Source organism: Pseudoalteromonas sp. SG44-1 (genome assembly GCF_014164315.1).
Taxonomy (GTDB): Bacteria; Pseudomonadota; Gammaproteobacteria; order Enterobacterales; family Alteromonadaceae; genus Pseudoalteromonas; species Pseudoalteromonas rhizosphaerae.
In genome coordinates, this window is record NZ_JACJEW010000035.1 from 1 (window position 1) to 53,839 (window position 53,839).

At 41.3% G+C, this 53,839-nt stretch carries 53 protein-coding genes and 1 tRNA gene; 34 read left to right on the forward strand and 20 right to left on the reverse strand.

Going from position 1 to position 53,839, the window contains the following annotated elements; all coding sequences use genetic code 11:
• The first annotated feature begins 551 nt into the window (after positions 1-551).
• The 8 genes from H5187_RS15715 to H5187_RS15750 all read left to right on the forward strand — a co-directional run bounded on the left by H5187_RS15715 (position 552) and on the right by H5187_RS15750 (position 10,022).
• Complete coding sequence (locus tag H5187_RS15715) at positions 552-1,757, forward strand: aspartate aminotransferase family protein (RefSeq protein WP_149980483.1); 1,206 nt, start codon at positions 552-554, stop codon at positions 1,755-1,757.
• Positions 1,758-1,845: 88 nt separating this feature from the next.
• On the forward strand, positions 1,846-2,862 hold the full coding sequence (gene astA, locus H5187_RS15720) for an arginine N-succinyltransferase (RefSeq protein WP_145238033.1): 1,017 nt from the start codon (positions 1,846-1,848) through the stop codon (positions 2,860-2,862).
• A gap of 15 nt (positions 2,863-2,877) precedes the next feature.
• Positions 2,878-4,347, forward strand: a complete 1,470-nt coding sequence (astD, locus tag H5187_RS15725) for a succinylglutamate-semialdehyde dehydrogenase (protein WP_182798022.1) — start codon at positions 2,878-2,880, stop codon at positions 4,345-4,347.
• Between the two features lie 140 nt (positions 4,348-4,487).
• Positions 4,488-4,835, forward strand: a complete 348-nt coding sequence (locus H5187_RS15730) for a DUF3802 family protein (protein ID WP_149980484.1) — start codon at positions 4,488-4,490, stop codon at positions 4,833-4,835.
• Between the two features lie 81 nt (positions 4,836-4,916).
• Entirely contained in the window at positions 4,917-5,330 is a 414-nt protein-coding gene (locus H5187_RS15735; RefSeq protein WP_145238042.1) for an OsmC family protein, read from the forward strand.
• Between the two features lie 88 nt (positions 5,331-5,418).
• The gene (gene speD, locus H5187_RS15740; protein ID WP_145238045.1) at positions 5,419-6,231 is read left to right on the forward strand and encodes an adenosylmethionine decarboxylase; all 813 of its coding nucleotides are present in this window, start codon (positions 5,419-5,421) and stop codon (positions 6,229-6,231) included.
• Positions 6,232-6,451: 220 nt separating this feature from the next.
• A complete protein-coding gene (locus tag H5187_RS15745; protein WP_182718916.1) occupies positions 6,452-7,942 on the forward strand; it encodes an NAD(P)H-hydrate dehydratase in 1,491 nt (496 codons plus the stop codon).
• Between the two features lie 187 nt (positions 7,943-8,129).
• Entirely contained in the window at positions 8,130-10,022 is a 1,893-nt protein-coding gene (locus H5187_RS15750) for a methyl-accepting chemotaxis protein (RefSeq protein ID WP_259398528.1), read from the forward strand.
• Positions 10,023-10,067: 45 nt separating this feature from the next.
• Here H5187_RS15750 and H5187_RS15755 read toward each other — a convergent pair whose 3' ends face one another.
• The 6 genes from H5187_RS15755 to H5187_RS15780 form a co-directional block, all read right to left on the reverse strand.
• Positions 10,068-10,265, reverse strand: a complete 198-nt coding sequence (locus H5187_RS15755) for a hypothetical protein (protein WP_182740568.1) — start codon at positions 10,263-10,265, stop codon at positions 10,068-10,070.
• Positions 10,266-10,515: 250 nt separating this feature from the next.
• The gene (locus H5187_RS15760) at positions 10,516-10,914 is read right to left on the reverse strand and encodes a VOC family protein (RefSeq protein ID WP_149980488.1); all 399 of its coding nucleotides are present in this window, start codon (positions 10,912-10,914) and stop codon (positions 10,516-10,518) included.
• Between the two features lie 236 nt (positions 10,915-11,150).
• Complete coding sequence (gene rnk / locus H5187_RS15765) at positions 11,151-11,564, reverse strand: nucleoside diphosphate kinase regulator (protein WP_145238060.1); 414 nt, start codon at positions 11,562-11,564, stop codon at positions 11,151-11,153.
• A gap of 178 nt (positions 11,565-11,742) precedes the next feature.
• Complete coding sequence (groL, locus tag H5187_RS15770) at positions 11,743-13,389, reverse strand: chaperonin GroEL (RefSeq protein ID WP_145238063.1); 1,647 nt, start codon at positions 13,387-13,389, stop codon at positions 11,743-11,745.
• 47 nt (positions 13,390-13,436) lie between these two features.
• The gene (locus H5187_RS15775; protein WP_145238066.1) at positions 13,437-13,724 is read right to left on the reverse strand and encodes a co-chaperone GroES; all 288 of its coding nucleotides are present in this window, start codon (positions 13,722-13,724) and stop codon (positions 13,437-13,439) included.
• 153 nt (positions 13,725-13,877) lie between these two features.
• The gene (locus H5187_RS15780; RefSeq protein WP_182718924.1) at positions 13,878-14,354 is read right to left on the reverse strand and encodes an FxsA family protein; all 477 of its coding nucleotides are present in this window, start codon (positions 14,352-14,354) and stop codon (positions 13,878-13,880) included.
• A gap of 211 nt (positions 14,355-14,565) precedes the next feature.
• Between H5187_RS15780 and cutA the strand changes: the two genes are divergently transcribed.
• From cutA to H5187_RS15855, 15 genes are all read left to right on the forward strand, one after another.
• Positions 14,566-14,886, forward strand: coding sequence for a divalent-cation tolerance protein CutA (gene cutA, locus H5187_RS15785; RefSeq protein ID WP_145238073.1), 321 nt, complete (start codon positions 14,566-14,568; stop codon positions 14,884-14,886).
• The gene (locus H5187_RS15790) at positions 14,886-16,715 is read left to right on the forward strand and encodes a protein-disulfide reductase DsbD (RefSeq protein WP_182761363.1); all 1,830 of its coding nucleotides are present in this window, start codon (positions 14,886-14,888) and stop codon (positions 16,713-16,715) included. The genes cutA and H5187_RS15790 overlap by 1 nt, the downstream gene beginning before the upstream one ends.
• Positions 16,716-16,942: 227 nt before the next feature.
• Positions 16,943-17,395: a type II 3-dehydroquinate dehydratase gene (aroQ, locus tag H5187_RS15795; protein WP_145238079.1), complete on the forward strand. Its 453-nt coding sequence runs from the start codon at positions 16,943-16,945 to the stop codon at positions 17,393-17,395.
• Between the two features lie 33 nt (positions 17,396-17,428).
• Complete coding sequence (accB, locus tag H5187_RS15800) at positions 17,429-17,890, forward strand: acetyl-CoA carboxylase biotin carboxyl carrier protein (protein ID WP_182718926.1); 462 nt, start codon at positions 17,429-17,431, stop codon at positions 17,888-17,890.
• A 26-nt stretch (positions 17,891-17,916) separates the two neighbouring features.
• On the forward strand, positions 17,917-19,257 hold the full coding sequence (gene accC, locus H5187_RS15805) for an acetyl-CoA carboxylase biotin carboxylase subunit (RefSeq protein ID WP_145238085.1): 1,341 nt from the start codon (positions 17,917-17,919) through the stop codon (positions 19,255-19,257).
• Positions 19,258-19,385: 128 nt separating this feature from the next.
• On the forward strand, positions 19,386-19,859 hold the full coding sequence (gene tsaE, locus H5187_RS15810) for a tRNA (adenosine(37)-N6)-threonylcarbamoyltransferase complex ATPase subunit type 1 TsaE (protein WP_145238089.1): 474 nt from the start codon (positions 19,386-19,388) through the stop codon (positions 19,857-19,859).
• A gap of 29 nt (positions 19,860-19,888) precedes the next feature.
• Positions 19,889-21,232: an N-acetylmuramoyl-L-alanine amidase gene (locus tag H5187_RS15815; RefSeq protein ID WP_145238092.1), complete on the forward strand. Its 1,344-nt coding sequence runs from the start codon at positions 19,889-19,891 to the stop codon at positions 21,230-21,232.
• Positions 21,233-21,248: 16 nt separating this feature from the next.
• Entirely contained in the window at positions 21,249-23,096 is a 1,848-nt protein-coding gene (mutL, locus tag H5187_RS15820; RefSeq protein WP_182798023.1) for a DNA mismatch repair endonuclease MutL, read from the forward strand.
• Between the two features lie 10 nt (positions 23,097-23,106).
• Positions 23,107-24,024, forward strand: a complete 918-nt coding sequence (miaA, locus tag H5187_RS15825) for a tRNA (adenosine(37)-N6)-dimethylallyltransferase MiaA (protein WP_149980497.1) — start codon at positions 23,107-23,109, stop codon at positions 24,022-24,024.
• Between the two features lie 79 nt (positions 24,025-24,103).
• Positions 24,104-24,367, forward strand: coding sequence for an RNA chaperone Hfq (hfq, locus tag H5187_RS15830; RefSeq protein WP_064668197.1), 264 nt, complete (start codon positions 24,104-24,106; stop codon positions 24,365-24,367).
• A 16-nt stretch (positions 24,368-24,383) separates the two neighbouring features.
• Positions 24,384-25,667, forward strand: coding sequence for a ribosome rescue GTPase HflX (hflX, locus tag H5187_RS15835; RefSeq protein WP_149980498.1), 1,284 nt, complete (start codon positions 24,384-24,386; stop codon positions 25,665-25,667).
• A 106-nt stretch (positions 25,668-25,773) separates the two neighbouring features.
• Positions 25,774-26,940, forward strand: a complete 1,167-nt coding sequence (hflK, locus tag H5187_RS15840) for an FtsH protease activity modulator HflK (protein ID WP_149980499.1) — start codon at positions 25,774-25,776, stop codon at positions 26,938-26,940.
• Between the two features lie 5 nt (positions 26,941-26,945).
• Complete coding sequence (gene hflC, locus H5187_RS15845) at positions 26,946-27,824, forward strand: protease modulator HflC (RefSeq protein WP_149980500.1); 879 nt, start codon at positions 26,946-26,948, stop codon at positions 27,822-27,824.
• Between the two features lie 217 nt (positions 27,825-28,041).
• Positions 28,042-29,355 carry an adenylosuccinate synthase gene (locus H5187_RS15850; RefSeq protein WP_182718929.1) on the forward strand — a complete coding sequence of 438 codons (1,314 nt, stop codon included), beginning with the start codon at positions 28,042-28,044 and terminating at the stop codon, positions 29,353-29,355.
• Positions 29,356-29,503: 148 nt separating this feature from the next.
• On the forward strand, positions 29,504-30,127 hold the full coding sequence (locus H5187_RS15855; protein WP_182718930.1) for a tetratricopeptide repeat protein: 624 nt from the start codon (positions 29,504-29,506) through the stop codon (positions 30,125-30,127).
• 85 nt (positions 30,128-30,212) lie between these two features.
• Here H5187_RS15855 and H5187_RS15860 read toward each other — a convergent pair whose 3' ends face one another.
• Positions 30,213-32,072, reverse strand: coding sequence for a sodium:proton antiporter (locus H5187_RS15860; protein WP_182798024.1), 1,860 nt, complete (start codon positions 32,070-32,072; stop codon positions 30,213-30,215).
• Positions 32,073-32,992: 920 nt separating this feature from the next.
• Here H5187_RS15860 and proB point away from each other — a divergent pair.
• A complete protein-coding gene (gene proB, locus H5187_RS15865; RefSeq protein ID WP_145238116.1) occupies positions 32,993-34,099 on the forward strand; it encodes a glutamate 5-kinase in 1,107 nt (368 codons plus the stop codon).
• On the forward strand, positions 34,096-35,343 hold the full coding sequence (locus tag H5187_RS15870; RefSeq protein WP_145238119.1) for a glutamate-5-semialdehyde dehydrogenase: 1,248 nt from the start codon (positions 34,096-34,098) through the stop codon (positions 35,341-35,343). Before proB ends, H5187_RS15870 begins: the two co-directional genes overlap by 4 nt.
• Positions 35,344-35,536: 193 nt before the next feature.
• Here the strand turns inward: H5187_RS15870 and H5187_RS15875 are convergent.
• A tRNA-Ala gene (locus tag H5187_RS15875) sits at positions 35,537-35,612 on the reverse strand.
• A gap of 175 nt (positions 35,613-35,787) precedes the next feature.
• On the opposite strand from H5187_RS15875, the gene H5187_RS15880 reads away from it, so the two are divergent.
• Both H5187_RS15880 and H5187_RS15885 read left to right on the forward strand, forming a co-directional pair.
• Entirely contained in the window at positions 35,788-36,177 is a 390-nt protein-coding gene (locus H5187_RS15880) for a hypothetical protein (RefSeq protein WP_182798025.1), read from the forward strand.
• Positions 36,178-36,678 carry a prolyl-tRNA synthetase associated domain-containing protein gene (locus tag H5187_RS15885; protein WP_145238125.1) on the forward strand — a complete coding sequence of 167 codons (501 nt, stop codon included), beginning with the start codon at positions 36,178-36,180 and terminating at the stop codon, positions 36,676-36,678.
• Here the strand turns inward: H5187_RS15885 and H5187_RS15890 are convergent.
• Positions 36,645-37,787: an MFS transporter gene (locus H5187_RS15890; RefSeq protein WP_145238127.1), complete on the reverse strand. Its 1,143-nt coding sequence runs from the start codon at positions 37,785-37,787 to the stop codon at positions 36,645-36,647. The two genes, H5187_RS15885 and H5187_RS15890, sit on opposite strands and share 34 nt — an antisense overlap.
• A gap of 485 nt (positions 37,788-38,272) precedes the next feature.
• Here H5187_RS15890 and H5187_RS15895 point away from each other — a divergent pair, with 485 nt between their 5' ends.
• From H5187_RS15895 to H5187_RS15910, 4 genes are all read left to right on the forward strand, one after another.
• The gene (locus tag H5187_RS15895) at positions 38,273-38,812 is read left to right on the forward strand and encodes a DUF2058 domain-containing protein (protein ID WP_149980503.1); all 540 of its coding nucleotides are present in this window, start codon (positions 38,273-38,275) and stop codon (positions 38,810-38,812) included.
• 142 nt (positions 38,813-38,954) lie between these two features.
• Positions 38,955-39,278: a c-type cytochrome gene (locus H5187_RS15900; RefSeq protein ID WP_145238134.1), complete on the forward strand. Its 324-nt coding sequence runs from the start codon at positions 38,955-38,957 to the stop codon at positions 39,276-39,278.
• A gap of 160 nt (positions 39,279-39,438) precedes the next feature.
• Entirely contained in the window at positions 39,439-40,206 is a 768-nt protein-coding gene (locus tag H5187_RS15905) for a class II aldolase/adducin family protein (RefSeq protein WP_182735552.1), read from the forward strand.
• A 28-nt stretch (positions 40,207-40,234) separates the two neighbouring features.
• On the forward strand, positions 40,235-41,410 hold the full coding sequence (locus H5187_RS15910) for a mandelate racemase/muconate lactonizing enzyme family protein (protein WP_064668182.1): 1,176 nt from the start codon (positions 40,235-40,237) through the stop codon (positions 41,408-41,410).
• Between the two features lie 135 nt (positions 41,411-41,545).
• Here H5187_RS15910 and H5187_RS15915 read toward each other — a convergent pair whose 3' ends face one another.
• The 9 genes from H5187_RS15915 to zapB form a co-directional block, all read right to left on the reverse strand.
• Positions 41,546-41,926, reverse strand: a complete 381-nt coding sequence (locus H5187_RS15915) for a hypothetical protein (RefSeq protein ID WP_149980504.1) — start codon at positions 41,924-41,926, stop codon at positions 41,546-41,548.
• Positions 41,927-41,957: 31 nt separating this feature from the next.
• Complete coding sequence (locus H5187_RS15920; RefSeq protein ID WP_182798026.1) at positions 41,958-43,535, reverse strand: S41 family peptidase; 1,578 nt, start codon at positions 43,533-43,535, stop codon at positions 41,958-41,960.
• 50 nt (positions 43,536-43,585) lie between these two features.
• Positions 43,586-44,428 (reverse strand): amidohydrolase, encoded by an 843-nt coding sequence (locus H5187_RS15925; protein WP_182740857.1) that lies wholly within the window; start codon positions 44,426-44,428, stop codon positions 43,586-43,588.
• A complete protein-coding gene (locus H5187_RS15930) occupies positions 44,425-45,153 on the reverse strand; it encodes an SDR family NAD(P)-dependent oxidoreductase (RefSeq protein ID WP_182740856.1) in 729 nt (242 codons plus the stop codon). The genes H5187_RS15925 and H5187_RS15930 overlap by 4 nt, the downstream gene beginning before the upstream one ends.
• 9 nt (positions 45,154-45,162) lie before the next feature.
• Entirely contained in the window at positions 45,163-45,651 is a 489-nt protein-coding gene (locus H5187_RS15935) for a peptidylprolyl isomerase (protein ID WP_182732172.1), read from the reverse strand.
• A 76-nt stretch (positions 45,652-45,727) separates the two neighbouring features.
• Positions 45,728-47,218: a LysM peptidoglycan-binding domain-containing protein gene (locus H5187_RS15940; RefSeq protein WP_182740855.1), complete on the reverse strand. Its 1,491-nt coding sequence runs from the start codon at positions 47,216-47,218 to the stop codon at positions 45,728-45,730.
• 54 nt (positions 47,219-47,272) lie between these two features.
• The gene (locus H5187_RS15945; protein WP_149980510.1) at positions 47,273-48,292 is read right to left on the reverse strand and encodes an MBL fold metallo-hydrolase; all 1,020 of its coding nucleotides are present in this window, start codon (positions 48,290-48,292) and stop codon (positions 47,273-47,275) included.
• A 108-nt stretch (positions 48,293-48,400) separates the two neighbouring features.
• Complete coding sequence (locus H5187_RS15950) at positions 48,401-48,700, reverse strand: cell division protein ZapA (RefSeq protein WP_149980511.1); 300 nt, start codon at positions 48,698-48,700, stop codon at positions 48,401-48,403.
• Positions 48,700-48,930, reverse strand: coding sequence for a cell division protein ZapB (gene zapB, locus H5187_RS15955; RefSeq protein WP_145238165.1), 231 nt, complete (start codon positions 48,928-48,930; stop codon positions 48,700-48,702). Before zapB ends, H5187_RS15950 begins: the two co-directional genes overlap by 1 nt.
• A gap of 234 nt (positions 48,931-49,164) precedes the next feature.
• On the opposite strand from zapB, the gene H5187_RS15960 reads away from it, so the two are divergent.
• Positions 49,165-50,004: a 23S rRNA (adenine(2030)-N(6))-methyltransferase RlmJ gene (locus H5187_RS15960; RefSeq protein ID WP_149980512.1), complete on the forward strand. Its 840-nt coding sequence runs from the start codon at positions 49,165-49,167 to the stop codon at positions 50,002-50,004.
• 51 nt (positions 50,005-50,055) lie between these two features.
• Here the strand turns inward: H5187_RS15960 and H5187_RS15965 are convergent, their stop codons facing one another.
• Together H5187_RS15965 and H5187_RS15970 are read right to left on the reverse strand one after the other, a co-directional pair.
• Positions 50,056-50,871, reverse strand: a complete 816-nt coding sequence (locus H5187_RS15965) for an META domain-containing protein (RefSeq protein ID WP_145238168.1) — start codon at positions 50,869-50,871, stop codon at positions 50,056-50,058.
• A 139-nt stretch (positions 50,872-51,010) separates the two neighbouring features.
• The gene (locus H5187_RS15970; RefSeq protein WP_145238171.1) at positions 51,011-51,577 is read right to left on the reverse strand and encodes an alkylphosphonate utilization protein; all 567 of its coding nucleotides are present in this window, start codon (positions 51,575-51,577) and stop codon (positions 51,011-51,013) included.
• Between the two features lie 255 nt (positions 51,578-51,832).
• Between H5187_RS15970 and H5187_RS15975 the strand changes: the two genes are divergently transcribed.
• Together H5187_RS15975 and H5187_RS15980 are read left to right on the forward strand one after the other, a co-directional pair.
• Positions 51,833-53,107: an EAL and HDOD domain-containing protein gene (locus tag H5187_RS15975; RefSeq protein ID WP_182732177.1), complete on the forward strand. Its 1,275-nt coding sequence runs from the start codon at positions 51,833-51,835 to the stop codon at positions 53,105-53,107.
• 47 nt (positions 53,108-53,154) lie between these two features.
• Entirely contained in the window at positions 53,155-53,763 is a 609-nt protein-coding gene (locus H5187_RS15980) for a paraquat-inducible protein A (protein ID WP_145238177.1), read from the forward strand.
• The last annotated feature ends 76 nt before the right edge of the window (positions 53,764-53,839 follow it).

Consider the following 53,839-nt stretch of genomic DNA (forward strand, 5'->3'; position numbering starts at 1 on the left):
GGGGCGATTAACTCTTTGTTACTTACATGGATGTAAGTAAGGGGCGTGAGCAGGACGCGGAAGCTTTGCTCAATTTTTACTTAGCCCACTAGGTTACAAATCTCGCGCCGTGATTAAATCGCCCCTAATTTGAACAAATTTTAATCCTGAAAGGTCAACACGCCCTTATTTCATAAATTTTTTGTTAATTTTTTTACGACTATTCATTCATCATTAATATCTACTCTTACCCATATTTTATCTTGCAAAGCTCTGCCTGGTGGGTGGTGGGGCAGCGATATAGAATAAACAACCCCATAATTCGTTATTCAGATAGTTATTCACTATCTCTGAAATTATATCTCAAAGCCTTTAATAACAAGGGCTACATGAAAGTTTTATAAGAGACAATAACGAAAAACTCTGAAATAATGATTATCTGAAAATTGAACCAGAGAGTATTTTTTGGCGATGTGAGCTATGCTGATTTACGCCAAAGGAGATGGTACAACAGTCTATCATCAAGCCTATTTTTTAAACTTTCTGTAGGATCACAATTAAGAGGATATAAAATGACAGTCAATCGCGAATTATTTGATCAAGTAATGGTTCCTAACTACGCACCTTCAAGCGTTATTCCTGTTCGTGGCGAAGGCTCACGTGTATGGGATCAGCAAGGTCGTGAATATATCGATTTTGCCGGTGGTATCGCTGTTAACTGTCTAGGTCATTGTCATCCAGCATTGGTTAAAGCATTAAAAGAGCAAGGCGAAAAAATCTGGCACCTATCAAATGTAATGACTAATGAGCCAGCACTTCGTTTAGCTAAAAAATTGGTAGATGCTACATTTGCTGAAAAAGTATATTTCGCCAACTCAGGCGCAGAAGCAAATGAAGGCGCACTAAAATTAGCGCGTCGTGTTGCGCTTGAAAATTTTGGTGAGCAAAAATCGCAAATCATCGCTTTCAATAAAGGTTTCCATGGCCGTACATTCTTTACTGTAACCGTGGGCGGTCAAGCTGCTTACTCTGATGGTTTTGGTCCTAAGCCGGGAGATATCGTACATTGTGACTATAACGATTTAGCCGCATTTGAAGCACTAATCTCTGATAACACATGTGCGGTAATGATGGAGCCATTACAAGGTGAAGGCGGCATTATCTCTGCTACTGACGAGTTTGCTCAAGGTGTACGCCAGTTATGTACTAAACATAACGCATTACTTATTTTTGATGAAGTACAAACTGGTGTCGGTCGTACTGGCGATCTTTATGCATACCAAGGGTTAAATGTAGTACCTGATATTTTAACTACTGCAAAAGCACTTGGCGGCGGTTTTCCAATTGGTGCAATGATCACCACGACAGAGATTGCTAAGCACCTTAAAGTCGGTACTCATGGTTCTACTTATGGCGGCAATCCGTTGGCATGTGCTGTTGGTGAAGCAGCCTTTGATACTGTGAATACACCAGAAGTATTAGCTGGCGTAAAAGCAAAGTCAGCATTGTTTAATGAATTACTAACTGCAATTAACGATAAGTACAACGTTTTCTCGGAAATTCGTGGTCAAGGTTTATTAATTGGTGCTGTGGTTAATGAGCAGTTTAAAGGTCGTGCTAAAGAGTTTTTAGTAGCAGGAACCGCTGAGGGTGTGATGTCGTTAGTCGCGGGTGCCGATGTGGTGCGTTTTACTCCATCTTTAGTGATCCCTGAAGCGGATATCCGTGAAGGGATGGCGCGCTTTGAAAAAGCCGTAGCCAACGTTGTGAACGGTTAATCAACACCTCTAATCATAATAAGGGCAAGTAGCAAGCTTGCCCTAATATTCTTAATTTACCGTTATTTATAAGGGAGCAAGCGGACTCATGATGATCCTTCGCCCAATCCAGCAATGTGATTACCCAGCTTTATTGAAAATTGCCCACGAATCAGGACATGGTTTTACCTCTTTACCTAATAACGAAGAGTTATTACAAAAGAAGATAGCTCATTCAATAAGCTCATTCGCAAAAAGTGCATCTCATCCGGGTGATGAAGGTTACTTGTTTGTTCTTGAAGATAGCGAAACAGGTGAAGTAGTCGGTACCTCAGCAATTGAAGCTGCGGTTGGTTTAGATGATGCGTTTTATCACTATCATTTAAGTAAAGCTATTCATTCATCTCGTACATTGAATGTTTATAAAGCGGTTGATATTTTAACCTTGTGTAATGATTACACTGGAGCAACTGAGCTTTGTACGCTGTTTTTAAAAGATGGTTACCGTAAAAATAATAACGGTAAGCTGCTTTCAAAAGCACGTTTTATGTTTATCAAGCAGCACCAAGAACGCTTTGCTGAAACCGTAATTGCAGAAATGCGCGGTGTTTCTAACGAACACGGCAGTAGTCCATTTTGGCAATGGTTAGAAGAACACTTTTTCTCGATGGATTTTCCAACAGCTGATTACTTAACCGGTATCGGCCAAAAAGTGTTTATTGCTGAACTAATGCCAAAGTACCCAATTTACGTCAACTTATTAAGTAAAGAGGCGCAAGCCGTGATCGGCAAGGTGCACAATAATACGCGCCCTGCGATTGAACTACTGAAAAAAGAAGGCTTCACCTTTAATGGCTACGTTGACATTTTTGATGCTGGCCCAACGGTAGAAGCAAAAGTAGATAATATTGCAACTATTCGTAATGCCAAAAACTTTACCGTAAAAATCGGTGAAAACAGCGGCGAGACGGCTATCATGCTAGCGAATGACAAACTCAATGATTTTAGAGCAACCGTTGCACAACTAAACCTTGATGAAACAAGCTCTGAGTTGACTTTGCCACAGGCAATGGCCGATGCACTGCACTTACAAGCTGGCGATATAGTTACCGCAACACGTATATAATTTAGGAGAAAGTACATGACTCATCCTGCACAATTTATTAATGGTCAATGGTCGCAAGGCCTAGGCGATGCATTTAATTCAGTAAACCCAGCCAATAACGAAATTATTTGGCAAGCAAACTCAGCCACCAGTGAGCAAGTAGACACCGCTGTTAACTCTGCGCGTGCAGCATTTTATAGCTGGGCTGATAAATCATTTGCAGAACGTTTAGCGATTGTAAAAACTTTTGCCGAAACCCTAAAAGAGCACAGCGAAGAGCTTGCTGTTGTAATAGCCCAAGAAACGGGTAAGCCGTTATGGGAAACTCGCACTGAAGCGGGTGCTATGGTCGGTAAAATAGCTATCTCTGAAAAAGCATTTTTAGAGCGCACTGGCGACGTAGAAAACCCAATGCCGCAAGGTCGTGCAATGATCCGCCATAAACCACATGGTGTAGTGGCGGTATTTGGCCCTTATAACTTCCCTGGTCATTTACCTAATGGCCATATTGTGCCTGCACTTTTGGCGGGCAATACCGTGGTGTTTAAACCATCGGAGCTAACTCCAGCTGTTGCTGAGCTAACGCTTAAGTTATGGGAAAAAGCAGGTTTACCAGCAGGGGTTATTAACCTAGTACAAGGCGAAGTAGCCACAGGTAAGGCTCTTGCTGCTCACAAAGGTATTGATGGCTTATTCTTTACCGGTTCATCACGCACAGGCCATATTCTGCATGAGCAGTTTGCCGGTCAACCAGGTAAAATCTTAGCATTAGAAATGGGCGGTAATAACCCGCTTATTATTACTGATGTTGCAGACACTAAAGCGGTTATCCACGATATTATTCAATCAGCATTTATCTCAAGTGGCCAACGTTGTACCTGTGCACGTAAGCTGTTTTTACCAGCAGGTGAACAAGGCGATGCAATTTTAGCAGGTTTAATTACCGCAACTAAAGCCATCAAAGTGGGCAACTACGATGATGTAGAGCAACCGTTTATGGGCTCGATGATCTCATCAGCTGCGGCCGCTGGTATGGTAAAAGCACAGCAACAGCTCGTTGAGCTTGGTGCTGAAGTATTAGTTGAGCTTAAGCATACTGAAAATACAGGTTATGTAACGCCTGGTATTATTGAGTGCACAGATGTTGCTAACTTCCCAGATGAAGAGCACTTTGGTCCACTATTAAAAGTATTCCGCTTTACAGATTTTGATAGTGCGATTGATAAAGCCAACGATACCAGCTTTGGTTTGTCTGCGGGTTTACTCAGTGATAATGCGGCAGATTACGACCATTTTTTACGTCGTATCCGTGCTGGTATTGTTAACTGGAACCGCCCAATCACCGGTGCCTCAAGTGCAGCTCCTTTTGGTGGTATTGGTGCATCAGGTAATCATCGTGCAAGTGCTTACTATGCAGCTGATTATTGCGCATACCCAGTTGCCTCTGTTGAACTTGAAAAAGTAGCAATGCCAGCAACATTAAGCCCTGGCTTAAAAATCGATTAATCGATTTTGGTCAAATAGTAATAAATAACTAAAAAAGCAGCCAAGGCTGCTTTTTTTGTATTGGTTAATGCTCAAAGGTAGCAATTAAAAGCGCTTTCTGCTTAAATCAATACAGTCGTTTTAATTAGGTGTGGATAATTATGGTTTTAGATAGGCAAGGATATGATGACCTCATCATGTATCTTACTCAAAATTTAGCATTATTTGAGAAGTCCGGCGAAATAAAACCAGGCGCTCCTACTATTATGGAGCTAATAGAAGATGATATTGCTGAAAATGTTATGTTGTTATGCCAGCAACACACAGAGCTTTCTACTGAACAACGTAGTCAAATCGTGCGTGAAGTAGATGGCATTGTATACGACTTACAAGAAGTCCTCAGCAGCGTCACCAGTAATCAAGTGACAATAGAGCAACATGCATTTATCGATGAATTTGCCGCATTGGTAAAAAACCTCTTTGATAGCGCAGTTGTCGAAAGTGCCTGATCATTCCAATTATCGTTTTTAATTTGCAACTGCGTGTGACTTCCTTACAATCAAGGAAATAACTTCTTTGAGAGTAATAAAATGCAAGCGAATGTGAAATGGGTTGAAGGCGATACTTTTTTAGGGCGTTCTAATTCTGGTCACAATGTTGTGTTTGATGCTGGTAGCGATAGCGCCGCACCAAGCCCAATGGAAATGGTATTAATGTCAGTTGGCTGCTGTTCATCGGTTGATGTAGTCAGTATTCTAAAAAAAGCTAAACAACAGTTTTCAGATGTGCAAGTGCAATTGAGTGCTGAACGCGCAGAATCAGCTCCGCGAGTATTCACTAAGATTAACTTACACTTTGTTGTGACTGGCGACAACGTTTCAGAAAAGCACCTTGCGCGTGCCGTTCAACTATCTGCAGAGAAGTATTGTTCAGTAGCATTAATGCTTGATAAAACAGTAGAAATTACCCACACACACGAAGTTATACAAGAACAGGGAAAATAACGCTTTTTCCTGAGGTGAAATTCGTATAAAATCCGCGAACTTTTCATTCTGCTCTGGCAGATTTCACTTGTTTATAGGTTGGTTTATCATGAACAAACCCTTCGATAAAATTAAACTTCATGGCTTTAATAACTTAACCAAAAGTTTAAGCTTTAGTATTTACGATATTTGCTATGCAAAGACTGAGCAACAACGTAAAGAATATATTGAATATATCGACGAACAGTACAGTGCTGATCGACTAACCGATATTTTAGGTGAAGTAGTAGACATTATCGGTGCGAATATTTTAAATGTTTCGCGTCAAGATTACGATCCTCAAGGTGCTAGTGTAACAATTCTGATCTCAGAAGAGCCAATTGAGCAGCAGCAAACTTATGAAGTTGATGAAGCACCAGGACCATTACCTGAAACAGTTGTTGCTCATTTAGATAAAAGCCACATCTGCGTTCATACCTATCCTGAAGCTCACCCTGATGATGGTATTTGTACTTTCCGTGCCGATATCGAAGTATCAACCTGTGGCATTATTTCGCCATTAAAAGCGTTAAACTTCCTAATTCATAGCTTAGAGTCAGATGTTGTAACAATTGACTACCGAGTGCGTGGTTTTACCCGTGACGTAGATGGTGTTAAGCACTATATCGATCACGCGATCAACTCAATTCAAAACTACATGACCGAAGATACCAAAGAAGCGTACCAAATGATGGACGTGAATGTGTATCAAGAAAACTTGTTTCACACTAAGATGATGCTAAAAGAAACAGACCTAAATACTTATTTATTTGGTGTTACTACGAGTGATTTATCTGAAGACGAAGAAGAAGCAATTCGTTCAAAATTAACACGTGAAATGCAAGAAATCTTTTACGGCCGTAACCTGCCGGAAGCAGAATAAACTCACTTAATTAGTAAGTTTTAAAAAACGGCGCGCAATGTAAATTGCGCGCCGTTTTTTATTAAAGTTGCTAAATGCAGCAACAAAAGCAAACGAAAAGACCATCCTTCCTAAGTATACCTCCTAAATTAGCCTGAAAATGTTGGTGACGACATTCCTTGACGCTAGCAGCTGTGGCTAATAGTCTAAGTAAACAGCCCGTCTTCTATTATGGATCAATATGCAGAATCAAGGCCTAGCACAGCAACTATTTTTGGCAAAGCAGGTGAGGGAGCACGAAGCAAAAGCAGCGACCTTGGCAGGCGTTAGCATGTTCACTTTGATGGAGCGCGCAGGGCATGCGGTATTCTCGCAGTGTATCGAGCATTTTCCGAATGCTCAGCGCTACTTTATTCTGGTCGGTTATGGTAATAATGCGGGCGATGGCTATATTGTGGCAAGCCTTGCCAAGCAAGCCGGTAAAGAAGTCATTGTACTTGCAGCCGATACCAGTAGACATCTCACCGGGGATGCGCTTACAGCTCAGCAACGTTGGCAAGCATTGGGGGGCGAAGTTGAAAGTTACACGCAAGGTCGCCTCAATAATGCCGATATTATTATTGATGGTTTGTTAGGTACCGGAATTAATAGTCAAGTTCGTCGGCCATTTTTAACGATGATTGAAGATGCCAACGCGCAACCTAGCGCAATAGTGGCAATTGATTTACCTTCAGGCATAGACGCCGACACCGGGCAGCCACTTGGCATCGCTATTCAGGCTACTATTACCGTTACTTTTGTGGGGATTAAACAAGGCTTAGTAACCGGTGCCGGGCGAAGTGCTGCAGGAAAAATCATTTTTAATGATTTAGGGATCGCAGAATCATTTACCAAGTTAGTGGATGCTAGCGCAACACTTATCAATATCACTAGTTTCAAACCACTTGCTGCACGAAGTCGCAATAGCCATAAAGGGAACCACGGCAAGCTGTTATGCGTCGGTGGGAATCAAGGTACTAGCGGGGCCATTCGTTTATCAAGTGAAGCAGCACTTCGTACAGGTGCTGCAATGGTGCGTGTTTATACTCATCAAAGCAGTGTACAAGTCGTTAGTAGTGGTCGCCCTGAATTAATGGTCAGTTGCGACAGTTTATCCGCAGCCCTTGCATGGGCAAATTGTGTCATTATTGGTCCAGGTCTTGGTCAGGATAGTTGGGCGCAAATCGCATTTGAGCAGGTTATACAATATTGCTTAGCAAATAATTTACCATTAGTTATTGATGCTGATGGCTTAAATTTGTTGGCTAAGCATGCTTTAGAGTATCGCCTTAAAAATTGCATAATAACCCCGCATGCTGGTGAAGCCTCACGGCTAATGAAAGTTTCAATTGCTGAGATTGAAGCAAATCGCTTTCAATCTGCTACGGATTTAGCTAAACGTTATACCAGTACCAGTGTGCTGAAAGGCGCGGGTAGCCTGATCGCCAACGGGCAGCAAACTTGGTTGTGCGAAAATGGTAATCCAGCGCTTGCCGTTGGTGGCAGTGGTGATGTGCTTACCGGCATCATAGGTGCGTTACTTGCTCAAGGTTTCGCTGTTGATCAAGCCGCATGTTACGGTGTGACATTGCACGCTAAAGCAGCCGATATTTTGGCAGAACGCGAAGGGGAGCGCGGCATGTTGCCAAGTGATTTATTTGCGATTGTCAGGCAGCTCATTAATGGTAAATAGCGGTTAAATATACTTTTTGGTCACTATTTTTAGGAACTCGTTTTGCTAAATACAGCACAGTCCCTATACTCTAATTTGCGCGGCTATTATTTACTACTGAGGTAAAAAGAAGATGTTGATACAAAAAAAAATGTACCTAGGGAGTTTTCTGCTGCTGTTGTTTGCTTTAATTATTCTGTCAGGAATAATGCAGCTAGTTGTTACGCCAATCATTAAAAATGACGCTATATCCAGCGCAAAATTACAAGCAAAGGTGATCGGCGAATCGTTAGCAAAAGATTTAGCTAAAAGTGCCACCTTAACGCAAAGCTTAGCCGTGGTAGCCGAGACTTTGCCATTGCAGCAAGCGGCCTTTATTGAAAATATTGCTCCTTTGATTGCAAGTGGCAAAGGTATTGCGGGTGGTGGTATTTGGCCTGAGCCGAATAAAATGCTGCCTTCAGCAGCAAAGGCATCTCTTTTCTGGGCGAAAACAGGTAATGGCCAATATAAACTTTTAGATGATTATAACCAGCCCGACAGCAGCGCGTATCAACAAGAAACCTGGTATAAAAATGCCATTAACGCTAATCGGGGTGAGTGCGTTTGGTCCGAAGCTTATGTAGACACGGTATCGAATGTACCGATGGTTACCTGTTCCGTGAAAATAATCCGTGATAACCAATTTTGGGGGGTTGCCACTTTAGACGTTGAACTGGCATCTATCGAAAGCTCATTGATCGCAGAGAACAATGCTACGGGCACCTATAACTTTATTTTAGATAGCGCCGAGCAACTGGTATCGATTCCATCGATACGCAATACTAATTTAGCAATGATGAGCCTTACTCAGGTTGCCAGTAAAGACAGTAGCTTAAAGCCGTTGGTCAGCGCCTTGCAAAACAGTAATACAACTGTTGCTGAATTTGCCAGTGGTGTGGTTAATAATGACCAATCTATTTTAGTAACTTACTCATTGGCAGAGCAAAATTGGCGCTCCGGGGTTATTATTCCTGCCGCAATTGCCAAGAAAACCGTTAACACCCTCACTTATTATTTATACAGTTCATTTATCGCCCTTATTCTCGCTTTTGTATCAGTATTACTGATTTTTGGTAATCGCCTGGTGCAGCAAATTAACACCACCACAGAGCAAGTTAGAATGTTGGTGCAAGGTCGCACGAATTCAAAACTGGCGGTGCGCGGAAGTGATGAAATGAGCCACTTATGCGAAGCGATTAATGATTATGGCGATCATCTGATTAAGATTTTAGAACAGATCCAAGCAGAAGCCGCTGCGGTTAAAAACAACGCTGAAGCGATGGATACCTTAAGTAATAACAGCCAAATTCGTACCCAAGAGTTGATGGAAGAAAACAACATGTTGGCTGAGGCAATTCATGAAATGTCGATAGCAGCCTCATCAGCCTCACAAGATGTTTTGAGCGTTGCAGATATTACTACGCAATCAGCTGATTTAGTGAATTCTGGTTTTGATGTTATTGAGAAGAATGCCGAATCAATCCAGTTATTATTTGATAAATTAACGGAATCATCAGATGCCATTTCACGGATTGCACAAGACTCAAAACAAGTGGGCTCGGTGCTTGATGTGATCATGAATATTTCAGAACAAACTAATCTACTTGCGCTTAATGCTGCCATTGAAGCCGCTCGAGCAGGTGAATCAGGACGTGGTTTCGCGGTAGTGGCTGATGAAGTTAGAACCTTGGCACATCGTACTCAGCAATCGGCTGGCGAGATTGAAACCATGATCAGCCAATTGCAAGAAGCCGCTAGTCGAGGGGTTAACGTTATTGGGCAATGCCGTGAATACTCTGAAGTAGTGAACGAGCGCTCAGCAACAACACGTGCACAGTATGAAAGTATTGTTACCGCGTTTAATGATATTAAAGAGCGTTCATCAAGCATTGCCGTAGCGACTGAAGAGCAATCACAGGTAACCGAAAATGTGAAAAACTTGGCAGAGCGAATTCGTGAGATCTCTGTGCAAAATGCCAGTGATGCTGAAGAATTTCGTAGCGTCAGCAAAGATTCAAATAGCCAAGCACAGCGTTTATATCAAATTAGTCAGCAATAATGTGATTCATTGATAGTGTTTTTCAAGCATCGTTAGCTGAGAATCTCAGCGCGATGCTTCACCTTCGTCCTCTTCTGGTGGATCGCCGGAGTCTTCTTTGCGTTTACGTTGCTCTTGTTTGGCTTTTTGTACATTCTCAAGTTGCGGGGGTGGAATAGGGAATAACGAAATAAGCGCAAAGAACGACAAAAATAAAAAAGCCCCTCGTGACATGGTTTTACCCCAAGCGACAATTTTCATCATGGCCCAAAACACAATCAGCAATAATTTTCATCATGGCCCAAAACACAATCAGCAATAATATGCTCACTACAAGCCAATGCAGCAGTAATGTTCCAAGACTGACCTTATCTAATAAATCCATTTGTGTTTAATATGGTTACTAATAGTTAGTTAATGAGGGTTAATTGAGCAATATCAAGTCAACCAGAGGTTCCATATTAAGCCAGTAGGTTGTGATTTATCGCGATTAGTGACCTCTCACTGACTGCTTTTAATTTAATTGTAGTAAGTCCCATTTATTACCATACAAATCTTCAAATACCACAACGGTGCCGTATTCTTCTACGCGGGGCTGTTCATTAAAGTTAACGCCATTTTTTTGCATTAATTCATAATCTCGCCAAAAGTCATTGGTATGTAAAAATAAAAACACTCGGCCGCCAGTTTGGTTGCCCACAGCCTCTAACTGCTGTTGAGTACTTGCTTGTGCGAGTAATAAATTAGTGCCATTAGAGTTCGGTGGTGATACTAATACCCAGCGTTTACCATTACCCTGATCAGTATCTTCGATTAAATCAAACCCCAGTTTTTGAGTGTAAAATGCAATCGCATCATCATAATTCCCTACAACTAATGCCATGCTACCTATATGCTGTTTTATGTTTGTCATTGTCCTAACTTGAAATAATGCAGTGCTTAAAGATGCTTTTTAGCATATAAGAAAATATAACCCGAGGACAAAAGACTGGTACGTTAAGTGCGGTGCTAGATTTATCAGTAGATCTGACTTCAGTCAGAAAGCTTTTCCCGATAAATCTGGACTTACCAGTGGCTGGCGCTAGGTTTGAAACTTATTATCTTTAAAAACAAAACCCAGCTTTCACTGGGTTTTTAATAACATAAATATTATCGATGTAACTCACCGGCTCGTTCTGGCTGATAAGTGATTGCTTTTATTTTTACTTTTATGAGACCGCCACTTGGTTTTGGCCATTCAATTTCATCGCCTTGTGATAGACCAAGTAGGGCGCTACCTACTGGTGCTAAAATTGATATTTTATCAGCACTTGCATCAGCATTTTTTGGATACACTAAGGTCTTAGTGAATTCTTCTTGGGTCGATTCAACGATAAAGTTTACCGTTGAGTTCATAGTAACCACTGTCGAAGGCACATCTTTTGGCTCAACGATTGTGGCACGGCCGAGTTCAGCTTCAAGCTCTTTTTCGCCAGCAAAGCTTCCTGCTGGTAATGATTCCATTAAATCATACAATCTATCAGCATCGAGTGACGAGATGATCAGTTCAGGCTTTTTATTCATCTTAATATCCTTAATTATGTCTTATAAATAAAATTAACTCTGAGTATGGTTTTGGCATACAGTTAAAAAGCACTGCAATACGCTGGAGTCATTTTATTTGCTACTTTATCGTTGCTCTTAAAGCTAAAAACCCAGCCGAAGCTGGGTTTTTATTTTAGCTAGATGGTTAGGAGATGAATTACATCATGCCGCCCATACCACCCATGCCGCCCATGCCTCCCATATCAGCGCCGCCAGCTTCATCCTTTGGGATTTCAGCTACCATTGCTTCAGTGGTGATCATAAGGCCAGCAATCGAGCCTGCAAATTGTAGTGCAGAGCGCGTTACTTTTGTTGGATCTAGGATACCCATTTCAATCATGTCGTTGTATTCGCCAGTTGCTGCGTTGTAACCGAAGTTACCCGTGCCGCCTTTAACTGCGTTAATAACAACAGACGCTTCGTCACCTGCGTTGGTAACGATTTGACGAAGTGGTGCTTCCATAGCACGTAGTGCTACTTTGATACCGTGGCTTTGATCTTCGTTGTCACCAACTAAATCAACAAGTTTGCTTGCTGCACGTACTAGTGCAACACCACCACCAGGCACTACGCCTTCTTCAACAGCAGCGCGAGTTGCATGAAGTGCATCTTCAACGCGGTCTTTTTTCTCTTTCATTTCGATTTCAGTAGCAGCACCTACTTTGATTACCGCAACACCGCCGGCAAGTTTAGCCATGCGCTCTTGTAGTTTCTCTTTATCGTAGTCTGATGTTGCTTCTTCGATTTGTGCTTTGATTTGCGCAACGCGACCGTTGATGCCAGCTTCTTCGCCTGCACCATCGATGATAGTTGTATCATCTTTAGTGATAACTACGCGCTTTGCAGTACCTAAATCTTCAACTGTTGCTTTTTCAAGTTCCAGGCCGATTTCTTCAGAGATAACCGTACCACCAGTTAATACTGCGATATCTTGTAGCATTGCTTTACGACGGTCGCCAAAACCAGGTGCTTTAACTGCTGATACTTTAACGATACCGCGCATGTTGTTAACAACTAGAGTAGCTAGTGCTTCGCCTTCAAGGTCTTCAGCAATGATAAGTAATGGTTTGCTTGCTTTAGCAACGGCTTCTAATGTAGGTAGCAACTCACGAATATTAGAGATTTTTTTATCTACAAGTAGAATAAATGGGTTATCTAATTCAACAGCGCCTTTTTCTGCGTTGTTGATGAAGTATGGAGATAAGTAACCACGGTCAAACTGCATGCCTTCAACAACATCTAGTTCGTTTTCAAGTGATTGACCTTCTTCAACAGTGATTACACCTGAATTACGGCCTACTTTTTCCATTGCTTCTGCAATGATGTCGCCAATTTCTTTATCAGAGTTAGCTGAAATAGTACCCACTTGAGCGATTGCTTTTGCATCGGCACATGGTACTGAAAGTTCTTTTAGCTCAGCAACAGCTGCGATGATTGCTTTATCAATACCGCGCTTAAGGTCCATTGGGTTCATGCCCGCAGCAACCGCTTTTAAGCCTTCGTTTACAATTGACTGTGCTAATACTGTTGCAGTAGTTGTACCGTCACCGGCTGCATCGTTTGCTTTAGATGCAACTTCTTTAACCATTTGTGCGCCCATATTTTCAAACTTGTCTTCAAGTTCGATTTCTTTTGCCACTGATACACCATCTTTAGTGATCACTGGAGAGCCAAATGATTTGTCTAGGATTACGTTACGGCCTTTAGGACCTAAAGTTACACGAACTGCGTTTGCTAAGATGTTTACGCCAGCTAGCATTTTAGCGCGTGCGTCACCTGCAAAAAGTACTTCTTTTGCTGCCATGATTAATTTCCTCTGAATTCTGAATGTTTGTTAAACGAAAAGTAGCTTTAGCCTACAATGCCTAAAATATTGTCTTCACGCATGATCAGGTACTCTTGACCTTCGATCTTTTCAGCTTTTTCAACATATGAGCCGAATAACACAGTGTCACCGACTTTAACTTCTAATGCTCTCACATCACCGTTATCTAGAGTACGGCCATTACCCACTGCAATAACTTTACCGCGGGTTGATTTCTCAGCCGCAGAACCAGTTAATACAATACCGCCAGCAGATTTGGTTTCTTCTTCTAGGCGCTCAACGATCACGCGATCATGTAAAGGACGAATGTTCATTTTATTTAGTTCTCCTAACAGTTTCTGAACAGGACAGAAAAAAGCTTTATATGTACCAGTTTGCATTAAACCCTGTGGTTCAAGGCAATTGATTTAGTTGTACTCAGTAATGGGGGTATTGCTTCAAAACCCAAGTGATAAAAATTAAAATTTTTAATCTTTTCTCTCGTACTCACCATCAATAGTGGTCGGCTCACTCATTTTGCGAGGTTCTGGCTCTGCATGAGTGTGCTGATTAAATGCTGTTGGACCTTGTTGCATGCCTGCACTCATACGCACAGTTGCTTGACTAGCAAGGCCTGCAGCTAGTTTATTGCGAATGGCCGGGGTCAATAATAAAAAACCGAATACGTCGGTCATAATGCCTGGAGTTAGCAATAATATGCCGGCGATAATCACACATAAACCGGTAAATAATTCTTTGGCTGGCATTTGCCCTTGCGCCATTTGTGTTTGCACATTTTGCAGTGCGCCCATACCTTGTGTTCTAACTAATTTTGCGCCGAATATTGCGGTTACAATAACCAGTGCAATAGTGGCGAATCCACCAATTACATCAGCTACTTGAATTAACAACGCAATTTCAATAATTGGCACGAGAATAAATAATAAAAACAAAAATCTAAACATAAGGCTCTCTAAATAGTGATCACTCAGTTGAGTTGATGAAATATAAATATGGGTTATCAGGTCTTTTTTCAAGGCTAGTGGTAAAGCTGTGTTGGCTAAATAGCCTGAACTCTGATTAAGCGATTTATTATCCGCAGTTTAGGTTAACTACACTTTGCCTTAGCTATCAGCTACTATGGCATTGGGCAGAGCAATCAATCAAAGGTTCAATATGACGACTCATTTTCGACTTATTTTTACCACTTGCGCAGATGTAAGTGAGGCACGCTCCATGGCTGAGCAATTAGTTAAGCTTAAATTAGCTGCGTGTGTGAACATTCTTCCAAATGTGGAATCTGTTTATATGTGGCAAGGAGAGGTTGCTTATGCAACCGAGTGTAAATTATTAATTAAAACAAAGTCAGAAAAAATGAATGAATTGATTCAAACTATCAAGCAATTACATAGTTATGAAATTCCTGAAATACAGGTTATTGATGTGGCCACTGGCAATTTAGCCTATTTTAATTGGATGGATGAGGTACTTAATTAATGCGTTGTTTTTTTTTATTGCTTTGTGCGCTGTCGTTAATGCCAGCACAGGCTGCAACTAATAATTTATTAAGTGATTTGCTGCAGCCCGCAGAGCAAACATTTTTACCTGTTGATCAGGCATTTTCATTTGATTTTGATCAGCAAGGCAGCACTCTTTTTATTGGTTGGGATATTGCGCCAGGTTATTACCTATATAAAAAGAAGCTAGAAATTATTGGTAAAGGTGCTGATATTGAAGTGCCTGATCTTGGTAAAGGCGTGATCATTGAAGATGAGTTCTTTGGCAAAACAGCAGTGTTTTTTGATTCACTGAGCGTGATCAGCAAGCTAAGTAATATAGCTGAGGGTGGCGTAATTAAAGTACGTTATCAAGGCTGTGCTGAAGCAGGACTATGTTACCCGCCAGAGATCATCACCATTCCATTGAGTATGATTGCCGGTGAAACCCCTGCAACTGATAATGCAACAGCAGGCAATGCATTAGCTGCGCTTAGCGCTGAATCAGCGGCTGCTACAGAAGATGTTGTAACGCAAGAAGATGACTTAGAAAAAGAATTAAACTTTACTGAAAAACTGGCCTCGCAAGGTTTGTTAGCGAACTTAGCGATTTTCTTTTTGGTCGGTATTGGCTTGGCATTTACGCCATGTGTATTTCCGATGTTTCCTATTTTGTCGAGCCTAATTGCAGGACAAAAAAATCTTTCCACTAAAAAAGCTTTTGCGCTTTCTTTTGTTTATGTGCAGGGTATGGCCGTTACGTATGCGGCGCTGGGCCTTGTGGTTGCATCACTTGGTGGTCAAGTGCAAGGTTATTTGCAGCACCCATATGTATTGATTAGTTTCAGTTTATTATTCGTTTTACTCGCTATGTCGATGTTTGGTTGGTACGAAATAAAGCTCCCTAGCGGCATGATGAATAAGCTCACACAAGTAAGTAATAATCAAAAAGGCGGCAACTACATTGGCGTGTTTTTAATGGGGGTTTTATCGGGTTTAATTGCTTCACCTTGTACCACCGCACCGTTATCAGCTGCGCTATTGTTTGTTGCGCAAAGCGGCGATTATTTAGTTGGCGGCTTAACTTTGTATGTGCTGAGTTTAGGGATGGGTATTCCGCTGCTGTTATTAGGCACCTCTGGCGGTAAATTATTGCCAAAAGCAGGCGGCTGGATGGAACAAGTTAAAACCCTGTTTGGTTTTATCATGCTGGTAGTGCCATTGATCTTGCTTGAACGTATTGTCGATGCAGACATCATATTACTTATGGCGGGCTTATTAGCATTAGCAACGGCCTTGTATTTACATCATTGGCAGAGCGCTCAAACACAAGGTAAGTTAAAAACTGCATTGTGGTTTGTTGCAACGTTATTAGTTGTTAGCGGTGTGAGCTTAACTAAAAACTATATATGGCCAACAGCGCAAGTTGTTAGTGCCGCAAATGGCGAGCAACAAGAGCGCGGCTTTAAATTAGTTGCTGACTTAGCTGAGCTCAAACAAGCAATAAATGATGCAAACAGTGATGGTCGTTTAGTGATGGTCGATTTATATGCAGATTGGTGTGTTGCGTGTAAAGAGTTCGAGAAATACACTTTTCCTGACGCTAAAGTACAAGGTGAGTTTGCAAACTTTGAGTTGTTAAAAATTGATTTGACCGAAAGTGATGATAAAACAATTGCTGTAATGGAAGAGTTTTCGGTATTTGGTTTACCCAGTATTTTGTTTTTTGATACACAAGGTGAAGAGCTTGCAGCACAGCGTGTGACGGGCTTTTTAAATGCCAAGGACTTTGCTGAGCATTTAGCAAAAGTGAGAAATAGCGCTAAATAAACATTTTTCGCACCGCTATTTTAAACGCCACTTTATATGAGTGGCGTTTTTGTTTTTGTGGTGGCTACTAGTGATTAGACCAGTATTTTGCTGCTATTTACATCGAACTGGCTATAATAGGTGGTTAACGTGAGAAATACTTGCTATTTTAGTTTTTCCCCTCTACATTTTGCGGGGATTTCTAATCAAAATGGCTTAACTCATTATTTATAGGATTATCGCGTATTATGGCTGCAAAATTTAAACTTTTAGTTATAAATGGCCCTAACTTAAACATGCTGGGTAAGCGTGAACCAGAAAAATACGGTTTACAAACACTGAGTGAGATTATGAGCGAACTAACTGAGTTTGCGCATGGTCTAGATGTTGAGCTAACGCATTTTCAAAGTAATAGTGAGCAAGCTTTAATTGAGCACATACATAGTGCATGGCAGGTCATTGATTACATTATTATCAACCCAGCGGCATTTACGCATACAAGCGTGGCTTTACGTGATGCGTTACTGGCTGTTGATATCCCGTTTTTTGAAGTGCACTTAACTAATGTGCACACGCGGGAAGCGTTTCGTCATCATTCATATTTTTCTGATGTGGCGCAGGGCGTGATATGTGGATTAGGCGCAATGGGTTATCGCGCAGCACTTGAAGCTGCGGTCAATCGGTTGCAAAACTCGAATTAATTTTAAACTAACAAACTAACAGGCGGGTCGTTCATGGATATTCGCAAGATCAAAAAACTAATTGAACTAGTAGAAGAATCAGGTATTGCTGAATTAGAAATCACCGAAGGTGAAGAATCAGTACGTATCAATCGTAATAATATGAGTGCAGGTCCTGCTTACGCTCCACATTATGCACCACAGTACGCTCCAGCACCGGCTCCAGCCCCTACAGCTGCACCTGCTGCAAACGTAGAAGCGGCAGCACCTGCCGGTCCTACTGGCCATCAAGTATTATCGCCAATGGTAGGTTCTTTCTATAAAGCAGCTTCTCCTGAAGCGCCTTCATATGTAGAAGTGGGTTCACAAGTTAAAGTAGGTGATACGCTTTGTATCATCGAAGCGATGAAAATGATGAACCAAATTGAGTCAGATAAAGCGGGCACAGTGAAAGCGATTTTAGTTGAAAATGGCGAGCCAGTAGAATTTGATCAACCTTTATTCATCATTGAATAATAGCGCAACCTAAAAGGCCAACTCTAATGTTAGATAAAGTAGTCATTGCAAACCGAGGTGAAATTGCACTTCGTATATTGCGCGCCTGCAAAGAGCTTGGGATCAAAACGGTTGCTGTGCATTCAACGGCGGATCGCGATCTTAAGCATGTATTGCTTGCAGATGAAACAATATGTATTGGTAGACCTTCTGCCACTGAAAGTTACTTAGACATTCCGCGCATTATTGCGGCAGCTGAAGTAACCGATGCAGTTGCTATCCACCCGGGTTATGGTTTCCTTGCAGAAAACGCTGATTTTGCTGATCAAGTTGAACAAAGTGGTTTTGTGTTTATTGGTCCGCGCGGCGACACGATTCGTCTAATGGGCGATAAAGTATCTGCAATCGAAGCAATGCGTAAAGCTGGCGTACCATGTGTACCAGGTTCAGATGGTCCGGTATCGGATGATAAAGACCGCAACATGCAAATCGCTAAACGTATCGGTTACCCAGTGATCATCAAAGCCGCTGGTGGCGGTGGTGGTCGTGGTATGCGGGTTGTTCGCAGTGAAGCTGAGTTAATTGACTCAATCGCTTTAACGCAACAAGAAGCAAAACAGTTCTTTGGTAATAGCATGGTTTACATGGAAAAATTCCTTGAAAACCCACGTCATATCGAAGTTCAAGTATTGGCTGACGGGCAAGGTAATGCTGTTCACTTAGGTGAACGTGATTGTTCTATGCAACGTCGTCATCAAAAAGTAGTCGAAGAAGCGCCAGCACCAGGTATTACTGCTGAAGTGCGTAAGTTTATCGGTGAGCGTTGTACGCGTGCATGTATCGAAATCGGTTATCGTGGTGCGGGTACATTTGAGTTCTTATACGAAAATGGTGAGTTCTATTTCATTGAAATGAACACTCGTATTCAGGTTGAGCATCCAGTGACAGAAATGGTTACCGGTGTTGATTTGATCAAAGAGCAGTTAAAAATTGCAGCGGGCCAACCACTATCATTCACGCAAGACGATGTCGTTATCCGTGGTCATGCAATTGAGTGTCGTATTAATGCTGAAGACCCTGAAACGTTTATCCCGTCACCGGGAAAAATTACGCGTTTCCACCCAGCAGGTGGTTTAGGTATTCGTTGGGACAGCCATATTTATGCTGACTACACAGTGCCACCACACTATGATTCAATGATCGGTAAATTAATTACTTACGGTGAAAACCGTAATGTAGCAATTGCCCGTGCACGTAATGCATTGAATGAGCTTGTGATTGACGGTATTAAAACTAATACGTCATTACATAAGCGCATCTTAGCGGATGAAAATTTCCAAAATGGTGGTACTAATATCCACTATCTTGAGAAAAAATTAGGTCTATAATCCTAATTACAAAAAAAACCGGCAACTTTGCCGGTTTTTTTGTGTCTATAAGTGTCGATTCTCGCCTTAGTAAAATAATCTGGTATGATTAACAAGTTATCGTTTTTAATACTATCCATGAGGTTAGAATGACGCACTGTGTTGGTTTTCAACTCGCTGATGAAGCTGCAACGGTTAAAATGGGCAATCAACTTGCTATGCTAATGGAGCAAGGGGCAGTTATTTACTTACACGGTGATTTGGGAGCAGGCAAAACCACCTTAACACGTGGTGTGATCCAAGGCTTTGGTCATCAAGGCAAAGTTAAGAGTCCAACTTATACGCTGGTGGAGCCTTATGAGTTGGCAACGGCCAATGTTTATCATTTTGATTTATATCGTTTAGGCGATCCAGAAGAATTAGAATACATGGGTATTCGAGATTATTTTTCGCCAACAGCTATTTGTGTGGTGGAATGGCCTGAAAAAGGCGGCGAGTTTATCCCAACACCAGACTTAGATATTACTTTACGTTATGTCGGCGATGCACGAGCAATTGAGATCCAAAGTATTAGCCCGCGTGGTCACAGTATCGTGGATAAACTCAAAAACCATAGTGAATAACAACAAATAACAAGGGTGTGAAGATACCGATGAGTCGAGTTGTCATAAAGTGGATGGGTGCTTTTTTGCTGTTAGCAATCAGTGCTAATCTCTATGCACAAAATACTATCAATAGTGTACGGGTGTGGCCATCGCCAGATAGTACGCGGGTAGTATTCGACTTAACGGATAAGCCCGACTTCAGTTATTTTATGCTAAAAAATCCACTGCGCTTAGTGGTCGATTTAGAAAATACAGATAAAATAAAAGACCTACCAACTATTCCCAGTAAGCATCAAATCGTCAGTAAACTACGTTACTCGAAAGCGAAAAGCAGCCAGGGGGTACGATTTGTTTTTGAGCTTACAGGGGCCGTTAAACCGGTGATTTTTGCACTGGCGCCAACGGGACCTTATAAAAATCGTTTAGTGGTCGACTTATATGACAAAAATCAAGCAGAGCCAGTAGCTGCAACGAGTAATACTGCGGTTAAAAAGCGTGAGCTTAATCAACAACGCGATATTATTATTGCTATTGATGCAGGCCATGGCGGCGAAGACCCTGGGTCAATTGGCCCCTCTGGTACTTATGAAAAAGATATCACATTACAAATTGCCAAACGCTTAGAGCGGATGATTGATGCCGAGCGCGGGATGATTTCGCGAATGGTGCGAAGTGGAGATTACTTTGTCAAACTTAATACCCGCACTAGCCGTGCAAGGCAGAAAAAGGCTGACTTTTTAGTTTCAATTCATGCGGATGCATTTACTAGCCCGCAACCAAATGGCGCCTCTGTTTGGGTGTTATCACTTCGTCGTGCTAATTCAGAAATTGGTAAATGGATAGAAGATAAAGAAAAACATTCAGAGCTACTCGGTGGTGCTGCTGGAGTGATTAAAGACACGGCCAGTGAAAAGTACTTGGCGCAGGCGCTGTTGGATATGTCGATGGATCATTCGATGAAAACCGGTTTCAGCGTTGCTGAAGGCATGGTTCATGAGCTTAAAAAGGTCGCTAAGTTACATAAAAAAGAGCCGCAAGCGGCTAGCCTAGCGGTATTAAAGTCACCAGATATTCCATCTATTTTGGTCGAAACTGGGTTTATTTCAAACCCGCGAGAAGAAAAACTATTAAAAAGTGCTAATCACCAAGAGCGCTTAGCGAAAGCAATATTTACTTCTATCAAAAGCTATTATCTGAAAAATCCTCCGGATGATTCGCTGTTTGCGTCGTTAAAATCGCAATATCCCACTAAACATAAAGTTCGCCCTGGTGAGTCGTTAAGTTTGTTAGCTAGTCGCTATGGGGTATCAGTAGGTAAGCTTAAGCAAGTCAATCAATTAAAATCTAATACCTTGTTTATTGGTCAAGAGTTAGACATTCCGCAAAGTTAAAATCGTTAGGATCAGTATGAGCATTGAAATATTACCCGCGCGATTAGCTAACCAAATTGCTGCGGGCGAAGTGGTTGAGAGACCCGCATCTGTGGTCAAAGAACTCGTTGAAAATAGCCTAGATGCAGGCGCAACACGTATTCAAATTGATATTGAGCGCGGCGGTCATAAGCTTATTCGCATTCGTGATAACGGCTCAGGCATTGATAAAGACGAGCTCACGTTGGCGCTTTCTCGTCATGCTACTAGTAAATTAAAGTCCCTTGATGATTTAGAAAATATTTGTTCTTTGGGCTTTCGCGGCGAAGCATTGGCGTCTATTAGTTCGGTATCGCGTTTGACACTTAGCTCAAAAACCAAACAGCAAGAGGCGGCTTGGCAAGCATTTGCACAGGGGCGAGATATGGCGGTGCAGATTAAACCCACTGCTCACCCTGACGGGACCACCATTGAAGTTAAAGACTTATTTTTTAATACGCCCGCTAGACGTAAATTTTTACGCACCGAAAAAACCGAATTTACTCACATTGATGAGTTAATAAAGCGTATTGCCCTGAGCCGTTTTGATGTGTCAATTACCCTCACCCATAACGATAAAGTAGTGCGTCAATATCGTGCTAAAACCGACCCTGCACAGGCTATTGCTCGGGTCGCTCAGGTTGCAGGTAAAGCCTTTGCTGAGCAGGGGTTATATATTGAGTCAGGCGATACAGGCTTGCAGCTACATGGTTGGGTGCTACCAGTTGGCTCGAGTAATACTACGCAATATACCTATGTAAATAATCGTATGATGCGCGATAAGCTTATTTCTCATGCCATTCGCCAAGCGTTCGAAGAAGTCGCAGGCCAAGAAGAGCTACCGGGCTTTGTTATTTATATCGACATTGATCCGCGTCAAGTGGATGTAAACGTGCATCCTGCGAAACACGAAGTGCGTTTTCATCAAGGTCGCTTAGTGCATGACTTTATTTTGCAGGCAATTAAACAAGTCGTGGTGCCGCTTCAAGATGATTTTGCTGGTGTTACTCAGCATGTTGATTCGCAACACAGCGATGCTAAAGCAGCGCATACAGTAACACCCGCTCACTCCAGCAATACAGCAGGCAGTTTGTTTGATTATCCTAAGTCGCACTTACAACCAGCGGAGCAAGCTCGCTACGGTGCTAATCCAGCACCTAGTGGTGGTGGATATGCAGGTTCAAGCGAGCGAAGCAAGCAAGCGAGCCGGACAAATCATCAAGATGTGAGTGCGTTTTATCAAGGGGTCAATGAGCAACACGCCAGCCATTTTGATCAACCTATTGGCGTTACTCAAGAAGTAGCACCATTGTTACAGACGCAAAGTGCGCAGCCGTTGCTGGTACAAAGTGATGGCGGTTGTGTATTTAGCCTGCAACAGCAATTATATTGCTCACACTTTAAATATTTATTAGTCAATGATTGGCTTGAGCTTATTGCTGAGCAAGGCAGCTTAGAAGGAAAAGCCTTACTATTGCCTGTGCGAGTTAATATCAGTAAAGAAGACAGCCAAAGCTTAACACAGCAACAATCATGGTTTACCTTGCTGGGCTTTGAGTTATTGATTGAAAAGCAATTTGTGATGGTTAAAAAGTTGCCACAGAGTTTGTATCTGCTTGATGTGAGCCAAGCCGTAGATGCGCTATTAAAAGCCACTAAGGCTGATCTTAATAGTGTGGAGCAATGGCTAAACTGGCAGCTTAGCCAAGTGCCCGAGCGCTTTTTTGCCAGCCAAGCTTTTGCCTTGGCGGTTACGCGAATGCAAAATAATCCGCAAACAATCCAGCGTTTATCTGCAAAAGCAGTTAAAATAGATTTAAGTTATTTTTTAGCACAGTTAGATTAAGGTTATCGAGTTGAGTAATTTACCGGTCATTTTTTTAATGGGCCCAACCGCTGCAGGCAAAACTGCATTAGCAATCGCCTTATGCCAACATTTAAAAACTGAAATAATCAGCGTCGATTCAGCCTTAGTGTATAAAGATATGAACATAGGTACGGCAAAACCAGATCAACATGAGTTAGCGCTTGCGCCACACCATTTAATTGATCTAATCGACCCTAGCGAAAGTTACTCAGTAGCTGATTTTCGTCGTGATGCAATTGAAAAGATTGACCAATTTCACCAACAAGGTAAAGTGCCTGTATTAGTTGGTGGTACAATGATGTACTTTAAAGCATTAATTGATGGATTATCGCCATTACCTGAAGCATGCCCGGTAGTACGAGCAGAGCTTGAGCAACAAGCCAAGCAACATGGCTGGCCGGCACTTTATAAAGAGCTTGAGATAATTGATCCGCAAGCGGCACAAAAAATGAGCGAGAATGACTCGCAACGTATTAACCGCGCCCTTGAAGTTTACCGATTAACGGGTAAAACAATGACTGAATTACAAAAAAGTAAGCAGCCGAGTTTACCGTATACTTTTCATCAATTTGCTATTGCGCCTGATGATCGCGCCGATTTACACCAGCGAATTGAACAAAGGTTTAAAATAATGCTTGAGCAGGGGTTTGAAAATGAAGTTTCATCCCTATATCAACGTAAGGATTTACACCCTAACTTACCTTCCATTCGTTGCGTGGGTTATAGACAAATGTGGGATTACATTGCTGGCGAGATTGATTACGATGAAATGGTCTTTCGCGGTATTGCAGCAACACGACAGCTTGCTAAGCGTCAATTGACGTGGCTAAGAGGTTGGCCCGATGTAACGTGGTTAACAACGGGTGATGAAGAAAACTTGCAACGTGTTGTAAGTTCGCTAAGCTAGTAGTAGTTGAAATTTTTTAGCTTTGTTAAATGAGTTCAGCCACTTAATTATAATAACACCTAGAACGAAGGAAAATAACATGGCAAAAGGCCAATCGTTACAAGACCCATTTTTGAATGCGCTACGTCGTGAGCGTATTCCAGTATCAATCTTTTTGGTTAATGGCATCAAACTACAAGGTAAGATCCAGTCATTTGATCAATTTGTTATTTTACTAGAAAACACCGTGAATCAAATGGTGTATAAACATGCGATTTCTACCGTAGTTCCTGCTCGTGCTGTTAACTTCCAAGGTATTCAAGGAAGCGAAGACGGTGAAGAGCCTGAAGCTGGAAATTTTTAAATTAGGAGCATAATGTTTGTTTGACCGTTATGAAGCCGGCGAACAGGCAGTCTTAGTTCATATCGACTTTCCAAAAGAAGGGGATCGTGAAGATCTTCATGAATTGGAAATGTTGGTATCTTCTGCTGGTGTTAGCAGTTTGGCGGTTGTGCAAGGCAGCCGTCAAGCACCACATCCGAAACTATTCGTCGGTACCGGAAAGGCTGAAGAAATCGCTGAGATTGTCAAAATCCACAACGCAGATGTCGTCATTTTTAATCATCAACTCAGACCGTCACAGGAACGCAATTTAGAACGCGTTTGCCAATGTCGTGTGCTTGATAGAACGACGCTTATTCTTGATATTTTTGCGCAACGTGCACGTACCCATGAAGGTAAGTTGCAGGTTGAGCTAGCACAATTGCGTCATATGTCGACGCGTTTGATCCGAGGCTGGACGCATCTTGAACGCCAAAAAGGCGGGATCGGTTTGCGCGGGCCTGGTGAAACTCAGCTAGAAACAGATCGACGTTTATTGCGAGTTCGTATTCAAAGTATTCGCGCGCGTTTAGAGAAAGTGGCAGTGCAGCGTGAGCAAGGTAGACGTGCTCGTAACCGCAATGAAATTCCTACGGTGTCGTTGGTAGGGTATACCAATGCGGGTAAGTCGACGCTATTTAATCGCATTACTAACTCTAATGTGTATGCTGCTGACCAACTGTTCGCGACGCTTGATCCAACCTTACGCAAACTCGAAATAGAAGATGTTGGTTCGATAATTTTAGCCGATACCGTTGGCTTTATTCGTCATTTACCCCATGACTTAGTTGCCGCATTTAAAGCGACGCTAACCGAAACTCGTGAAGCTGATTTACAACTTCATGTGGTCGATGTTGCGGATCATCGTCGTAAAGAGAATATTGAACAGGTACAATCGGTTCTTAAAGAAATAGAAGCTGATGAAGTGCCGCAATTGTTGGTTTACAACAAAATTGATGCGCTTGAAGATATTGAACCACGTATTGACCGTGACGATGAAGGCATGCCTATTAGAGTATGGTTGTCGGCACACAGTGGCGCAGGGTGTGAACTATTGTCTGAAGCTATCAGCGAGCTGTTAGCAAAGAAAATGTTTGTTCATACGCTTAAATTAGCTCCGCAATATGGTCGTTTACGTGCTGCGTTGTTCAATTTAAATGCCGTGCATCAAGAAGACTTTGATGAACAGGGTCATTGGTTACTTGCTACTCGACTGCCTATGGTAGAATGGAATCGTTTAAGAAAAGAGTTTGGTCCTGAAATCGACGCTTTTATTTCGTAATTCGAAAAAACTACCGCACAATGTCATTTTTAGTATGAGAACTGCGGTATTTTTGTTAGATTTAACGTAATTACCTAAATTATTTAGATAACAATGGAGTATAGCTATGGCCTGGAATGAACCGGGTAATAATGGCAATGACAAAGATCCGTGGAACAAAAAAGGCGGACGTGATCAAGGCCCACCTGACTTAGACGAGGTGTTTCGTAAATTCAGCAGCAAGTTTGGTGGCTTATTTGGCGGTAAAAAATCCGGCAATGGCGGCGGCGGACTTGGTGGAGCTGGTCTTTCATTTGTACTGATCATTGCTGCAATTGTATGGGCATTGAGCGGTATTTATACCGTGAAAGAAGCAGAGCGCGGCATCGTTTTACATTTTGGTCAATTTGACCGCATTGCAGATCCAGGTCTGCGTTGGAAAATGACGTTTATTGAAACGGTAATTCCGGTTGATATTGAAGCCGTTCGCTCATTATCGACGTCTGGTTTTATGCTCACTGAAGATGAAAACGTGGTAAGCGTTGAGTTTCAGGTGCAATACCGTGTTATTGATCCTTTCCTATACAAATTTAGTGTAACTAATGCTGATTCTAGCTTAGAAGAAGCGCTAGAGAGTGCACTGCGTTATGTTGTTGGTCATTCAAAAATGGACCAAGTATTAACGAATGGCCGTGAGGTTGTGCGTCAAAATACCTGGGATGAACTGAATAAAATCGTCGAACCGTATAACTTAGGTTTGATCGTAACTGACGTTAACTTTAAAGACTCACGCCCACCGGCTGAAGTTAAAGACGCGTTTGATGATGCCATTGCCGCACAAGAAGATGAACAACGTTTTATTCGTGAAGCTGAAGCATACGCGCGTGAAATTGAACCACGTGCTCGTGGTCAAGTTACTCGTATGACGCAAGAAGCTGAAGGTTACGGCGAGCGCATTATTTTAGAAGCACAAGGTGAAGTCGCGCGTTTTGAAAAGCTATTACCTGAATATCAGGCTGCTAAGCGTGTAACCCGTGAGCGTTTATATATTGATGCCATGGAAGAAGTGCTAGGTAACAGTTCAAAAGTGCTAGTTGATGTTAAGGGCGGCAATAATATGATGTATTTACCGCTTGATAAAATCATGGATAAGCAAGGGAACGCAACCCGTGTTGCATTACCTAGCTCAAGTGATATTAACGACTTACGCAATAAAGTTAATACATCGCGCAATAGCACTGTGAACTCAAGTTCAGACCGCTTTGGTGCTGATCGCTTTAACGACGGGAGATAAGCGCAATGAAAAACTTTAGTTTAGTTATATTATTAGCGGCCGTTGTGTTGTCTTTTTCGTCAGTGTTCGTAGTACCTGAAGGGCAAAAAGCAATTGTTATGCTATTCAGTAAAGTGCAAAAAGACAGTGATGATAAAGCAATTGTTTATGGTCCTGGCTTACAATTCAAAGTGCCTTTCTTTAGCCAAGTACGCCGTATTGATGCGCGTATTCAAACTTTAGATGGTACGCCAGATCGTTTTGTTACTAGCGAGAAAAAAGACTTAATAGTTGATTCTTACGTTAAATGGCGTGTTAGTGATTTTAGTGCTTTTTACTTACGTGCCCGTGGTGATAAGCAATACGCTGAAGCACTACTTAAGCAAAAAGTAAATAATGGTCTACGTACTAACTTTGGTTCACGTACTATCCGTGAGATTGTTTCCGGTGAGCGTAGCGAGTTAATGGAAGAAGCATTAGTTCAAGCTTCTGAAAGTGCTCAAGAGCTTGGTATTGAAGTACTTGATGTACGTGTTAAGCAAATCAATTTACCGTCAGAAGTGAGTAATTCGATTTACCAACGTATGCGTGCAGAGCGTACTGCTGTTGCTAAAGAGCATCGCTCTGAAGGTCAAGAAAAAGCCGAAACGATTCGCGCTGACATTGACCGTCGTGTCACAGTAATGCTGGCTGATGCTGAGCGTAATGCCCGTACCGTTCGCGGTGAAGGCGATGCAAAAGCTGCGGCTATTTATGCCAATGCGTACAATAAAGATGCTGAATTCTTTGGTTTTGTACGTTCATTAGAGGCCTATAAAAAGACCTTTAAAGATAAGCAAGACGTAATGGTATTATCACCAGACAGTGACTTCTTTAGATATATGAAAGGTGCTGCAGCGCAGTAATCTTTTTCTAAATCTAGCACAAATCCAAACCCTGTGTATGCAGGGTTTTTCTTTTAGTAAGATGAATTTTCATGAGTAACTTAATGTTATTCAACCAGTTAATTTTTATTGCAAAGGTCGTGGTACGACTGCGCAGAAAAAATAACCTAAACGGGGGTGATCTTTCCCCTCATTATCTGGTAAAATCTCGTCCTAATTTTTTCTAAGTGAATTTACAATGGGTAAAAACGTTGTTGTATTAGGCACCCAATGGGGTGACGAAGGTAAGGGTAAGGTAGTTGACCTCCTTACAGACAAAGCATCTTTAGTAGTTCGTTACCAAGGTGGCCATAACGCTGGTCATACACTGGTAATCGAAGGTGAAAAGACAGTTTTACACCTTATTCCATCGGGTGTATTACGTGACAATGTTAAGTGTGTGATTGGTAATGGTGTTGTTGTTTCACCAGAAGCGCTAATGAAAGAGATTGGCATGCTTGAAGAACGTGGCGTACCAGTACGTGAACGTTTATTGATCAGTGAAGCATGTCCGCTTATTTTGCCTTTCCACATCGCATTAGATGTAGCTCGTGAAAAAGCACGTGGTAATAAAGCGATTGGTACAACAGGTCGCGGCATAGGTCCTGCTTATGAAGATAAAGTAGCCCGTCGTGGTTTGCGTATCGGTGATTTATTCAACCCTGAATTATTCGCTGCGAAGCTTAAAGAAGTATTGGAATACCATAACTTCACTTTAGTAAATTATTACAAAGTAGATGCGGTAGATTTCCAACAGACGTTTGATGATGCAATGGCTGTTGCAGATATCCTTAAAGCAATGGTTGTTGATGTAACTGAGTTACTTGATCAAACGCGTTTAGCGGGCGACAACATCTTGTTTGAAGGCGCGCAAGGTACATTACTTGATATCGATCACGGTACTTATCCATATGTAACGTCTTCAAATACCACTGCCGGTGGCGTTGCTACAGGTGCAGGTTTTGGTCCATTAAACCTTGATTACGTACTTGGTATTATCAAAGCTTACACTACGCGTGTTGGTTCTGGTCCTTTCCCTACAGAGCTTTACGATGGCCTTGAAAAACAAGACCCAGTAGGTAAGCACTTAGGTACTGTTGGCCATGAGTTTGGTGCTACAACAGGTCGCCTACGTCGTACTGGTTGGTTAGATGCTGTGGCAATGCGCCGTGCAGTACAAATTAACTCTATCTCAGGTTTTTGTTTAACTAAACTAGACGTGTTAGATGGTCTAGAAACACTAAAAATCTGTACTGGTTATCAGTTAGAAGATGGCACTATCACTAATGTGACGCCACTTGCTGCTGAAGGTTATGATAAAGTAACGCCAGTATATGAAGAGATGCCTGGTTGGACTGAAAATACAGTGGGTGCTACTACTGTTGAGCAGCTACCAAAAGCGGCACTTGATTACATCAAACGCATTGAAGAAATCACCGGTGTACCTGTTGATATTATTTCTACAGGTCCTGACCGTGTAGAAACTATAGTATTACGCAGTCCGTTTGCATAATTACTGATAGTACTAAAAAAGCTGCCTTGTGCAGCTTTTTTTGTGTCTGGGGATAGTGTTTATAATAAATAAGCTATTTATAAATTTCATTCTGGAACGATCTTTGTATAAACTTTAGCAAGATGGTTTTTAATTTAAAGTGACCTAAATGCGTTTGTTAACTTGTTTATCATTAGTGCCGTTATCGTTTTTGCTGGCAAGCCACGCCAAGTCTGAAGAGACCATAGCTGCCGTGCCACTATATACAGAAACTGAGCTGCTTGCTTTGATCAATAGTAATACACATCTTGCGCGAGTAAAGGCAGATGACTGCCAGTTAGTACAAGATATCGAAGCACGAGCCAATAAAATGGCACTGCCTTCTTATCAATTTTTATATGGCGATATGCTGGCGTATGCGGTGTGTGTTGATCGTAATGTAGAGCTTGGTGTGTATTATATGCGTCAAGCAGCACAGCAAGGCTTAGCGGCGGCATTAGAGCAACTCGGGCGATACTATGACACGGGTCGATTGGTGCAAAAGGATAAAGCGCTTGCTGTGACTTACCTACGTGAAGCTTCATCACAAGGTAATTTAAAAGCACAATTGCGGTTAGTTAGTTTATTTAATCAAGGCTATGGCAGTCCACGTGATTACGAAGACGCATATCGTTGGTTATTTCATAGTATGGTTGCAGATAAAGCAACCCATAAAAAGATTGAACGCTCGCTAGCCCAATTGGCGCAAAAAATGCCCGATAGTGTAGTAGCGCGTGCACGATTGCCATTGTAGGTTTGAGTAGATTAGTTAGCGAGTTAGAAAACTAGCGAGTTGAAAGTAAAAGGGCTAGGTGCGATACCTAGCCCTTTTCGTTTTACTATTTTATTTCTTTCGGTTCTTTGTTTTTACCATTATTAGGATCTTTCAATACCGACATTTTTGGTGGCAGCATCGCGACGACACGTTCACCTTCTTGCGGCGGTTTTTCCATATTAATAGTAAACGGACGCAGTTTAATAGGGCTATCATCATCACTATCTTTGTCACCATTGAGGATGAATAACGGAATTGCATCGCTGTTCATCTCTTGGTATTTGCCCCAGTTAAACTCTTCAGAAATTCGCGTTACACTGACCTTGCCGCCTTTGGCAATTAAGCTACTTAAACGTGCATAAGAGCCGCTGTCACCAAACAAAATTTGCCGAGATAGAAACGTCGCGCTGTCTTTGTTTGCTTTGGCGTGAGAGGTCGAAGAACGCAATGAAAAGACGTTCTTTTCATTCAATAAATGTGAAAAATACTGCACGCCTAGCGCATTATGATGGCGGTTTGGCGAAAGCGCCATTACGCTGCGTAGAGTTGTCAGGGGTAAGTAACGTTCAGCATGTTCTGATTGCGGGTTACCATAATAACAAGGCAGCCCATCCATACGTGCCATGCGGCAGTTTTCCCAAGCTGGATCTGATAAGTGTACTTGAATATTTTGCTCTTTTAGCCCACAAGCAATGGCACGAGCGACATGGTTTGCACCAATGATCAAAATAGTATTAGGTGAAGGCTGACGAACCCCTAATAGCTTCGCAATCGGGATCGCAGTTAAGCTTTGCAGAACTACTGTGATAATGATAACGGTAAAAATCAGTGGCACCATTTTCTCGGCGTCAGCAACACCAGCTTCCATCATACTAATAGCAAAAACAGAGCCTACCGCTGCTGCGACAATACCGCGCGGAGCAATCCACGCGAGTACTAAGCGTGATTTAATTGGTAGCTCAGTGCCGAAAGTGGAGATCGCAATACACAATGGGCGAGCGATAAATAATACGATAGCCAAAAAGATAAACACATCGGCATCAAGCATCATTAAATCAGCTAATTCTAAACGCGCAGCAAGCAAAATGAATAAGGTTGAAATTAAGATCATAGACAGATCTTCTTTAAACTCTAAAACAGAATCAATTTCTAAATCGTCTTGGTTCGCTAACCAAATACCAAATACAGTAACCGCTAGTAGACCTGACTCATGGCTCAAATGATTTGAGACTGTAAAGCTAATAAGTACCAAAGCTAAGATGCCGAATTTATGTAATTCAAATGGTAGCCATTCGCGGCGGATCAGTAACGTTGTAAGCCAACCTGCGACCACGCCAATAGATAAACCGACTCCTAAGGTTTTAAACAAGGCGATTACGGTATGAATAAACACTTCACCTTGACCAACTAGCATTACCGCTTCAAATACTAAAACCGCAAATAAAGCACCAATTGGGTCAATAACAATGCCCTCCCAGCGTAGTATGCGGTCAATATCTTGGGTTGGTCGCATTGAGTTTAATAGCGGTGCAATAACTGTTGGGCCAGTCACAACCAATACTGCACCGAGCACCGCTGCTACACGCCAGTTGAGTTCTAAAATCCAATAGGCACTGAGGCTTATTACTATACAAGTTGTAATCATGCCAATAGAGCACAAGTTACGGACTACCTTGCCAATACCTTTGAGTTCTCGAAAGTGCAGAGTTAAAGAACCTTCAAATAAGATCACCGCAACACTGAGTGAGACCACAGGAAAGAGTAGATCACCAAGCAGTGCATCTGGATCAAGTAAACCCGTAGCAGGGCCAAGTAACAGGCCGGTAAGTAACAAAAATAAAATAGCTGGGACACGAAAACCCCATGCTATCCATTGGGCGAGAACCGAACATAGAGCGATCCCTGCGATATAAATAGCTGACATAGATGAAGTATTCCTTATTTATTACAACAGTTAGGAGTAAACCTTTCGATACTTATAATACAGGGGTATACACGTGTATGTTAATTTTTCCTAATAGAATTTTAGCTGTTTACGAACTTATTTGTAGAAGAAATGATAATTTATTGGTTTTAAAATATTTGAAACAAATTAAACTCTATTTAACTGACTGAATCTTAATGACTTTAAAATTTATTAGCTGCAATAGTAAGCCGAGTGAATAAAATATAGTCTTGATCTTTAGGCTAAAAGTAGCGTAATATAGTTAGTGTTCAAACAATTAGTCATCTAATTAGTTACTTGTTAGGTCTAAGCGAATACATATAGTTATTTTTAAGTTGCTTTAAATTACAACAATTTAGATTGAGGTTACTATATTTATATGCTTAAAAATCAATTTGTTAATTGTTTTGAATGCAGTTTGTACAATTTTACTCATTTTTAGTAATTAGTTAATTTGAACATAAATTACATTTTATTGTGATTCATATTGTTTGAGTTGAACTGTTACTTACTCAATATTTGACACCCATCGTGGTGAGCAAATCTCGGTCCTTGAGTCATCACCCTATCTGTTGGTGTATCAGACTTTAGAGGCTCTATGTATGTTGTTAATAAAAAAGCTTCACACAGCTTTTTACAGCGATGCATAAACAACACTTTTTATTTACTTTATAACTGTTCAGTCTTAATGATTGAGCCAAAGTTATGCTATATCTAACGCACTTTGTTAATTAACTAAGTGAGCGTTTCCGGCTGAGTATTAAAAAGTGTTGGCTAAAGAAAGTGAGTAAAAGCAAGTGCAAATTGTTAACTCGTAACCTAGGTAAACACTAGGTGGTTTGTTTTCAGATTTATCCAAACTAGGGTAAGTCACAGTTAAAATGGAAAGTTGAACATTTATGCAAAAGTTAAATTGGCGACGTATCGTATTAAAAGTAGGTAGCGCATTGATTGCACCTGATCAAGATGGTTGTCGCTCACGCTATTTATTAACCATCGCTCAGTTTATCGTTCGTTGTCGTAGTCAAGGAATTGAAGTTATTTTAGTTTCGTCAGGCTCAGTTGCCGCTGGCGCGCATTTATTTCCGAAGACACAAGAGCGCACTGTGGCAATGAAAAAGGCCATGGCAGCAGCAGGGCAAACCGAAATGATGGCTATGTGGGACCGCTTTTTTGATTTCCCATCGGCGCAGATTTTATTAACTCATGGTGACTTACGTGACCGTGAGCGTTATGAGAGTATTAGAGAAACTGTTTTCACTTTGTTGGATCATGGTGTGCTGCCAATCATGAATGAAAATGATACGGTGACAACTGATGATTTAAAAGTCGGTGATAATGATAACTTATCGGCAATGGTCGCTGCAGCAGCAGATGCTGATGCATTGATGATTTTTTCAGATGTGGATGGGCTTTATGATAAAAACCCTAATTTGCACGACGATGCAATATTACTGCCTGAAATTAAATCAATTGATGAATCAATCTATGCTATGGCAGGATCTGCTACCAGTGCGGTTGGTACAGGTGGTATGAAAACTAAAATTGAAGCAGCTGAAAAAGCGACTTCACATGGTATTACTACTTATATAATTAATGGTTTTAAAGAGCAGACATTTACAAAACTGCTGGAAGGTGAGAACCCAGGTACTATTTTCTTACCGTACGAAAAACCGATGCAAGAAGCTGTTCACTGGATGACTCATACTGCAAGTGAGCAAGGTGAAGTCGTTGTCGCAGGTTCATACGATGAGTCTTTAGAAGGTGAAACTGGCTGTATCCGTGGCGATGAAATTGTCGCAGTGCATGGTGAGTTTGCAATTGGCGATACCATTTTGGTACGTAGCAGCGACGGCACTCGATTAGCCAAAGCAACTGCAAATTACAGTAGTTGTTTATTGAATTTTATAGCAGATAACGAACAAAGCGAATTTAGCGACAAGATGCAAGATTCGATTGGTCCCGTTATTTCAGAGAAAGATATCGCATTATTGGAGAAGTCATGAGTTTAATTACAGATATTTCACGTCAGGCAGCAAAAGCGGCACATCAGTTAGCCTTACTCGATACCGAGACCAAAAATCAGGTGCTACTGGATATGGCTGCAGCATTACGCCAACAAAAAGCATTTATTATTAAAGAGAACGAAAGTGATTTAGCCGCAGCCCGCGATAACAATCTAGCAGCCGCTATGATTGACCGTTTAACGCTCAATGACGAACGTATTGAAGCGATGGCTGAAGGCATTGAAGTGATTGTAAGCCTTGATGATCCGGTGGGTCAATTACGCGATATTACTGAACGTCCTAACGGGATTAAAATTCGTAAAATGCGCGTACCACTTGGTGTGGTATGTATGATTTATGAAGCGCGTCCAAATGTAACCGCTGATGCTGGAGCGTTATGCTTCAAATCAGGTAATGGGGTTATTTTACGTGGTGGTAAAGAGGCGCTTAAAAGCTCGCAAGCAATTGCGAGTGTCATGCATCAAGTATTAGAGCAGCATAATTTACCGGCAGCGTTAATCTCCGTTATTCCAGATCCAGACCGCGGATTATTAATGGAATTGATGCAGCAACGTGACAGCATTGACTTAATTATTCCACGCGGCGGCGAAGGGCTAATTAACTTTGTAACAGATAACAGTACAATTCCTGTGATCCAGCATTTTAAAGGTGTGTGTCATTTATACGTAGATAAAGACGCTGACTTAGAAGTGGCGATTAACTTGCTACTGAACGGTAAAACTCAGCGTACTGGCGTATGTAATGCATTAGAAGGCCTTGTCGTTCATCAGGATGTTGCCGATGAGTTTTTAAATTTATGTGCTGTTGTATTACGCCAAGAAGGTGTAAAAATAAATGCAGATAGCCAAGCCGCACAATATTTTGATGATGCAACAGTGCTTGCGCCAGAGGAATTTGGCGAAGAATATTTAGATTTAGAAATCGCGATTCGTGTAGTACCAGATTTTGCTGGTGCAATTGAGCATATTGCGCAATTTGGTTCAAACCATACGGAAGTTATTTGCACTAAAAACCAAGCCGCGGCTGAATTGTTCCAGCGCAGTGTTGATGCCTCAGTAGTGATGGTTAATACCTCATCACGCTTCTCTGATGGCTCACAGTTAGGTTTAGGTGCAGAGATTGGTATCGCAACGTCAAAACTACACGCTTACGGCCCAATGGGCTTAGAATCATTAACGACGGAGAAATACCTCGTCAATGGTGTAGGTCAAATTCGCGAATAATTGGTAGTCGAATAACCAAATTAAAATGCCGAGTTTATGCTCGGCATTTTTGATCGTAAATACCATGCAGCGCACAACTGATAGCTAAAAAATAACTAACATAAAATAAACAGTTTTTTGATTAAAATGAGAAAGATTTAAAAATTGAATTTGGCATGAGAGCCATAGTGATAAAAATTGAAGAGTAGGAAAGTGGTGGAGCTAAGCAGGATCGAACTGCTGACCTCCTGCGTGCAAGGCAGGCGCTCTCCCAGCTGAGCTATAGCCCCACATTCCTAAAGTTACGAATTTCGTAACCTACTTGAGGTTCCGTTTCAAGCGGGACGAACTTTAATGAGATTTCTAAATTTGGTCAAGTATTATTTATATATTTTTTGAATTTTTACGCAAACAATGAATTTTTGGTAGACTAACGGTCACTGGATAACAGGAATGATACTAATAATGAAAAAATACGCGTTGATGTTACTCGTTTTACTCTGTGGTTGTGCTAGCCAAAGTGATGAGCCGCCTTTTGAAATTAATAATAAACAGTTACACACTAAATTAGATGAGCAAGGTAATAAGATTTTTGCTTATGTGGTATCGGTTAAATCCAATAGTCGCGCAAATTTAAACTTAGATCGACCACTGACACGCCAGCAATTTAAAAACTTTGCAGAGCAAGAATATTTTGAAGAATCAAATAGCTTAAAATTAGAATTAGAAGATCAAGCCGTGCACTTATTAAAACAAGAGCTGCATGACAAAAAATATTGTCGCAACGATAAATATGAGATAAATGAAGTATTGTGGCGAGATTTAAGTGTACGCTTGATGGGGCGTTGTTTATAAATGTTAGCGGATAAAAGTAAATTAGCGGCGCTGTTAGCGCATTTAAATATCAATTATGACGTTATCGAACACCCTGCATTACATAGTAGTCTTGCTGCAGATGAATTAATGGTGGAACGCCCCGGAACAAGATTAAAAAACTTATTTTTGCGTGATAACGAAGGTAAAAAGCATTTTTTGGTGATCACCGCACATGACAAGCAGTTAGACTTAAAATCACTGGCTAAATATCAAGGCTTGTCACGCTTAGGGTTTGCCTCCGATGAGCGCTTAGCACGCTTTTTAAAAGTCGCACCTGGATGTGTATCTATGCTTGCTTTGATGAATGATAAGCAAAATGATGTCACTTTATGGCTTGACCAAGACATATGGTTTGGTGATCTATTTCATTGTCATCCATTTGAGAACACCCAAACATGGTTATTAAAAAAAGCCGATTTAGACGCTTTTTTTGCCACCACAGGGCATCAACCTAAAGTGGTTTTTTTACCCGCTAGATAAGCCGAACTTACTAAAATTAATCCGCATATACAGACTAATAATAACGAGGCCATAAATGCGATATGGCCAAGTTGTTGATATACCAAGCCAGGTACAAAAGAGCCTAAAGCCCCGCCACTATAATAAAACGACACATAAGCACCATTAGTGACACTCGGTGGTGCACTGCTTATTTTATTAACCAGCGGCGCTGCGGTTGAATGAATAATAAACATCGCGCCGCAAAAACCAGTGAATGCCAGTAAAAAAATCACTAATTGTGAGCTCATCAAAAATACTAGTGTAGTGCTGTAAAAAGCAAATATAGCAGACAATAAATGCCACGGTGAAATACTCTTTTTTAATAACCAAGGAGTCGCAATAGAGGCGAGGGCGCCAATCAAGTAACCGCTATAAACTAAGCCAATATCACGGGTATTAGTAATTAAAAAAGTGTCTTGTAAAATGAACGGTAAATAATTTAATAACGCAGCAAAGCAAAAAAACATACAAAACACCGCACCATATAATTTTAATACCGCAGCATTCGCGAGCTGTTTTAAATAATTTAATGGGGAAAGAGTGCTGTTAACAATGGCTGTTTGATTACGTGGAATACTCAGTGCAAAGCTAATTAAACCTGCGGCAATAACAAAATAGAAGCTTTGCCAAGTCCATAAATCAGCAAAAATAGCCGCTAACACTCGGCCAAAGTAACCCCCAGCAATTGTACTGCCAATATAGAAGGTCATATTCTTTTGCAAACTATCAGCTTGATAAGTGCTGCCTATGTAAGTGGTCATTGCTGTGAGTGCGGCAGGCAAGGTTAAACCTTGTAAAAATCGTAGTAACAGTAATAACTCAAAACTGGGGGCATAGGCAAAAGCAACACAGGTAACAGCTAGTACTAGCATCGCGTAGCGAAGAATTGTTAAAGGGTTACGTTTAGCTAGTAATAAGCCGTATACCAAAGGAGCAATCGCCAAAGGGAGCATAGTTGCCGTCATCAAGCTACCTGCGGTTGCAGGACTAACTGAAAATTGCTCTGCAAATAAGCTTAATAATGGCTGCGGTGCATAGAGCACGAAAAAGATAAACAGCGAGCAAACTAATAAATGACCGAAACGCATTTTATTGGCCCTACTACAAAAACCACAGCTTAACCTGATTGATATTAAATTCAACCTCAACGCGTTCTTTAAGTGGTTACTTTTATTCTAGAAATAAGTATTTATTGCGCTAAATCAGGTTTTCAATCACAACACTTTGCTAGATTAATGGTCACAGCACTATGATTTGTTTTAATTGGTGATTATACCCAAGCCACCTCAAGATGCAGAATTCAGCGTTTCACAGGGGCTTAATATCAAGGCCTTACTTTGCAAGAATGGCAGTCCCTTTTAAGAAGTAACAACGCTGAGAGTAAGTTCCTGTGAAACGCCCAACGGGTTGGTTTAAAAGCGATTTATACTACGTTATTGATTTTAGCAATAGACCCACTATTACTTGCAATCAATGCCTTGCCTAAATCGCTTTTAATTCCAACTGAAACTCGCATCTTGGGGTGGTTTGGGTATAAAATAAAGCTAATATCAGTTTTTAATGGAACAAAGCTATGGGTTCATTACAAGACCAATTGCTACAAGCAGGATTAACCACATCACATAAAGCTAAAGTTGCTAAAAGTGAAAAGCGTAAGCAACAAAAAAAACCAAAAAAAGGGGCGACCAGTAACCCTAGTGATCTGCAAAAGCATATTCAGCAAACAAAGTTAGAACAGCAGAAAAAAGCAGAAGAATTAAATCAAGCTCGCCAAGGTGAGTTAAAGCAACGTGAGCAAGTTGCCCGCGTAAAGCAGATATTAGAACATCATAATCAAGATTCGATACGTGGTGAGCGGACTTTCAATTTTACTTACGAAAATAAAGTCAAAGAGCTCGACGTAAATGAACAAACGCAAAAAGCCTTATCAGGTGGCCGACTGGCAATTTGTGTGTTGGAAGGGCAGTTTTTTGTACTTGAAGATGAGCCAGCCCGTAAAGTGGCAGAAGTTGATGAAAAGTACATCGTGTTTCATGTAGAGCCAGAAGACAAAGGCAAAGATGCTGATGACCCATACGCTGATTTTGAAGTACCAGATGATTTAGTATGGTAGCCTAAGAGATGACTTGAACAGCGTGTTTGGTGATCTACTTGGTGTATAAATTACGTACATATGTAATGTACAAAGATCCGTTATTATGGTCTACAATTAAGCTAACAATTTTTATAAACCGTCAAAAAGAAGAGAAAATACAATGAGCAAGATAACAAAATTACTCTTAGGTGCAAGCCTCTCTATGGTTGCTAGTATGTCATTTAACAGCATGGCTGCCGATGGTGCTGCGCTTTATACAGCAAAAATGTGCCAAACATGTCATGGCCCTGAAGGTAAGGCACCGATCATGGCAATGTATCCTAAACTAAATGGTCAGAATAAAGACTACTTAGTGGCGCAAATGAAAGACATTAAATCAGGTGCGCGCAATAATGGCATGACTGCAGCGATGAAAGCGATGGTTGCGACTGTTACTGAAGAAGAAATGGTCGCTATTGCCGATTACTTAGCAAACGTAAAATAATTTTTGCTGAGTGTGAGTTATCAATGGGCTCACCGAAAACAGCCACACCAATTTGGTGTGGCTGTTTTGTTTTAAATATTGATCATCCACGCACACTACTTTAGACTTCTATCCATCTATTTCGTGTTTTGTTTTTAACGCGTTTAAATAAGGCCCCATAATGTTTGAATTACCACAACTTGATTTAAAAAATAAAGTCTCTGCACAAGAATGGCAGTTACGAGTTGATTTAGCCGCCTGTTATCGGTTGGTTGAGCATTTTCGTTGGGGTGATTTGATTTACACACATTTATCGGCGCGTTTGCCGGGGACTGACCATTATTTAGTGAATGCGTTTGGCCTCACATTTGATGAAGTAACAGCTTCTAACCTAGTCAAAGTGGACTTGGCCGGAAATATTTTGGATGACACGCCATTTGCAATCAACCCTGCTGGTTTTACGATTCACAGCGCGATTCACGAAGTGCGTGATGACGCTCATTGTGTTATTCACTTACATACTAAAGAAACGATTGCCGTTGCCACGCAGCAAAATGGTCTGCTGCCACTTAGTCAGTATTCAATGTTTTCACTGCCGTCATTGTCTTATCACGGCTATGAAGGCTTAGCAGTTAATAGCGATGAGAAAAAACGTTTACAAGATGATCTCGCTAATACTAATCATATGTTGTTAGTAAACCATGGTGGTTTAACTGTGGGGCCAACGGTGGGTGATGCATTTATGCGTTTTTATGATTTACAGCGTGCTTGTGAAATACAGCTGGCTTTACAAGCCAGTGGCCAAGCTGTTACACCAGTACCTCAAGCCATAATCGATAATATTTATAATCAAGCGAATGTAGTGCACAGCGGAAGTACCGGTGGGCAATTAGCTTGGCCTGCGATGTTACGTAAGGCCCATCGTCTTGATCCTAGTTTTGCAAAATAACCTAAGCCTTGGTTAATAAGGAATTGTCATGAAAGTTAATCGCGTTGAAGTTTTTGATATCCACTGTCCAGACAGACCTGCTTGGACTCCTGTATTTGTCCGTATTCATACTGACGAAGGTATTAGCGGGGTTGGCGAAGCTGGCCTTGCTTATGATTTAGGACACAGTGCTGCCGCTGCTATGATCAAAGAAATGGCTGATGCTTTCTTAATTGGTCATGACCCATTTCAAACCGAAAAGTTATGGTCGCGTATGCTGCGTGAAAGCTTTTGGGGTTTAGGTGGGGGCCCAGTAGTCTATGCAGCAATGAGCGCGATAGACACCGCTTTATGGGACATTAAGGGTAAAGCATTAGGTTTACCTGTGTATCAGTTGTTAGGCGGTAAAGTTAACGACAAGCTGCGTACTTATGCTTCGCAATTACAGTTTGATTGGGACACTGAGTTTAAAGCTCTGGTACATCCACAAGAATACGCAGAAGCGGCGTTAAAAGCAGTGGCTGAAGGCTACGATGCCGTTAAAGTTGATCCGATCCAATATGATAAAGACGGCAATACTTATTACGACCGCACTAACATTATTTCACGTGCTGAAATGAAGCTATATCGCGCCCGTATGCAGGCAATTCGTGAAGCTGTTGGTGATGAAGTGGATATCATTTTTGAATGCCACAGTTTACCGGGTGTTACCTCTGCTATTCAAATCGGTGAAATCGCTAAAGAATTTGACTGTATGTTTTATGAAGAACCAGTTAACTACTTAAATCATTCGTTACATGCCAAAGTGGCAGATAAAGTATCAGTGCCAATTGCCGGTGGCGAGCGTTTATATAATCGTTGGGGTGTGCGCCCTTACTTAGAAGATCAAAGTATTAATGTATTACAGCCAGATATCGGTTTATGTGGTGGTTTTACTGAAACTAAAAAAGTGTGTGATTACGCTGATATTTTTGATGTGCGTATTCAGGCTCACGTCTGTGGCGGCCCCGTTGCAACCGCAGCATCATTACATTTAGAAACGGCTATTCCAAATTTCTTAATTCATGAGCATCACACTTATGCAATTAAAAAGTGGAACCGTGAGTTATGCTTGCAAGATCCACAGCCTAAAAATGGTTTCTTTGAAGTGTCTGAAGAGCCGGGTATTGGTATTGAACTTAACGACGAAATCGTGATGCGCTCTCAGCGTGTTGAGATCAAATAAAATCATAGGCTACGAGCTATGAATAGCGAGCTAATTTCAGCTCGCTATTCATTAAGTTTATCTACTTTGGCTTTTGCAAATTTAAAACTATTTCTTACTAATTCAAAACGTTAAAATTTTCCTAGCACCTAGCACCTAGATATCATTCACCTTGCATTGTACATCCGGTAGCGGCTCGGTGGCTTTGCTATCGAGATGACGTACAAAGCATAGGTTGTTTTTTATCAGTAATTCAAAACGGTCTGGCATGTTTAGCTGTTTACCCATAATAGGGTTGCCAAGCTCGTCGGTTTTAGTGACGTTATCAACGACCATCAAGCTGCGCTTCATAAACACATCATTAGCTACTGCAATCTTCTCTGAGCGCATTAGGCGAGCAATTCCTTGAGCAATCAGTTCCCCTTGTGGCTCTGTTAGTAATGCATGCTGTAATTTTGGTGTTGGTTCACTGCTTTGCACAGAGCAGCCGCTGATCAAGAGCGCGGTTAGTATTGATAATGAACATTCTTTTAGCATAACAATTCTGCCTTGAGTTTAATGCTAACGCTTAATGCGAAGGCAGTATTTTATTTTGCTCAGCAAGAGATCCAGCCCGTGTATCTGATACTGCAGGGGTATCGCCAAAGCGTGCAGGTGCAAAACCTTGCTTACTGGCTATTGAACTGGCTGCTGGACAACGACCATTATCACGATAACCCAACGCGGCTTTTAGTACCGCTTCTTCAGGATCGCCTAACTGGTGGCTAAAGTCATCAGCAACGGCGCAACCGGCTATGCGTACTGGTAAGCGGGCATTGTCAGTGGTATTTTGCGGCGCAAAACCATCTGAATATTCACCAAAATCTTTATTGTTTTCGCCGGTAAATTGAATACTAAAGTAAGTTGTATCGCAGTTATCGGTGGGATAAAAACCGTATGGTTTACCGCAGGTACCAGAGCCAATTTGAATTACCTCAATATCTGCACCGCGTAAGCCATTTATTATCGCTTCGCTGGCAGAGCAAGTGCTACTAGTGGTTAGTAAATAAACGCGTTTTAAGTTAAGGCTTGGTAATGGTGTACCTGGTATTAATGCCGGGTTCTCGGCAAAGCCAACAAATTCATCGGTGAACATCACAGGCTCCAAACGCTGCCCAGTAACAGGGTTAAAGGTTGGGTGTTGATCGTTAAAAATGGTTTTTTCGAAAACTTTACCGTTGGTGTTCGCGGGGCCTGCGATCATATAAGCAACTTGACTGGCCATTTGTAAAAAACCACCGCCATTATAACGAATATCAATAATCAGATCAGTGACATTACTTGCTTTGAGATTATTAAAGGCATCATAAAGCGGTTTTTCAGCAATTGCATTGTGGCTATTAAATTGAAAGTAACCAACAGTGCCATCAGCTAAAGTCTTCACGTTTGTGACTGGCCTAGAAGTAATCGTTTGTGAGTTTAAAATAACTTCGCGGGTTTCATCGGTATTAATATCTTTGAATACGAAGGTAGTGTTTTTACCGGTTTGAGTTGGATATAAACCCGCGTTGAGGATATCGACCTCTGCTTGCGTGCTGGCATTGATAAAATCAACACCATCGATTTCTAAAATCTCAAAGCCGCGGGCAATATTTTGCGCACTTGCAGGTGAGTTGGGCTCTGTATAGCTGATCACACCTTGACGTGGTGCTGTAGAGCTGATTAATTTAACTTTAAAACCATAACCAAAAGTCACTCCTGATTGGCTTTGGGCTTCCCATTGTGCAGTTGGCAGGCTAGAGTGAAAGTTGTCTTTGTTTGCGCCTGACTCGGTAATTTGCTCGGTTTTTAGTAATTTAAAATATTCATTTACAGCAGGGTTCAGCGCTGGATCACGATCGATAATTTCGTCATACCAAAGGTAGGTTTCATTGCTCCATGAGCGCAGCCAGTGCTTTTCGTTTAATGCTTGGCATTGTTGATAAAAATTACTTGAGGGTTGAAATACACCTTTTGTCCAATTGATACTGTTACCAGTGTCGCCATCACCATTGCTGTTATTGTTGTTGTCGGTCATTGTACTACCGCCACCACAGCCAGAAAGAAGCGCTAGAAAAGAAACATTGAAAAGCCCAATAGTGAGCTTTTGAATAGAGGAAACAGCCATAGTGATGATCTATTTTTTATACAATATAAACCCAATATAGCGGTTTTTAATTAAACTTGGTAGCAGTGCTGCGCATTTTTGTAGCTAAGTTGTTGCCATACACTATGAGTATTACACAGCTCAAAATGGTTTGACCAACGCTGTTGATAACTCGCGTTGATTTGACACACAGGGAAATTACTAGCAAACATAACGCGGTGCTGACCAAAGTGTTGCAGGATAAAGTTAAAACACTGCTGTTGCTGAGTTTGCAGCTGCGCGGTGAGTAGCTCAAAGCCTGAAAATTTAATCCAGCAGTTAGGTAGTTGCGCTAATTGGCTGATCCCCTGCTGCCAAATTGACAGATTATTGGGTAAACCCGCATGGTTTATTATTAATTGTAAATGCGGAAGTTGTTGGCAGTAGTTGATTAGCTGTTGGGTAATCGTAAGCTTTTCAACTTCAAATTGAGCTTCAAATATCAGCTGCTTACTGGCTAATAGCGCTAAGTTATCATGGCATGTAGCATGGCTTAAGCGCATGGCATCAGCGCCTTCGGTGATATCTCTAATGCCCACTAAGCTTGGGTGTGATAAAGCGGTAATTGCATTATTAAAATCGTCGGGATGACTATTAATATTGGCAAAGCTGATAGCTTTATAATTGTGGCCACTTAAGTGCTCAGCTAGCCAGTGCAGTTCATTGATGGGGTGCTGGTTATCAAAGCCTGCTTCAATGTGTACTAGGCCAGCAATTTCAAACTGACTTATATGCTGTAATTGGTTAACACTTATGGGCGCTTTAATCGTATCTAAATTTGGCCAAGGCACAGGATTGTTACCTTGTAGCCAATCATATTGCCCTTGGACTAAATTAAAAAAGTGTACGTGAGGGTCAATAATGCGTTCACTCATTGCGCGGTATAACCACCATCAATAGTTTGCAAACTGCCGGTAATAAAGCTGGCATCATCACTGGCTAAAAACGTAACTAATGCTGCGACTTCATCAGCTTGGCCTAATCGTCCGAGTGGCTGTAATGCGCCTTCTTCGGCAACTATAGTGGCTTTATCGGCGCCACTACGAGCACAATATGCGTCGATAGCATTATGAAAAAGCGGTGTTTCTATGGTGCCTGGGCACACTGCATTGGTGCGAATATTAAACTGGGCATAATCTAATGCGGTGGTTTTTGCCATTGAGGCTAACGCATGTTTGGTCAGGTTATACGCAAACGAGTTGTTTTTAGCTATGATGGCTTGATCTGAGGCAATTAAAATAATCACCCCATTTTGTTGCGCTTTCATGCTTGGTAACACGCTTTGAATTGCCGCGTAGGCACCTTTTACATTAAGTGCAAACAAGCTATCGAAGGTTGCTTCGTCAGTGTCTTCAATTGTCGCGCTTAGATGACGGCCGGCATTCGATACCAACACATCTATACATTTGCCATTACTGGCAATCTTTGCAATAACCGTTTTTACTGCGCTAACATCACTCACATCGCAGTGGTGCCAAGTGCCTAAATCTGCAGGTTCTAGATCAAGGTTATGTACTTGGTAACCATTATTTAGAAAACGCTTAACAACAGCAAGACCTATACCTTTACTGCCGCCTGTAACGATAGCAACCTTTGACATGGAATTTCCTTAGTGGTTGTGACCACAACCGCCTTCGCTATGGACATGGCCGTGTGATACTTCTTCGCTGGTTGCTTCACGTACGCTAAGTACTTGTACATCAAACGTTAGAGTTTTGCCTGCAAATGGGTGGTTTAAATCACAATCAGCATTGAAACGACCTACTTTCACGATCGTCACTTGATGACGGCCTTGATTAGAGCTAACCATTGCTGTCATACCTGGCTTCCATACTTTAGTGTCACCTTGAAGGTGTTTAAGAGGAATGCGTTGAATAAGATCATCAACACGTTCACCGTAAGATTCACTCGGTGTAAGTGTCACGCTGAAGCTATCGCCAGCAGCCTTGCCTTCAAGAGCTGTTTCAAGACCAGGAAGCATACCTTCCAAACCATGAATATAGGTTAGCGGCTCACTGCCAGTACTTGTTTCTAGTTGCTCGCCCGCTTCACTTAATGTGTAGTGAAATTCAACTGCCGAGTTTTTGCTAATTTGCATGCCGATCTCTTTAATTTAACTGTAATGAAAAGCTAATTTTACGCTAAATAAGCCGGATTATAAACTACTGGTTCGGTTAGTGTGGTTGCTTTAAGGTTCTTGCAAGCTCTGAAAGTAAACCTTCGTCATGCAATTGTGACACGGCCTTTGTTGCTTGCGGCAAATGTAGCACCAGCTGCGTGCCAGGCGTTAAAATACTCGAGGCACTAAGTTTATTCCACCGGGCTAAATCACTATGCGGCACATCATAAAGTTGGCTGATTCCCCAGATAGTATCACCAGGCTTTACCTGGTATTGGATTGCGATAGTGGGGATCGCTATTTCAGTTTGTTCAAGGTAAGGACTGATTTTATAATTGATAGTTAACGAGTCTGGCATGGTGCGAGGTTGGCCAACCATCAGTGCTTCACCAATACCAATTAAATTAGAGGTTTTGTTATTCATCGCTTTTAGTTTGTTAACTGATAATCCAAAACGACGAGCAATCGAGTACAAAGTATCATTTTTTTTCACTGTATATTCGCCAGTGAAATTATTTTTAAAGAACTGGCTGCTTAATAAGCTTTGCTGTTGCAGTGGTAGTAATAAAGTATGAGGACCATTAGGTGAGCTTTGGTTTTTTAAATAGCCAGGGTTGAGTTTGTGTAGTTGGCTGCGACCAATACCAGATAAATTGGCGATCACCGAAAAATCAAATTGCTGGCCAACGTTAAGCTCAGTTGTAAGGGCTTTGTTGGCAAGTTTAGGGCGGTATAATCCGCGCTGAGGGTTTTGTATTAAGTAGCTTAATGCCATTAGCTTTGGCACGTATTCAGAGGTTTCTTTGGGTAATTTCAACGACCAGTAATCAGTGCTTTTGCCGCGCTTTTTATTTTCTGCGATGGCGCGCTTTACACGTCCTTCGCCACTATTATAAGCCGCTAATGCATGTAGCCAGTCGCCATCAAAGCGCTTATGTAAATACTCTAAATAGGCCAAAGCGGCATCTGTTGAAGCGAGAACATCTTTGCGCCCGTCATACCATTGATCTGATTTTATGCCGAAGTGATGAGCCGTCGCACCGACTAATTGCCATACCCCAACAGCTTGTTCTGAGGAGCTAATAGTCGGGCGAAAGTCACTTTCTACAAAAGGCAATAAAGCTAATTCCATGGGTAACTTACGTTGCTCTATTTTACTAACAATATGATAAAGATAAGGCGCAGCCCGGGCACTGACAACCTGTAAGTATTTTGGTTGCTTGGTATACCAGGTAATCCGTTTATTTAGTGCTTTGTTTAGGTAAATTTGAATGGTTAAGTTGTCGGCTATATGTCGCCATAAATCTTTATTGCGAGTGTGCGCTTGAGGTGATGTAGCGGCTTGTTGCGCTGGAGCTGTTAATGTTATTTTTTGTTTTTTATGCTTGGTATCTGTGGGCTGTGCTGAGCTATTTGATGACGGTTTAACGTGATTAAAAATAACCGGAGCTTGCACAGTATCACTTGGCGCTGAATATGGCTCAGTTGTTTGGCAACCGGATAGTAAAATTAAAGTCACAAACAGGGCTAAGAGGTAACTGCGCATAAACATCACTAAATTAATATCCTTTTAAAAGTCTAGCACATCCACGTGCGAGCGCTATTTTGACTGTTTAACTCGTTTAAGTCCAGCCTCTAGAAACAGCGGGTAAGCTTTTCGTGCTATCTCATCAACTTGGTAGTCTTTCGCAAACTGCTGATTAAAGCTTTGCTGTAATTGCACTAAATCTTGCTCTGGATAGTTTGTTACATGCTGTTGTATCGCGTGCAAAAAGTTTAATGGTTGCTGTAAATCGTCTCGTTTTAGTACGCTTCCGTGGCCAGGCAGGATTATCTTGATGCGCTGATCTGAGTGAAGTTGTGTGAGTATTTGCAACCAGTTATTAAAATTACCATGGCCGGGATAAGGTAGCCAATCAACCACATCAGCACCGACTAAAATGCGATGATTTTCGGCGCTGAGAGTTAAATCACCATTAGTATGGGCTTGGTGTGCGTTAATCGTGACTGGGTAGTTGCCAAGTTCAATGGTTAAGCTATCAACAACGTAAGTTTGTGGTGGTTGTAGTTGATACTGGCGCCATCGTAATAATCGCTGCTTAGCTAAGTTGAGTTTGTTTTGCCAGTGCTGTTGTTGCGCTTCGGGCTGCTGGGCTAAACGCTGTAAACTCAATTCGATACTTTTTTCATAACTATCAAGTTTATTAGTATAGGTTTGTTGGAGTTGACTAAATTCAGTAGCAAGCTGTTGATGGACAATTAATTGAGCATCGGGGAAATGATGCTGCAAAATAGCCATGCCCAGTAAATGGTCGTCGTGGAAGTGACTAGCAACTAAGTAACACAAGGGGGTTTTTAAGGTGCTTTTTAGTTGCTTAACGGTTGCTTCAACAGCGGCAAAGTCGCCACTGGCATCAAACATTAGCGCGCATTTATCACCTTCAATGAGCACTTGGTTTGAGTCATAAAAGCGTAGGGCTCGTTGCTGCTCTAAAAATTGTACGTTAGGGGAGATTGTTTGCCACTGTGTTGCTGCAACAGCAGAGCGGGGTGCAACAAGACTAAAGCTTAGCAATAAAAGTGCAGTTAACTGAGTGGGGATATAAAAAGGGTGAGTCATAACAGTATTGCCAAAATAGAGAAAATAAAATAGGCAAGTTAGCTGATTTTGTTTTTAATTGATACTGGAATCCACGAGATAATAAAAAAAGCGCGAGTGCGCTTTTTTTTATTCGGCTGACGATTGCCCTAAGTAAGCACTGAGCTTATCGATGAGTTGATCCTGCTGCTGTTGGGTAACGCTTTGCTGTGTTTTTGCTTCGAGTAACTCATGGCTAATATTCAAGGCTGCCATTAATAAGGCTTTTTGATCATTGCGCACTGTTGAGCGCTGCTTCATTTGATCAACCAAATCATTTAAGTATTTGGCTGATGCAATGAGTGCATCCTCTTGCCCAGCTGGGCAAGCAAATTGCTGCTCTTTACCAAGCAACTCAACTGTGACTCGCTGGTTTTGCAGCTCAGACATTAGTTAGCCTGTTGGGCGCTTTGTAGCTTCTCAAGTAAACCCGTTAAAGTTGTGCTGGTGTCTTTTTGTTTTTCTTCACTTTCAAGTACTTCAAGTTGAAGAATTTCATTTTCATCGATTAGCTTACTATTTTTATCTTTAAGCTCGCTAACCTGAGTTTGTAGCTGTGAATTTTGGCTAATTAATTGGTCGATCAATTGTTCTAGTTGAGAAAGGGTATCGTTATTCATAAAGGCGCTCATAAAACTGTGATTATTGTCATGCAAATGTAAAGCAAAGTTGCTTTATATGCCAGCATTTACGTGTGTTTTGGCTGATTTTTATTTAATGTTAATAAGCTGTTCAGGCTAGCGACTAATTTGTTCATAAGTGGTTCACTTAATGGCCAGCAATTTATGACCCTTGGCGTTTTATGTTGTAGAATATAACTAACTTCAATGAGTTTATTTAAGCGAAATTATATTATGCTCAGTTACAGACACTCATTTCATGCTGGAAACCCAGCCGATGTCGTTAAACATTTGGTATTAGCTCAGGTATTAAGTTACCAGACGCTCAAAGATAAGCCATTGGACTATATCGATACTCACTCAGGAGCTGGCTTTTTTGAATTAGCCAGTGCTGATGCACAAAAAACGCAAGAATACCTAAATGGCATTGCTAAGCTTTATCAACATCGCAGTGAGCATCAGGAACTAAATGATTATATTGATTTAATTAAATCATTTAATGACACAGAACAATTAGCTTTTTATCCGGGCTCGCCGAAAATTGCTGAGCATTTCTTGCGTCGCCAAGACAAAGGTTGGTTTTTTGAGCTACATCCGCGAGATTTGGCATTACTACAAGAAAACATGAGCGGTAAGCGCTCAATTCGTGTCCGCGGCGAGGATGGCTTTACGGGTCTAGTGGGGTTATTACCCCCCGCTTCGCGCAGAGCATGTGTACTCATTGATCCACCTTATGAAATTAAAGACGATTACGACACTGTGGTAAAAACATTAACGAAGGCTTATCAACGCTTTGCTACTGGTACTTACATGATTTGGTATCCGGTGGTCGACAGAGAAAGAATTGAGCGTATGGAAGAGGGATTGATTGCTTCAGGTATGCGTAATATTCAGTTATTTGAATTAGCGACTGAAGCCGATACTGACGTGCATGGCATGACTGCATCGGGGATGATAGTAATTAATCCACCGTGGAAGTTAAAACAAACTATGGATAAGGTATTACCTGAACTAGTTACCTTATTAAGCGATTCATCAGGCTTTTATCGCAGCGAGCAATTAGTTGCCGAATAAACATTGAAACGCCCAGTTCACTGGGCGTTTAATTACAGAGAGTGATTAGAGTTAATTAAAATACACGGCTTTAAAGGTTGCCAGTACTTTACCTTGCTTATCTTTTAAGGTGAGTGATTCACCATTAATATTCCACGTCGCAGTATTTTCTAGTACGCCAGACATTGCAGTTTCTTGTTCCATACCTTGAGAGCACATTTTTCTAGTACTAGCTTGCGGGCTGAATGTCAGTGCTTGTTGATCTACTTGATAACTACCAGCAAAATTATTGCAGCCTAAAAAGCCATGGCTTTTGTTATCTTTACTAAATTGAATAAAGGGTTCTTTTGTTTCAACAGTGACTTGCACGCCATTTATAGTAACAGCTTTAAAATACGTATTTACTAAATCGACATTAGGCTTTTGCGGCGCAACTTTAGACACGACTACTTCATAAGGTGCTTGTTGTGATTGCTCAAATGGATTGTTATGTGTAGTACTAACGTACAATAACTGATCTTGATTAGTGATACGTGCAATTACGCTATAGCGATGACGTTGATCCATTTTGCTCGCGTCGTAGCTAAGCTCTACCGTATAAGGTGGTGCGCCATTGATATCAATAGTTTGTTGACTAATTATTTCTGCTTCAGTATCCATCTTTGACACATCAGCTAAAGTCACTGTGAGTTGTGATCCAGGACCTAACATGCTGCGATCAAGGTAGCTAACTTGAGTTGTTAAAGTGGCCATGGCTGCATCTTCAGTGGTTTGTTTAGTTTGTGGATCAGGTAGGCTCTTGCACCCGTTAAGTACCATTGCACTGCTGGCCAATAAACTAATGCTGGCAATCGATTTTAAAACTGAATAAGGTTTGTTCGATAGCATGGTTTATTCCTTGAAATAAATGAATCGGTTGATTTTTAATCTATGGGTAGTTTACAGCGCTATTACTTAATCATAGCTTAATTATATTTAGGAACAAAAAAAGGCGCATAAATGCACCTTTTTGTAGGCACAGAGATATTTACTTCTTCACAAACTTGGTCAAAATAACAATGCGCTGACCGTCAACACGTCCTTCAATATGTTCAGGGTTGCTGGTTAAGCCGATATTACGCACAGCAGTACCACGTTTAGCCGTTAAGCTACTGCCCTTAACATCTAAATCTTTAATAAGAGTGACTGTATCGCCGGCTTGCAGTACCACGCCGTTGCTATCAACATGTTTAATATCATCATTTTCAGCAAGTACTTTTTTAGCCCATGCTAACGTATCTTCTTCAAGATAGATCATGTCTAGCGCATCTTGTGCCCAGCCATTATCAGCAGCTAAACGGGTTAGCATACGGTACGCCACCACTTGTACCGCAGGTGTTTGGCTCCACATGCTATCGTTTAAACAATGCCAATGCGTAGGGGTAATATCAGTGGTGCCTTCAACTTGGTCTTTACACGTTTGGCAAGTATAAATACATTTATCTGAATGAGCTTCAGTGACAGGTGGCACTTCGTATACAGAAAGGTTTTCAGTTGCAGTACATAGCTCACATTGGTTATTACTGCGTTCAACTAAGGCTTGTTCAATGCTCATATCAAGGCTCTTTTGGGGGTTAACAGAAAAGTAAGCCCTTATTATACTCAATCATCAGTCAAATTAGAACTTATCCATTATTTTAGTGTGGGTATAGTGAAAACTTTGACTTTACAGATGGTTTGCAGACATTCAATAAAAGGAGCATTATTACTTACAAGTTTAGGCAAGGCGCAAAAACCTTACTATACTGAGTACATAAAATAACAACAATTTAGCTGGCAAGAGTCACTATAGTTATTAGCTGGAAATAATATGCTTAATACGCAGATAACCGCCGAGGTGCCAAAACTTGTTACACAATACATTGCCAGGCAGCCTATTTTTGATGCTGAAACAGGCATTTATGCATACGAATTACTGTATCGAGATTCGATAAATAACGCATTCCCTATTGGCACAACAGATGGTCAGGCTACTGGGCGGCTGTTTTTTAACGCTTTAATGCTTATTGGTATAAATAAACTTACTGCGAACCAACGCGCTTTTATAAACCTATCTTCAGATGCCCTGTTAGATGATTTCCCTAAATTATTGCAACCAGATAGCGCAGTAATAGAAATCGTTGAACGAGCCGACAACATTGATAAAGTGACCAGTCGAGTTACGGCTCTAAAAAAAGATGGCTATACTTTTGCTCTCGATGATTATGATGGAGATGAAAAATGGGAGCCATTATTACATTTAGTTGATTATATAAAGCTTGAAGTTGAAGAGCCCATCATTAAAACCAATATGCTGTTAAAAAAGCTTAAACGCCGTTTTCCTGATGTAAAAATCATAGTTGAACGAATTGAAACGCACGAACAATTTATGTTGCTAAAAAGTGCCGGCTGCGATTACTTTCAAGGCTTCTTTTTCGCGCGTCCAGAAATGCTCAGCTACCATAATGTTGAGCCATCTAAATTTGCTGTTTTTGATTTGCTGCGCTGTACGTCGCGCCCAGATCTCGATTTTGATGAAGTCCACCAGCGGGTAGCTAAAGACGTCGGTTTAACTGCTCGTATTCTTAAATTAGTGAATGCACGCTCTGGTAACCAAAATTTAGTGATCACCTCTATTTCACAAGCGGTTATTTATTTAGGTGAAGATGCAATTCGTCAATTTGTAAGAGTGTTGGCCCTTAGTGAACTAGGGGTTGATAAACCTAGTGAACTAACTAAGTTGGGGTTAACTCGTGCGCATTTCATGCAGTTAATGCTAGAGCCTGGCGGTAAGGAAATGTCTCAGCGTGGTTACTTAGTTGGCTTGATGTCAGTGCTCGATGCTATTTTAAATATGGAACTGGATGTTATCGCAAAAGAGTTTTGTTTAGGCGATGATTTATCGAGTGCACTGCTTAACTTTAACGGTATGTTAGGTGCTACTTTGCAGTTAGCTCGCGCGGTAGAGGAAGATAATTGGCCATTAGCAGTTAAATTGTTAGAAACCATTCGGCCAGCTTCTCCCATCGATGTTATTTATAATGCCATGCTCGTAGCACGGCAATACGGCGATGAGGTTTTAGCCTCAATTATTGAAGATACTTAATACCTTGAGTATGATGCGCCATTATCAATATACTTTAAAAGACGACTATGCGTTTATTACTGCCGATCACGACTATTTTAATTGCTCTGGCGTTGTTATTACCTGGCGTTACTCAGCCTGTGCTAACCCTTGAGGGGAAAATTGATAAATCAAAGCTCGCCAAAACAGGCATTGCTATGATTGCTGATGAAGGTGACCGTCATACCCGCAATATGTTAATGATGGCGTCGAGCATGTTGGGCCTTGATAAACTCGAAGGTGAAATTAGTGCTTATAAAAAAACACGGAGCATTTGGGGCACGGTTAACGAACTTGCCAATAATAAAAATTACCTAGTCGCAGCATTGGTAGCATTGTTTTCAATTGTGGTGCCAGCTTTAAAACTGTTGATGCAATTAGTTTATTGTTTAATACCGATGAACAAATTAAAGCATATACTCGGTCAAGTTATACAAGGCTTGAGTAAATGGAGCATGGTAGATGTTTTTGTCATTGCTTTGATTGTGGCTTACCTTGCTGGTAACGCCGATGGCCAGATGGGGGAATTGATCAACATGCATGCCGAATTTGGTACAGGTTTTTGGTACTTTACCGGTTATTGCTTATTTGCCATCGCCGCCAGCAGCTTAATTAAAGTTACGCCAAAAAATAGCTAAACGTTTGTGTTAACTAAATAGTTATCATAAACTTCGCTAGAACCTAGAACCTAGAACCTAGAACCTAGAACCTAGA

Coding starts and splice junctions, on each gene's coding strand:
- H5187_RS15780 (WP_182718924.1), bottom strand. CDS start 14,354: ATGTTTAGATTTTTGTTTTTATTATTTATTCTCGTGCCAATTATTGAA.
- zapB (WP_145238165.1), bottom strand. CDS start 48,930: ATGAATAACGATACCCTTTCTCAACTAGAACAATTGATCGACCAATTA.
- H5187_RS15885 (WP_145238125.1), top strand. CDS start 36,178: ATGTTAGCGGATAAAAGTAAATTAGCGGCGCTGTTAGCGCATTTAAAT.
- rnk (WP_145238060.1), bottom strand. CDS start 11,564: ATGAATAAAAAGCCTGAACTGATCATCTCGTCACTCGATGCTGATAGA.
- H5187_RS15760 (WP_149980488.1), bottom strand. CDS start 10,914: ATGACAAACATAAAACAGCATATAGGTAGCATGGCATTAGTTGTAGGG.
- H5187_RS15730 (WP_149980484.1), top strand. CDS start 4,488: ATGGTTTTAGATAGGCAAGGATATGATGACCTCATCATGTATCTTACT.
- H5187_RS15715 (WP_149980483.1), top strand. CDS start 552: ATGACAGTCAATCGCGAATTATTTGATCAAGTAATGGTTCCTAACTAC.
- H5187_RS15815 (WP_145238092.1), top strand. CDS start 19,889: ATGAGTCGAGTTGTCATAAAGTGGATGGGTGCTTTTTTGCTGTTAGCA.
- H5187_RS15950 (WP_149980511.1), bottom strand. CDS start 48,700: ATGTCTGAGCTGCAAAACCAGCGAGTCACAGTTGAGTTGCTTGGTAAA.
- accC (WP_145238085.1), top strand. CDS start 17,917: ATGTTAGATAAAGTAGTCATTGCAAACCGAGGTGAAATTGCACTTCGT.
- H5187_RS15890 (WP_145238127.1), bottom strand. CDS start 37,787: ATGCGTTTCGGTCATTTATTAGTTTGCTCGCTGTTTATCTTTTTCGTG.
- mutL (WP_182798023.1), top strand. CDS start 21,249: ATGAGCATTGAAATATTACCCGCGCGATTAGCTAACCAAATTGCTGCG.
- H5187_RS15965 (WP_145238168.1), bottom strand. CDS start 50,871: ATGCTATCGAACAAACCTTATTCAGTTTTAAAATCGATTGCCAGCATT.
- H5187_RS15975 (WP_182732177.1), top strand. CDS start 51,833: ATGCTTAATACGCAGATAACCGCCGAGGTGCCAAAACTTGTTACACAA.
- H5187_RS15940 (WP_182740855.1), bottom strand. CDS start 47,218: ATGCGCAGTTACCTCTTAGCCCTGTTTGTGACTTTAATTTTACTATCC.
- H5187_RS15925 (WP_182740857.1), bottom strand. CDS start 44,428: ATGAGTGAACGCATTATTGACCCTCACGTACACTTTTTTAATTTAGTC.
- H5187_RS15755 (WP_182740568.1), bottom strand. CDS start 10,265: ATGATGAAAATTGTCGCTTGGGGTAAAACCATGTCACGAGGGGCTTTT.
- H5187_RS15930 (WP_182740856.1), bottom strand. CDS start 45,153: ATGTCAAAGGTTGCTATCGTTACAGGCGGCAGTAAAGGTATAGGTCTT.
- H5187_RS15850 (WP_182718929.1), top strand. CDS start 28,042: ATGGGTAAAAACGTTGTTGTATTAGGCACCCAATGGGGTGACGAAGGT.
- hfq (WP_064668197.1), top strand. CDS start 24,104: ATGGCAAAAGGCCAATCGTTACAAGACCCATTTTTGAATGCGCTACGT.
- H5187_RS15735 (WP_145238042.1), top strand. CDS start 4,917: ATGCAAGCGAATGTGAAATGGGTTGAAGGCGATACTTTTTTAGGGCGT.
- H5187_RS15980 (WP_145238177.1), top strand. CDS start 53,155: ATGCGTTTATTACTGCCGATCACGACTATTTTAATTGCTCTGGCGTTG.
- H5187_RS15900 (WP_145238134.1), top strand. CDS start 38,955: ATGAGCAAGATAACAAAATTACTCTTAGGTGCAAGCCTCTCTATGGTT.
- H5187_RS15750 (WP_259398528.1), top strand. CDS start 8,130: ATGCAGCTAGTTGTTACGCCAATCATTAAAAATGACGCTATATCCAGC.
- H5187_RS15960 (WP_149980512.1), top strand. CDS start 49,165: ATGCTCAGTTACAGACACTCATTTCATGCTGGAAACCCAGCCGATGTC.
- H5187_RS15945 (WP_149980510.1), bottom strand. CDS start 48,292: ATGACTCACCCTTTTTATATCCCCACTCAGTTAACTGCACTTTTATTG.
- hflK (WP_149980499.1), top strand. CDS start 25,774: ATGGCCTGGAATGAACCGGGTAATAATGGCAATGACAAAGATCCGTGG.
- aroQ (WP_145238079.1), top strand. CDS start 16,943: ATGGCTGCAAAATTTAAACTTTTAGTTATAAATGGCCCTAACTTAAAC.
- H5187_RS15790 (WP_182761363.1), top strand. CDS start 14,886: ATGCGTTGTTTTTTTTTATTGCTTTGTGCGCTGTCGTTAATGCCAGCA.
- speD (WP_145238045.1), top strand. CDS start 5,419: ATGAACAAACCCTTCGATAAAATTAAACTTCATGGCTTTAATAACTTA.
- proB (WP_145238116.1), top strand. CDS start 32,993: ATGCAAAAGTTAAATTGGCGACGTATCGTATTAAAAGTAGGTAGCGCA.
- H5187_RS15920 (WP_182798026.1), bottom strand. CDS start 43,535: ATGGCTGTTTCCTCTATTCAAAAGCTCACTATTGGGCTTTTCAATGTT.
- H5187_RS15910 (WP_064668182.1), top strand. CDS start 40,235: ATGAAAGTTAATCGCGTTGAAGTTTTTGATATCCACTGTCCAGACAGA.
- cutA (WP_145238073.1), top strand. CDS start 14,566: ATGACGACTCATTTTCGACTTATTTTTACCACTTGCGCAGATGTAAGT.
- H5187_RS15745 (WP_182718916.1), top strand. CDS start 6,452: ATGCAGAATCAAGGCCTAGCACAGCAACTATTTTTGGCAAAGCAGGTG.
- H5187_RS15870 (WP_145238119.1), top strand. CDS start 34,096: ATGAGTTTAATTACAGATATTTCACGTCAGGCAGCAAAAGCGGCACAT.
- accB (WP_182718926.1), top strand. CDS start 17,429: ATGGATATTCGCAAGATCAAAAAACTAATTGAACTAGTAGAAGAATCA.
- H5187_RS15775 (WP_145238066.1), bottom strand. CDS start 13,724: ATGAACATTCGTCCTTTACATGATCGCGTGATCGTTGAGCGCCTAGAA.
- tsaE (WP_145238089.1), top strand. CDS start 19,386: ATGACGCACTGTGTTGGTTTTCAACTCGCTGATGAAGCTGCAACGGTT.
- H5187_RS15970 (WP_145238171.1), bottom strand. CDS start 51,577: ATGAGCATTGAACAAGCCTTAGTTGAACGCAGTAATAACCAATGTGAG.
- H5187_RS15855 (WP_182718930.1), top strand. CDS start 29,504: ATGCGTTTGTTAACTTGTTTATCATTAGTGCCGTTATCGTTTTTGCTG.
- H5187_RS15860 (WP_182798024.1), bottom strand. CDS start 32,072: ATGTCAGCTATTTATATCGCAGGGATCGCTCTATGTTCGGTTCTCGCC.
- H5187_RS15880 (WP_182798025.1), top strand. CDS start 35,788: ATGAAAAAATACGCGTTGATGTTACTCGTTTTACTCTGTGGTTGTGCT.
- H5187_RS15915 (WP_149980504.1), bottom strand. CDS start 41,926: ATGCTAAAAGAATGTTCATTATCAATACTAACCGCGCTCTTGATCAGC.
- astA (WP_145238033.1), top strand. CDS start 1,846: ATGATGATCCTTCGCCCAATCCAGCAATGTGATTACCCAGCTTTATTG.
- H5187_RS15905 (WP_182735552.1), top strand. CDS start 39,439: ATGTTTGAATTACCACAACTTGATTTAAAAAATAAAGTCTCTGCACAA.
- hflC (WP_149980500.1), top strand. CDS start 26,946: ATGAAAAACTTTAGTTTAGTTATATTATTAGCGGCCGTTGTGTTGTCT.
- H5187_RS15895 (WP_149980503.1), top strand. CDS start 38,273: ATGGGTTCATTACAAGACCAATTGCTACAAGCAGGATTAACCACATCA.
- astD (WP_182798022.1), top strand. CDS start 2,878: ATGACTCATCCTGCACAATTTATTAATGGTCAATGGTCGCAAGGCCTA.
- H5187_RS15935 (WP_182732172.1), bottom strand. CDS start 45,651: ATGCAAATTAGCAAAAACTCGGCAGTTGAATTTCACTACACATTAAGT.
- groL (WP_145238063.1), bottom strand. CDS start 13,389: ATGGCAGCAAAAGAAGTACTTTTTGCAGGTGACGCACGCGCTAAAATG.